The organism is Ancylobacter dichloromethanicus (genome assembly GCF_018390645.1).
Classification (GTDB): Bacteria; Pseudomonadota; Alphaproteobacteria; order Rhizobiales; family Xanthobacteraceae; genus Ancylobacter; species Ancylobacter dichloromethanicus.
In genome coordinates, this window is the sequence record NZ_JAHBGC010000053.1 from 1 (window position 1) to 44,268 (window position 44,268).

Here is a 44,268-nt window from a genome sequence, read left to right on the forward strand (position 1 = left end):
GCTCGGATACAGGCGATCTTCACCTCAAACGACACGCCACTTGGGGAATGCAGGTCTGCAGCTTTCATCTGTTCCCGCTTGGCGGGTTGTCGAAGATAATTAACCGGAGGTCGCAAGCTCGCTGCGTCGGGACCGGGGTAGCTTAGCCGATGGTATTCTGGGAAAACGAAGACAACGAGATGATGCGTTTCTTGCGCTTCGCTCTTGAATCTGGAATCCGGCGCCGCGCGGTTGGCGTGTCAGTCGTTGTCGGAACAACACTTAATATCATAAATCAATTTGATGTTGTTATGGGAAATGCGCCCCTCGACGTTGTGAAGGCCGTGCTTACCTATGCTGTACCTTACTGTTCGGCGACATATGGAGCGGTGGCCTATCGCCTGCACCACGAGCGACAGGTGCGGCTGCTGGCGGTTGGGCGTGACTGAAGGTCGGTTGGGCCAGTCGAGCAAATGATCGCCTCGTGCTCGACTTCTGAGATGCTCATCCTGGGAAACCAGGGTCCGCCATGCGGGGACATGGCCGGTATTGGCGCGGCGCAAGCCGCGCCAATTTTTCTCTGCCTCTACTGTCGGTGCGGGAGCTGTCATACGCGCGGCTTGGAAGAATGCGCCTCGCGCAAAGCAAATGTGAGAGTAGGGCCGTCAGGCGAATCAGGAGCAATCGGGCTGCGTCCATCCGCGCGGAGCACTGAGCATCGGACGGCGCCAAGCGCTGAAGCACCTCCAACCTCTCACCACTAAATATCATTTAAACGACAGGGTACGGCGATGACATCGAGAGACCATTCGGAGCTGCATTCATATGGAGATGTCGCCAAGAGTAATGCGGAGCTGCAAAACGCCCTCATGAGAATAGCCAACGCCGATGCCAGCGCGGTCGTCGTCATCTCGTATATATCCGGACTTATCGCATCCGGTCATGCAGATGGACAAGTGTTAACGTCGGGCGCCGTCAAGGTGGATGTTTTTCCTGACACTACATTTATTCTAGAAGAAAAAGGTATTCTCAGGACTCGCTAGGTAATAAGATATATACTGAATGCGATCGATTTCGTTGCTGAGAGGATTTAAAAGAGAATATATTTTAGACCTATTTCGCAGCCTCGCGCTATCTGATTTGGAATCGACTTGGTGAATGCCTACGGTCTAGGTAGCAAGCGCCCAAATTGGCAGCTGGATAGAGAGCGGCGGGTCGGTTCCAATGGCAGCTTGATTATTTTACCTCTCGGTACCAGGAGGCCAATTCCACTTTCGGTACCTCGGCCCATCTCGATGCGTGCGGAATTCAGCAGATCCCGATGACCTTCTTATCCGTGAAGACATCCGCGTCCGGCTGCTATGCGGCACAACCATGGCTTGGCATCCGGGCAAACCGGAAGGGCCAGAAAGTAAATCTCATTGGACGCCTCATCCTCGGGACGACGAACTCGGCAACCAACGCCGCGACCGCAGGCCTTGGGCTTCGCCTGCATCGAACGCCGCACAGCGGAGGCATACCTTACCGATGGTCGACCCATCCAGGTGCTCGCCGACTGGACGCTATCCTCCGAAGACAAAGTGCTCTTCTATCCGCGTCAACGCCATCCTCGGCGGCCTTCGTGGTCTTCGTCGACGATGGGATGACATGGAGAGTCGCGGCAGCGAAGGAAGCAAACCACCAACAAGGCCGAAACATTGGCCTGGCGATCGATGCGCGCATCATGGGTCGTAATCAACGGTCCGACACCGGTCCAGTCTCACCAGCCAACCAACTTAAACAGAGAGGATCGTTCAACATGCCGCTACCCACCGAACCTGTCGGCTCGCTGCCGCGGCCGGTCGCACTTCAGAATGGCTATGCGGCGTACGACGCCGGCACGCTCCGCCGAGATGAATTGGAAGCGCTTCAGGACGCAGCATGCGCCGACACGATCAGGCGCATGGAAGCGACTGCTGCGCCAGTGGTATCCGACGGCGAGCAGCGGATTTCGAGCTTCGCGACTTACCCGCTTATGGACACACTTGGCGGCACGGGGCTTGCCGACAATCTGGTTACCGACGGGCAGTATTTTGCGATCTTCGAGGACGGTCATCACCGCCAGTTGCCACGGCTCGTTACCGGCCCGTTCCGCTACAAGACCTATTCGGGCGCAATCGTCGAAAAGGCGATGAAGATCGCGACCAAGCCGCTTAAGCAGGCCGTCATTGCGCCGTCGATGCTTTCGTTGCTCTACCCACTCGACGGCAGCCTTCCCGATTACAGCCGCGAACGGTTCTTGTCTGACCTCTGCGACGAGTGCGAAAAGGATATCCGCTCGGCCTTCAATGCGGGAGCCAAGCGAGTGTCGATCGACTTCACCGAAGGGCGCCTCGCCTGCCGCGCCGACCCGAGCAATCCCTGGACGGGGCGTGGCATGCTCGAGGATTTCATCTCCCTGAACAACCGCGTCATCGATCGTTTCTCGCCCGAGGAGCGCCGTAATATCGGCGTCCATACCTGCCCAGGCGGCGATTGCGATTCCACGCATAGCGCCGATGTGGACTACGCCGAATTGCTGCCTTCCCTGTTCAAGATGAACGCGGGTTATTTCCTCATCCAAGCAGCAAGCGAGAAGGACAAGGAGCGTACCTACCGCCTGATCGGCGAGCACAGCCGCGTCAACGCAAACGGCGTGCCGCAAGTGTGCTTCGTCGGGGTCATCAACCCGCAGGACCCGAATGTTGAAAGCCCTGATGCCGTCTGCGCCGATATTCTCACTGCAGCACGTCACATTCCCGTCGAGCGCCTAGGAACAACCGACGATTGCGGCTTTTCCCCGTTCAGCCTCGATCGAAAGCCCAAGCACGGTTCAGCCGATTTCGCGCGCGATATCGCCTTCGAGAAGATTGCGGCGCGCGTGAAGGGAACGCAACTTGCCGCCAAAGAACTGAAGATCTGACGGCAGTTGTCGGACGAAAGGCTGGGGCGGCAGATTGCGGTGTTAACGCCGCGAGTTGCCGCCCCAGCTCTTCGTCCGATCAGATGAAGTTGTCCAAGCCCTTCACGGCATATTCGAACGAGACGGGGCTCTGGAAGCCGCCCTCGCTGGCCGCCCGGTGCTCACTCCCGACGACACACCCGAGCCGCGTCGGATAGTTAGAGCACGTCCGCTGAACGCCGATTCGATGGGGGGTGACGTTCTTGCTCTGTTGTGATTCACCGTCTCCGTTGAGGGAGGGGGTGATGGCACGGGCTTATTCGGACGATCTTCGGGTACGGGTTCTGGAAGCGGTGGCGGCCGGAGCCTCGGCCCGCTCTGTTGCGGCGCGGTTTGGGATCGGGGTGGCGACGGCCATTATCTGGGCCCGGCGGGCGCGGCAGGACGGGGAGCGCACGGCCCGGCGGCAGGGCAAGCCGCGCGGTTCACGGCTCGATGCCCACGAGGCCTTCATCCTCGCCATGATCGATGCGGCCAAGGACATCACGCTGAACGAGATGGTCGCTCGGCTGAAGGTCGAACGGGCTCTCGCCATCGAGCGGAGCGCGTTGAGCACGTGGCTGCGCTCGCGCGGCTGGACGTTCAAAAAAAGTCCGCCCATGCGCTGGAGCAGGAGCGTCCGGATATCCTGAAGCGGCGGGAGGACTGGTTCGACGCCCAGCCCGACCTCGATCCGGAAAGGCTTGTCTTCATCGACGAGACCGGCCTGTCCACCAAGATGGCCCGCCTGCGGGGCCGCTCCCTGCGCGGCGAGCGCTGCCGGGCGGGGGTGCCGCACGGGCATTGGAAGACCACGACCTTCACCGGCGCGCTCCGCCTTGCCGGAATGACCGCACCCTTCGTCTACGACGGCGCCATGAACGGGACCGTGTTCCGGGCTTATGTCGAGCAGGTGCTGGTCCCCACGCTCCAGCCCGGTGACATCGTGGTCATGGACAATCTTCCGGCCCACAAGGCGGCGGGCGTGCGCGAGGCTATCGAGCAGGTCGGCGGCACGCTCCTGTACCTGCCGCCCTACAGCCCGGACTTCAACCCGATCGAGAATGCCTTCGCCAAGCTCAAGGCATTGTTGCGGGCCAGAGCCGAGCGCACCGTCAGCGCTTTGTGGGACGCCGTGGGCGCGCTCCTCGACGCCTTCACGCCCGCCGAATGCGCAAACTACTTCAAAGCCACAGGGTATGAGCCGGATTAAAACGGACGTGCTCTAGTTTACCAGCGCACATCGTGGTGGTCATGCGGCATTTGGTCTGGTCGATCCCATCGTTCGAGCGCATCATCATCTTGAGTTACTCGTGCGCGACGCCAGCCCGCTCGGCGCCCATGCCGGCATATCGATGATGGACTTCGGTCGTCGAGTCACAGCATGTCATTTTGTGCTTTATGCCTTCAGTGAGATCCAAATAAATATATTGTGTCTCATCGTGCTGATAGCCGGACTTCGCATGCGGATACGTGATGCCTAGTTCAGAAAAAAAGCACGATCAACGGACACGAAAGCTTGCGAGGGGCTCGATCCGTGACTGAAACAAACGATGCCCAATGACCACGGCATTTCAGATTATTGAGCTACAATCCATGTGAGCATCGAGAGTCATTTCTGCACTCTGATGCGGTCTCGTCGCAATTGAGTTGAAGCGATCGGGTCTGCCTGCGTAACGTATGACCGTCCTTGAGGACTATCCGCTCGCGTCTCGGATTCTGTCGAAACCTCGCTGTCTATACGAGGCGGAGTTTCCACGTCCCAGGTCAGCCATAATATTTCGGCATCCTCCTTGCCCGTCTCGCACGGACAATTCGGACAATGAACGCGATCGGGTTTGTTCGGACAACGCCAGCACTGCTTCAGAAGAGTACGCGCCCGTTCGATATCGCGTGACAATTTGTCGAGTTGATCGACGCGCTGGCGGACAGATTGGTCAACGGCATCCAATGTGCGACAAAGAGCCCTCCCGGATTCATCTCCCGTTGCTGCGCTCGGCCGAATGTTCGCAAGCTCTGCGACGACCTTGAGCGGAATGCCGAGAGCGGCCATGCGATAGGCAACGCCAAATCTGCGTATATCCGCCTCCGAATAAAGGCGCGTGCCACCCTCGGTCTTGATCGGGCTGATAATCCCTTCTTCTTCGTAATACAGGATCGTGCGTGGCGTCACGCCAAAGCGCTCAGCCACCTCGCCAACTTTCCTGTATCCCCGTCGACGCAATAGGCGGATATCCATCGTGTAGTCCAGATTCCGGAGTCATGCGAGGCGCCGCGCCTCGACCCGACATTATCACGGTTGGATTGCTGCTGCGCACAAAAAATCCCATACCGAACGGCATCCAAATAGCTGTATGGGACGCTTGACAGTCGCACAAATAGGAATCTAACGTTGAATATAGAAAAACGGAGAGAAGCCTCCGAGCATGCCCGAGGGAGGGCGCCAAATGGATAATGAGCAAGGCGCTCGGCCGCTTGGCCGACGCGAAGACGCGTCTCGACCTGGTTCTCGTCCGTCTTTCTTCGAGAACTATACGATCGAGGCAACGCCGAGCGAAGTTCTTCAGAGTAAAACAGGACTGGCGGACCTTCCTGAACAGACAAAGGTTTATATTCCGCTTCTCCCCCGCAATAGCTTCGACGATACGGTGCAAGCGGCCAAGGCCCTTCGGCGGGAAGATTTGGTCCCGGTTCCTCATGTCACCGCCCGCACGCTTAAGGATGCTGCCCAGCTTGCCGATCGCCTCAAGCGTCTGAGCGATGAATGCGGAGTCGACGAGATCCTACTCCTCGCCGGAGGAGATGCCCGCGCGACGGGCGCCTTTCAAAATACCTTGGAGATACTGGGAACCGGGGTGCTCGAGCGATCCGGCCTGGCGCGGATCGGCTTCGCCGGCCACCCGGAAGGCCATTCCGACGTGTCCGGCTCCGACCTTGAAAAGGCGCTCCAGGCGAAGAACGAGTTCGCCCGGGCGAGCGGCATCGCCTGCTACCTGGTCACCCAGTTCTTCTTCGACGCGGCGCCCGTGCTGGCCTGGGAGCGAGGCCTGCGGGCCTTGGGAATCCAGCTTCCCGTCCATCCCGGGATACATGGGCTCGCCGGTGTCCCAAGCCTTATTAGGCATGCTGTCGCCTGCGGCGTCGGCGCTTCTCTCAAGGCGCTCCGTTCGTCGTCGCCGGGACTATTGCAGCTGGCCGGCCGACGCGATCCATCGGGGCTGGTCTCGGCTATCGTCGAGGCCAGAGCATCCGACCCGGATTCACTCTTCGAGCAACTTCATTTCTTCCCGCTTGGCGCCTTCGAGCGCACCGTCGAGTACGCGAACGCGCTTCCCGCGCAGATCGGTCGCAGCGTCCTCACAGCCGAATCGTGACGGGGCCGTCGGTGCTTCCCGTCAGCAGAGAATCGGACCGGGCGAAGCCAAGTGGTTTGGCTCCCGGGGATCCGAGCAGGTCCGTCTGCACATCGGTTGCAGCGGGCCTTTAAAACCCCGAAAGGGAAGGGAGAGAAAAATGGCCGCACGCCGTAAAACACGCATCAAACACCTGTTTGAAAAAAAGGCGAAGGGCGAGCGGATCGTCGGCATGGAATGCCACGATACGCCAAGTGCAGCAATGGCCGAGGCGCTGGGCGCCGACATCGTCCATTGTGGAAGTCCGGGTCCGATGGGCCTGTTCGGCCACAAGTCCATGGCCACGGTCGATTACGAAGAGCAGCTGTATATGCTGCAGGCCGTGCTCCGCGGTGCGCAGTCTCCGCTGCTCATCTGCAACATGCCCAACACCACGGTCGGCGTTTCGATCGAGGAATCGGTCCGAAATGCCGCCCGCGCCGTCAAGCTCGGTGCCGACGGCGTGCACATCGAGCCCACCTTCGGTATGATACCCCACGTCAAGGCGATCATCGATGTCGGTATCCCGGTCATCGGCCATTTTGGGGTCCAGAGCGAACGCGCCGTCATGCACTCCGGATACGCTCCGGCGGGCACCACGGCCGCGGAAGCCGAGGAGATCGTCGCTCTCGTCCGCCAATGCATCGATGTCGGTGTCTCGGTCGCTCTCTTCGAGCACACGTCCGAGGAACTGGTGAAATGGTGCACCGGCAATCTGCCGATCATCATCGGCAGCCTCGGGTCCGGTCCTCACGCGGACTTCATCTACCATATTTCCTGTGACGTCGCGGGCAATTCGGCATTCCGCATGCCGGCATCGCGCGAAGCCTTCGGGAACGTGTGGAAAAACATGGAAGATGCCTACGGCGCCTATTTTGCCGCTGCGCGGAACGGGACCTTCCCGAAGTCGGAGAATTCGCACCGCATGAAGCCTGGCGAGGCGGAGAAGTTCGCCAAGGCGATGGCTTCTGCCTAGACCGCCAAACTCGATCCATCGGGGGCGCCGCACACTTTCGTCCGGCGTCCCCGGTCCCCCTTCTGCGGCTGCCACCCCACGCGGCCGATCGGCTGGATGTCTACGCGATGACGACCGCACCCGCAAATCTCATATTGAAGATCCAATGCCCTAACCGCATCGGCATCGTAGCCGCCGTCGGTACGTTCCTTGCGGAACGCGGCTATAATATTAGTTCCGACGACCAGTTTCACGATAGCGAGCATGATGTCTTCTTCATGCGCACATCGTTCAACCGTGGCGATAACCCGTCCCTCTCAATGGAAGAGGTTCGGGACGCATTCAGCGACGTGGCATCCAAGTACGAGATGAAATGGTCGCTTCGGCAGGAAGACGCCACCCGCTCGGTCATCATTCTGGTGTCTCGCTTCGATCACTGCTTGGTGGACCTGCTTTATCGTCGGCGGATCGGTGAACTGCCGATGTCGGTGGCCGCGATCATTTCGAACCATCCTATGGAATCGTTTTCCGAACTCGATATCCAGAATGTTCCATTCTACTACCTTCCTGTGAATGCCGAAACGAAGCAGTCGCAGGAGGCGCGGGTTCGAGAGCTCATCGACGGCAGCGGCGCCGAACTCGTGATCCTGGCGCGGTATATGCAGATCCTCTCACAGGAATTCTCGGCTCACCTGTCGGGGCGCTGCATCAACATCCACCATTCCTTCCTGCCGGGGTTTAAGGGCGCGCGTCCCTACCATCAGGCGCATAGGCGCGGGGTCAAGCTGATCGGCGCGACCGCTCACTACGTCACGGACGCCCTCGATGAAGGACCCATCATTGAACAGGATGTGGAGCGCATTACCCATGGCGACACCCCGGACAGCCTGATCCGCAAGGGACGCGACATCGAGCGGCGCGTGCTCGCCAAAGCCGTAAGGTACCATCTCGAAGATAGGGTCTTCATGCATGGCGCCACCACCATCGTCTTTCCCGACTAGCCGGGAGTCACAGATGAACGCCACCATCATCGACGGTCGGAAAGAGGCCGCCCTGCTGAGGGAACGTCTCAGGCCGGGGATCGAGACGTTCCTTCGGGAGGCAGGTCGTGCGCCGGGGCTCGCGGTCGTCCTGGTAGGCAACGATCCAGCCAGCGAAATCTATGTACAGACCAAGGCGCGTCACGCGCGGTCCGTCGGAATGACGTCTTTTGAATACAGGCTGGAATATTCATCCGGCGAGGACGAGGTTCTGGCGCTTGTGGACCGTCTAAACAATGACCCGATGATCGATGGGATCCTAGTTCAGCTGCCTCTTCCCTCCCATCTTTCAAAGGCAAGAATATTGCAGCGGATCAATCCGCAAAAGGATGTCGACGGTTTCCATCCCGTCAACGCCGGTTTGTTGGCGGTTGACGAGCCGGGAATCGTGCCGTGCACCCCGAAGGGTTGCCTGCATCTCGTGCGGAGGGTTTGTCCCGACGTCACCGGCTGTGACGTCGTTGTCATAGGGAGTTCGACGGTCGTGGGCCGTCCCGCGGCGCAGCTCTTTCTCAATGCCCGATGCTCCGTGGCCGTCACCCACATTGATACCCATGACGTGCCCGCCTACACCCGAAACGCCGACATCGTCGTGTCCGCGACCGGCGTGCCGGGTCTAGTGAAGGCAAGTTGGATCAAGCCGGGCGCCATTGTCATCGACGTCGGCATTACCCGCATACACGGTGCGGACGGGAAGGGCCGCATTGTCGGCGACGTCGATTTCGACGAGGTCCGAAAAACAGCCGGTGCGATCACGCCCGTGCCCGGCGGAGTGGGGCCGATGACAGTTGCCATGCTGCTCGAAAACACCTGGGCATGCGCTCTGGCACGGCACGGGGGGGGGGCGGCGAATGTACCCGCGGACAGTCCCGATCAGTGACGTTGCGGGGAAGGAGCGAACATGCCTGATCCCACCTGGGTAGGAGGTTCGACGCGTATGTCCCTCGGCGTTCCAAATATCTGCAATGAGAGGCGAATGAACATTCGCTGTCCGTGAGGGATAACAGGGCATTGAGGTGCGCCGCGGCTGAGTAACCGCCATGCTCGACACCTTACCGCGAGGAGTAGAACACGTGGGTATCGCGCAAGAAGCTTGTGACGACATACTGTTCCGTCAGATTCAGCTTGAGTATAGCCCAAAGATTGATCTTTCCCTAGATCGTCTGGTCGGCTTTCTGGACCGAATCGGCAATCCGCATCTTCGGTTGCCTCCGGTCATCCATGTGGCCGGGACGAATGGGAAGGGAAGCACGTGCGCATTCATGCATTCGATCTGCCGGGCGGCGGGATGGAAGGCCCATGTCTACACGTCTCCCCATCTCGTGCAGTTCCGTGAGCGATATGTCGTCTCCGGAGAGGAGGCGGATCCCACTCTCCTGGATGCCGTGTTTCGAGAACTTCGTAGACTTGGTGCGCCCGACACGCTGACCCTGTTCGAGGCGATGACAGCGGCGGCATTCCTGATTTTCGCGGCGAACCCGGCGGACGTGTGCATTCTGGAAGTGGGGCTGGGAGGGCGTCTGGATGCGACCAATGTCGTCGCCTGTTGCGCCGCGGCCGCTATCACCTCCATCTCGCTGGACCACCAGGAGTTCTTGGGACATCGCCTGGAGGATATCGCTCTCGAGAAGGCCGGGATCATCAAGCCGGGGTCCCCGGTGGTGACCGGCCGTCAGGAACCGGCGGTGCTGCAACGTCTTGCGAGCAGAGCCGGGAGTCAGGGCTCGTCGCTGCGCGTGCGGGACGTATCGTGGCGGATCGCTCGGGAGCCTGACGGTATCCAGTTTTCCGATGAGGATGACGTTATCCGCCTTCCGGAGCCCGCGCTGAAGGGCCGGCACCAGCTCGACAATCTGGGCATTGCCCTTGGCGCTCTGCGGGCCGCGGACTTTCGGCCGTCTCCAGCGGCCATTGCCTGCGGTGTCCGGCAAGTGGTGTGGCCTGGCCGATTGCAGCGACTGGATGGCGCATTGAGCGGAATTCCTCCGACCGGCTCCGAGCTCTGGGTTGACGGCGCACACAATCCCGGCGGCGCGGCGGCACTTGCAGCGGAACTGCGGCATTGGGACGACGGCTGTACACTGATCGTGGGCATGAAAAGCGATCGCGATCCGCGTCCGTTTCTGGAGACTCTCTGGCCCTGCGCCGAAAACGTATTCGTCGTGTCGGAACCCGGTCAATATGACGCGACCGCCATTGACGACCTTATTCGCGCAAGTGGAGGCCGCGCATTGTCTGGACCGACCGTGCCGCAGGCTCTCAGAAAAATGTCAAAGAGCTCGCGCGTCGTTATCTGCGGGTCTCTTTACTTGGTGGGAGAAGTTCTAAAGATGGACCGTGCAGGGCCGGGGATATTTGAATCGAGCTGGTGCGGAATGTAACGAACGCCCGCATGTGGGGGGCAACGGTCCGAGTCGAGGGCGTACGCGAATACAGGCGGGTCCTGTCTGTCGAGACAATGCCTCTACGCGGTAGGCTGCCTGAGATGCTCATCCCGGTAAACCGGGGTCCGCCATGTGGGGACATGGCCGGTATAGGCGCGGCGCGAGCCGCGCCTTTTTTTGATCGAATCAGTGATCGCATAACAAACATTATGGAATTAAGTAATTGATATTACTAGTTAAATTAGTATGGGCTATCGAGCCGATTGAGTGAGAGCGATCACGATCCAAGGAACGCCTGCAGCCGCGGCACAACAAAATCCAAAAACACACGCACCCGTTGAGGAAGGCGCGCGCCTCCCAGGTAGACGGCATGGATCTCTTCCTCGTCGCCCTCGACGGCATCCGAGAGGATTTCGACGAGGCGGCCGGCGGCGAGATCGTCACGGGCATGATAGTCACCGAGCCTTGCCAGTCCGACGCCCGCGACCGCCATGCGTCGGACTGTCTCGCCGTTATTGGCCAGCAGCGAACCATTGACCGCCCGATCGACGATGCGCCCGCTTTCCTTGAGCGGCCAGACGGGAGCCGCGCGGCGGAAGTTGAAACCGAGGCAATTATGGCGCGCCAGGTCTCCGACCGTGCGCGGCGTCCCGTGGCGTTCGAGATAGGTCGGTGAGGCGACGATCCTACGCCGGGCGATGCCGATGCGACGGGCCATCATGCCGGAATCCTGCAGTCGTCCGACTCGGAACGCCACGTCGGTGCGATCTAGGTAGAGATCGACGATTTCGTCGGAGAGCGAGAGGTCGACGACGACATTCGGATAGGCCTGCCAGAACGCCGGCAGTGCGGCTTCCACCGCGAGCACGCCAAAGGCGACCGAGGCGTTGACGCGGACCGTGCCGCCGGTGCTTTCGGCACCCTGCGAAAGTTCGCGCTCGATGTCGTCGAGTTCACCCAGCACCGCGAGGCTGCGCTCATAGTAGAGCTGGCCCTCCGTTGTCAGCGACAGGCGTCGGGTCGAGCGTTCGAGCAGGCGCACACCGAGACGGGTTTCGATCCGCGTGATGAGCTTGCTGACGGTCGAGGGAGTCATGCGCAAGAGCCGGGCGGCCTCTGAGAAATTGCCTGCCTCGACCGCGCGCAGGAACACCTGCATTTCGCCGGCGCGATTGTCCATGTGATGCCACACTGTGATTTCGTTTCACAGATACTGTGGAAAGCGAACGGATTATCAACCCCGAAAGCGTCGATTATCTCGTCTGCATGACACAGACATCCGCTCTCGCCCTGATCCGCCGGCCGGATCACCTCACCCTCGGCATCGAGCTGCCGCTCGATAATGACTGGTCGCCCGCCGGCGAGACCCGGCGCGTGGCTGCTGGCCGTCCGCGTGGCGTGCCCGACCTTTCGGCGCAGACGGATCTCGTCCGCAAGGTCGACGATCTAGGCTTCACGGCGATCTGGATGCGCGACGTGCCGGTCTTCGATGCCGCCAATATGGGTGATGCCGGCTCAGTCCACGATGTTTTCGCGCTGCTCGGCTATCTCGCGGCCGTGACACGGAACGTCGCGCTCGGCACGGCGGCCGTCGTGCTGCCGATCCGCCACCCGCTGATGACGGCGAAGGCGGCGGCTTCGGTGGACGCGCTCTCCGGCGGCCGATTGATCCTCGGCGTCGCTTCGGGTGACCGGCCGGTGGAATATCCGCTGCTCGACCTCGACTTCGAGGCGCGTGGACAGGCGTTTCGTGATGCCGTCGGCTATCTGCGCGCGGCGTGGCAGCCGGGTGGCCTGCCGGTCAACGGCGAGCGTGTGCCTACCCTCGACCTGCTCCCACGCCCCGTGCAGCCCACCATTCCGCTGGTGGTCGCCGGCCAGGCCCGCCAGGAAGATGGCTGGCTTGGCGACCACATGGACGGGCGCTTCGTCTATCCCGGCAGCGTCGAGAAGATGGCAGCACAAGCCGCACGCTGGCGCACGGCGACCGGCGGATGCGGCGCGTTCATCAGCGCCTTCCATCTCGACCTTGTCGAGGATGCAGACGCTCCGGCCGCGCCGATCCGCTTCGGCGTCCGCGTCGGCCGCAACGGCCTGATCGCGCATCTGCGGGCGCTGGCGGAAGCCGGCGTCGATCACCTAGCCATCAATCTACGGCAGTCGGCCCGTCCGCCCGCCGAGATCATCGAAGAACTAGCGTCGGAGGTCATGCCGATGCTCACCAGGAACCAGCAGGCGCGAGCCGCCTGAACAGAAAGGACTATCAAAGATGGACATCGTGAAAGCCTATGGCGCGGAGATTCCGGCGCTCGGTTTCGGCGTATTCCGCATGTCGGACGCCGAGGTCGAGGCGGTCGTTCCCGCCGCGCTCGAAGCCGGTTTCCGGCATTTCGACACCGCGCAAATCTACGGGAACGAAGCGGCGCTCGGCCATGCGCTGGCGGCTGCCGGTGCGCGTCGCGCAGATCTATTCCTCACGACCAAGGTTTGGGTCGACAATTATAGCCCGGACAAGTTTGCGGCCTCGGTGGACGAAAGCCTGGAGAAGTTGAAGGTCGACCAGGTCGATCTGCTGCTCCTGCACTGGCCGGCCGACAAGGTCGCGATTGCTGACCAGATCGCCTTGCTCAACGAAGTCCAGACGGCTGGCAAGACGCGCTTCATCGGTGTCAGCAACCAGAACATCGCGCAAATGAATGAGTCGATCGCCCTAAGCAATGTGCCGATCGTCACCAACCAGATCGAAGCCCACCCATATCTCGATCAGAGCGCGGTAGCGGCGGCGGCCAAGGCCGCAGGCGTTGCCATCACGGCCTACTTCGGCATGGCCGATGGCGCCGTGCCGAGTGATCCGGTTCTTCAGGCGATCGGCGCCAAGCACGGCAAGTCGGCGGCGCAGGTCGCGCTGCGCTGGTTGGTTCAGCAGGGCTTCATTGCGCTCTCCAAGACAGCCAAGCCGGCTCGTGTCGCGGAGAACTTCGCCATCTTCGACTTCGCGCTCGGCGATGACGACATGGCCGCGATCGGCAAGCTCGGTCAGGCGAACAAGCGCTTGGTCAGTCCGGCCGGCCTTGCCCCCGCCTGGGATTGAGGAGGATCACGCGATGAACGGATCGGTTTCTCATTCGGCGAGAGATGGCTCCGCCCGGGGGTTCAACTGGCCGCTGCTGGCGCTCGCTATCGGCGCCTTCGGCATCGGCACCACGGAGTTCACGCCGATGGGGCTCCTGCCGGTCATCGCGCAGGGGGTGGACGTATCCATCCCGACCGCCGGAATGCTGGTCAGCGCCTATGCGATCGGCGTCATGATCGGCGCACCGGTGATGACGCTTGCCTTCAGCCGCTTCGGCAGGCGCACCGCGCTGATGCTGCTGATGACGATCTTCACGATCGGCAACCTGCTCTCGGCGCTGGCGCCGGATTACTACACGCTGCTAGCTTCGCGGCTGTTCACCAGCCTCAACCACGGCGCCTTTTTCGGCCTCGGCGCGATCGTCGCAGCGAGCGTGGTGCCGAAGGAACGCCAGGCAAGCGCCGTGGCGACCATGTTCATGGGGCTGACTATCGCCAATATCGGCGGCGTGCCGGCCGCGACGTGGATCGGTCAACAGGTCGGCTGGCGCCTCGCCTTCGCGGGCACGGCCGGACTCGGCATCCTCGCCATTGCTTCGCTTTGGCTGGCGCTGCCGAAAGGAGAGCCGGGCAAGGCGCCCGACGTGCGGCGCGAACTCGGCGTACTGACGCGGCCTGCCGTGCTGCTTGCCATGGCGACGACGGAGATGGGCGCGGGCGCGATGTTCACGCTCTACACCTATGTCGCGCCGGTCCTCGCCGAGCTGACTGGAGCATCGGAGACGTTCATTACGCTGGCGCTCGTCCTGATCGGCGTGGGCTTTACCATCGGCAACGGCCTCGGCGGCAAGCTCGCTGACTGGTCCCTCGATGGCGCGACCAAAATCTTCCTCGCCGCTCTCGCGATCATCATGGTGGCGCTGCCGCTGGTGCTGACCAGCCATGCCGGGGCGGCGGTCGGTCTCCTCGTGTGGGGCGCGGCAACCTTCGCCATTGTGCCGCCCGTCCAGATGCGGGTGATGCAGGCCGCCTCGGAAGCCCCGGGCCTTGCGTCGTCGATCAATGTCGGTGCGTTTAATCTTGGCAACGCCCTGGGCGCGGCGGTTGGCGGCGGGGTCATCAGCCTGGGTCTTGGCTACGCAGCGGTGCCGGTTGCTGGCGGCGTGCTCGCGGCGCTCGGATTGGCGCTGGTCTGGCTCGGAGGCCGCCGCACCGTGCTGCGCCCCTGCGAAGCGTGACGAAAGGATACCAACATGACCACAGCGTCCTTTCCGATGGCCGGCCGCCGCTTCGAGGTCGACTATGGCGATCTCGTCGCGGAGAACGCCTATGCCGCTGACGGCCGCTCGCTGACCTATGCGATCACCGGCGGCGCTCTCGCCGGGAACGGTGCGACGGTCGGCTTCGAATGGCGACACCTCCATGGAGGTGCCTACGCCATCTCCTGGCAGGAAGCCGACAGCTCGACCGTCGTTCACATCGATGACTTCGATCGGGGCCGCTCGATGGCCTTCTTCACCACCCCGAACGGACAATTCCATCGCTTCGAAGGGAGCCTGCGCTCTCTGGACGGCATTAAAGACTAAGCAGGATTCCCATGGACCTACAATTGAACGGCAAGACCGCGCTCGTGACTGGTTCGACCGCCGGTATCGGTCTCGAGATCGCAAGGCGCCTGGTCGCGGAAGGCGCAGATGTCGTCATCTGCGGACGCAGCCAGGGGAAGCTCGATACGGCCGCGACCGATACCGGTGCGCGCGGTGTGCTCGCCGACCCGGCGACGGCGGAGGGCGCGGAGGCGCTTGTCGCAGCGGTGCCCGAGGTCGATATCCTGATCAACAATCTCGGCATCTATGAATCGAAGACCTTTACGGACATCACCGATGCGGACTGGCTGCGCTTCTTCGAGGTCAATGTCCTCTCCGGTGCGCGGCTCGCTCGCGCCTATTTCCCCGGCATGATCGCCCGCAATTGGGGACGCATCATCTTCATCGCCAGCGAAAGCGGCCTGCTCGTGCCGCCGGACATGGTCCATTACGGCATGACGAAGACAGCGCAGCTCGCAATCGCACGGGGGCTTGCAGCGAACACCAAGGGCACGCGGGTCACGGTCAACTCGGTGCTCCCCGGCACCACGCGCTCGGAAGGCATCGTCGATTTCTTGAAGAGCGTCGCGGATGATCCCAACGCGCCGGAAGCGGAGATCGAGCGGGTCTTCTTCGCCAAGGACCGGGCTACTTCGCTCATCCAGCGGAAGATCGAGCCCGAAGAAATCGCCTCGCTGGTGGCCTATGTCGCAAGCCCGCTGTCAGCTGCGACGAACGGCGCGGCCCTGCGCGTCGATGGCGGCATCACGCCGACAATCGTCTAGGAGAATGTGCGCCATGGCGGAGCCCACACGCTTCATTTCCGTCCCGGGCGGTTTCCTGATGGTGCTCCGCCAGGGCGACGACCTTTTCGTGCATCTGGAAAAGCTCATGCGGGACGAAGACATTCCTGCGGCTTCCGTCCGAGGCTTTGGTTTTGTTAGCACGATCCGCTTCGGCTTTTTCGATTTCGAGCGTCGCGACTATGACCCGCGCGACTTCACGGACATGGAGGTGACGGGTCTTACTGGAACCCTTGCCTGGAAGGATGGCAAGCCCGCCATCCATGCCCATGCGTCCGCCGCGGGTCGAGATTTCCAGGCTGTGGGCGGGCACCTTCTCGGCCTGACTGTCGGCCGGGGATCGTTCGAGATGGCGGTCACGGTGCATGACCGCCGGCTAGAGCGGCATTTCGAGGAAGACATCGGAGCGAACGTGCTGCGCCTCTGACGTCGGATCGGAGGCCAAACCATCATCGATGTCGATTAGATCGTGCGACTAGGTGTCGACTCCCACAACGCCCATTGTGGGGCGAGCTAGCCACCTTCGCTCTCCCCGAAAGAGCGATGCAGCGCCGCGAGCACTTCTGTCGCTGACTGTACCGCGGTTGTCGACACGCTGGGCGCTTTCAGCGTTGACATCATGGCGACGAAGTCTTCGTCCTGATCAACCACAGCCGAAGCGAGGATATCTCGAAGATCGCAGCTTTCGCCGGCCTCATCCGGCGCGGCCCCGAGCGACAGAATCTTGCGCCTTGCAGGAAAGACGGGCGCGGGCGAGGCCAGTGACGGGGGAGCGATCAAGGGCCCCGGCGCAGGGCTTGCCATCGACTTTGCTCGCTTGCGACCTTTGGGGGACTTAGCGGGCGGCGGGCTCTTTGCCGACGCCGGCTTTGGGAGCTCGGTGGCCGCCGATTCCTCAGGAGCCGGACTGATGGCGCCGCCCAAGGGTTCGTCGTGCCAGACCCTGAGCCGCGGCAATTCAGGTGGCGATCCCCTCGCGGCCTCGTAGAGCGGGCGATAGGGCTTGTCGAGGTAGTGCCGGATCTTTGTGAGCTCGAAGGACGGCGAGTTCTTCACCATCAGAATGGACAGCCGGGCCGACATCTCGCGCAATTCGAGCGGGCTGCGGAGCGGCCGCGGCGTGTAGTGCGGCGCCCAGACGCGCGGTGCGAAAATCCCCTGCCCTGGCCGCACTACGGGCGTCTTGTAGACCTGGGTGGTCTCGCCCAGCATCTCCGAGACGAATTCGGACGTGTCGAGGTCGTTGATCTGGATGAAAAGCTTGACCTGCGAACCCGAGACGGTGGTGATCCGCGTGCTCCGGCCATAGAGCTCGTCGAGCTGGGCGATGTCCTGCATGATAATGGCCATGCGGAAGCCGTAGCCGGCGCTGATGGTGATCTTGGAGATCAGCGAGTCCATCCGGCCGACATGGTAGAATTCATCGAGCATCAGCAGCACCTGATGTGGCTCATCCGACCCGGGAATCCTGTCCATCAGCAGATCGTGGATCTGCTGGAACAGGATGCGGATCAGCGGCCGGAAGATGGAGAGCTCGGCGATGGTGCAACCGATGAAGATCGTCATCGGTTGCCGGCGGAGCTCGCGGACGTCGAAATCCGACATCTCCGTCGCCGCCGAGATCAGCCCGTTGTTCCACAGGCTCATCGCCATGTTCACGTTGAACACGGCGCTGTTGCGCGTTTCGGGCTCGAGCGCGATGTACTGGTTGAAGCTGTCGACCACCCAAGTCGGCAAATGCGGACGCTCGGTCTTCACGATGGCGCGCAGCACCGTCGAGATGTCCTTGCCCGTGGTTGTCATGCGCGCGACGGTGCGCATGTGCTGCGCCCCGGTCGTGAGCGGCGACGCGAGCACATATCCGATCAGTGCCGAGAGAAGCAGGCGCCCGGCGCCCGCCCAAGTATCGTCGGCCTTTTCGGGGATGACGAATGACGCGACCACCAGGCAGTCCGTCGCCATGCGCTCGTCGCGCCGCACGAAATCGAGCGGATTGTAGCGGTGCGTATCGGGTGAGCCCGGCGAAAACATAAAGACCTTGTTGCCGAGCGTGGCGCGGTGATTGGCGAGCGCGTCGAAATTCTCGCGCTTCGGATCGAAGAAGACCGCCGATCCCTGCCACAGATAGCCGTTGGGCAGGACGAAGCCCGTGCCCTTGCCGGAGCGCGACGGGCCGACGACGAGGATGTGGGCCGGCTCGTCGGACCGGATGGTGGCGCCACCCAGCGTGCCGAGAACTATACCGCGCCGCGACGTCAGCCCCTGCTTTGCCGCCTCCATGAGCGAGCCGAAGCGCGCCGCCCCGTAGGGCATCTGCCGACGATTGACGAGGCCGAAAATCAGGCCGGCGACACCTAAAGCGAACACGCTGCCGGCGGCGTATCCCCCGCGGATCAGTGCCTCCACCCGGGTCGGCGCATAAAGCACCCGCTCGTAGAAGTGCTGCCAGGCGATGAGGAAAAAGCCGGCGGAACGGTCGGCGTTCTGCATCCGCAGGAGCCCCCAGCGACTGGCACCCTCGCCGGGGAAGCGGTTCGGCGCCCAGCGCAGCCCGACGACGACCTCATAGGCAAGGCTCCACAGGAGCCAAAAGGCGACGAGCGAGAGGACCGCGACGCCGAGCCTATAGACCAGAATGCGTGCCATGCTCGTGGCTCTCCTCTACCCTCTCCCTTCGCCACTCGCTCATGCGCGAGAAATGGATGGCAGAGGTCCCGCGCCAGCCGCCAATCTTGGTCTGCTGAATCACGATCGGCAGGACGGATCTGATATAGGCGACGATCTCCTCGCGCTTCAGGCCGAGGCCGGCCTGCATCACCATGAGGGCCAACTGCTCGAAGGCGCCGGCCGGACTATCGGCATGGACCGTGGTGATGCTGCCGGGATGGCCGGTATTGATCGCCCTCAGGAACGAGTACGCCTCCGATCCTCGGATCTCGCCGAGGAAAATGCGGTCGGGACGCAGGCGAAGCGAAGCCTGCAACAGCATCTCGACGCTGACGCGGGCCTCGCCCTGGTCGCCCTTGGAGGCGACCAAAGGAAGGTAGTTCCGCTGGATCGGCTTGACCTCGCGGGTGTCCTCGATGGTGATGATCCGCTCGCCTTCGGGCACCTCCTTGAGGATAGCGTTGAGAAAGGTGGTCTTGCCGGAGCTTGTGCCTCCCGACAGCAGGATGGAGTAACGGTTGACGACAGCACGACGAATGAAGGCCTCGATGCGGCCGGCGTCGAGATCGGCGCAGAGCTGGCGATCGATCTCCGAGAGGTCGCCCTCCCCGGCCGTTACGACCCGCCTGAAAGAGCCGAGCGCGCGATAGTCGTCGAGGCGCATCTCCTTGATCACCTGCTTGCGGATTGCGAAGGCGCCGCCTGCGGCGGTTGCCGGAGGAATGACGCCCTGAAACCGCTCGCCGCTCGGCAATGCCGCAGAGAGCAGAGGATGCTCCTCATTGATGCTCTGCCCGGAATAGCCCGCGACCCGCTCGGCGAGGTGCCGGATCGCGTGCTCCGACAGCTCGGGCAGCTCGTGCCGTTCCATGGCCGCCTCGCCGAAGCGCTCGACCCAGATCTCGCCCGGACCGTTTGCGCAGATTTCGACAACCTGATCGTCGTCGAGCCACCTGCGGACCGGCTCGAGAGCGCGATCAATGAAGACCGTCAGGCTTCGTGCGCTCACGCCTGATCTCCTGGAGGGCCTCCCTTACGGGATCGGGATAGAAGGCAGAGAAGTCGAGGTCGCGGCGAACGAAGACGATGATGCGCGACCCCTGGTCGAGGTAGATCGTCGGCGGGATGTTGATCGAGTTGCGAAGCGCCTCCTGCGCAATGTTGGTGAGGGTCTGCGAGACGTTCTGCGCGGCGATCTGCTGGGCCTGCAGCGTGAGCTGGTTCTGGTTCACACCGGTTTGGGTCTGGGTGACGGCGCCCGTCACCGGATCGGTGGTCGTGATGATCGTGCCGGTGCCGTTATTGCCGTAGTTCTGGCCGTAGCCGCTGAGGAACTGCGCCGCCCCGCCCACCACCGAGAGCATGATCGCCGCCCCGAAACGCTCGACATAATGGTTGTCGACAAAGCCAGCATTGCCGGCACGGCCAAGATCGTCCGTCCCGTTCGAACCGAGCTGTACCGAGACGCCGTCCGATCGCAGCAGGCGCGTCCACACGACGAAGACGCGCGTCTGACCCTGTGCGATCCCTGAGCGATATTCACCGACGAGGCGGCTGCCGGCCGGGATCAGGACACGCCGTCCGTCGAAGGACCAGACATTCTCGCTGACGATGGCCCTGACCATGCCCGGCAAGTCGCTTTGGAGAGCCGTCTCCAGAACGCCGCGGATCATCGTTCCCTGTGCCACCAGAGCGTCGATCCGGTCGTTCTTCGTCGCGCGGGCGACATCGACGCCGGCCGCCGAAACAGAGGCGAGGAATCGGCGGTTCGGATCCTCGTCCGGTGTGGCGGAAGCCGCAGCGTTGCTGTCGGGATTGGTGGTGGCCGCTGTGGCGGCGGCATTGTCGGAGATGACCTGGGGGGCGCGCAGCCGCTCCCATCTGCGGCGCTCTTCTTCCTCCTGCCGGCGCCGCTCGAGCTCGGCGAGCCGGCGGGCGTCGTCGTCATTCGCCGGCGAAGAGACCAACGGCGGCTCGGGCGCCGGCGGGGGCTGAAGGGTTTGGGGCGGCGGCGGCGGAGGAGGCGGCGGCTCGACCGGCGCCTGCGGGATGACGATCGCGCCCTGGCTGGTCTGCGGTCGCGGCGCCGACAGCGATGGCGCCGGGAACTGCGTCGTCGTGAACTCCTCCCGGTCCGGCGTCGTCATGACCGGGGTACGCTGACCCGTCGAGCTGTAGATCATCCACGCCGCGACACCCACCGCACCGAGCGGCACGCCGAAAGTCAGGAGCCGGCCCAGCGCGGTGCGGCCGCGCGCGACGGAGGTCGCCGCCGCCGCTTCCATCTCGAACGAACGATAGTCGTCAGGGGTCGGCATCGCCCACTACCCTCCCGCGTTCGCGGTGAGCCCGATGCGCTGGGGAGCGTAGGGCTCGAGGCCGTTCGGCTCCTGCACATTGGTCAGCCGGCGGTTGAAGACACAGGTCGATTCCTGTCCGTTGCGCAGCGTCCACTGTGCGGACACCTTGTCGATGACCACATAAGGGCCTTCGGTCCGGAAATTGACGAGGCTTTCGTTGCGGTCCGCGTCGACGATGAAGATCGCGGGCGTCTCGCCCTCGAAGCGGAACCAGGTCTTCGTGCCGTCGTCGAACACCGCGATCGGCTTGTTCGCCGACGATCCCTTGTAGCCGTAATCGCTATTGGCGTTGGCGATATTGAGATCTTTGAGGTTCGGGTTGGCGGCACGCTCCTTGGCCTCGGCGAGGAGTTTCGGGTTGGCCTCGTCGTCGGGAAAGCGAAAGCGCACGGCATAGATCTGGCTCTGGGCGGGCCGCGTGTTGGACCTCAGCAGGAACACATAGATGCGCTTGTTGGTCACGACGTTCAGGTTGGACTGGGCGTCCTTCTCGATCGGCTTCACGAAGATGATGTCGCCCTTGCGGTTGGGCTCGACCTTCCAGGCAACGGAATCGCCGAGCGCGAGCGTCTCGATCTTCTCGTCGTCCTGCAGCTGGATCATCGTCGAGGTGCCGTAGCTCGCGTCGATCGCCGTGACATTGTCCTTGTTGTAGACGACGTCGCGCACCCGCGAATCCACGCGCCCGGGGCGTGGCGTCGCCTCTGCGAAAGCGGAGGACACCGGAAGGGCGAGGCAGAGGCCGAGCAGAATGCCGCGCCGGATCATGGCGTCGTCCCGACGCTTCCCGGCGAGGGCGCTGTCTCCTGGTCGCGGCGATATTCGAGGACCTGGAAGCCGAGGGGATTGTCGAAGCGCCACTGATTGCGCATCGGCGCGGCGGTGTAGCGAAAGCGCACGAGAGACACCCAGTTGCGGGTTACGACATTCGTCGCCGTCTTCTCCTCGGTCGAGAAGCGGACGAGCGCGGTGCGGTTGTTAGGGAAGGTCACCGACTTGATGTTCACCGCGACCTCGGCGTTGGAGCCGAAGACCTTCACCGGATTGTTCGGATTGGCCGGCGAATAGATCTCGGTGAGCTCCCGGGCCGCATCTCCGGTCGAGAGCAACTGCGTGAGATCGAAATTGTCCTTGAGCGCCCGCGGGTCGTAGGTCTCGCGCGCCTTGACGTAGCGCACGACATTGAAGGTGGTGACGGCCTCGTCCTGCGTCAGCGCGCCCTCGGCCATCGGGCGCTTGACCTCGACGAAGCCCGTCGCCTTGTCGACGACCACCATGTAGGGCTCGTAGGTCTTGAGCGGGACGAGGAGCGCGATGACGCCGAGCGCCACCACCGCCACGACCGTCATGACCGCGGCGACGATCCAGGCCAGCGCGCGCGAATTGCGGTTGCGCCGTGCGATATCCTGCTCCCACGTCGCACCGTCCGCATAGTACCGGGGATCGACGCGCACCGGCTCGGATGCTGCAGCTTCGCTCATGGCCGCCCTCCCCCGCTTTGGCTCGGTGACGAGCCTTGGTTGCGGATCTGGTCGGCGAGCCGGCGGAACTCGGCGGATTGAGCCCAGGAGGTGGCGCGCATGCCGACCCGGGCGCGCTGACGCGCCGCGAGCTCTTCACGCCGCGACGTGGACGCTGGGTTGAAGGGATTTCGGAAGGCAAGGCGCCCGCGATTGGCGGCAACGCCGAGCCTGTAGCCGGTGGCCGTGGCCAGCACGGCGCCGATCCGCGGCGCGTGAACCGGGACGCCGCCGGCGATCGCAGCCGCGACATTGTTGATCTGGCTGAGCAGAAGGATGCCGATGATCGCGAGTAGCACGACCGGCCCGATCGTCGCCCAGGTCGCAGACTTGGAGTTTGCGACGCCGTTGAGCGTATCGATCGATTGCTGGATCAGAGAGACGTAGAAGGCGAGGAAGGCGTAGACGAGCACCTGCACCACAAAATACTGCGCGATCGACCCAAGCCAGCCGCTGAAGAAGCGCGACGTCACGCCGAAGAGCAGCAGGATGATGAAGACCGGCGCGAGTGCCAGCAGTAGCCACATGAACATCTTGGAGAGCACGATCAGGAAGATCGCGAACCCGATCAGTACCGCCATCACGACATAGAACACCGCCGCGAAGATGTACGGTCCCCAATTGGTGATGCCGGCATTCTGCAGAAAGGCCTCAGTCGCCGAGTTGGTCGTGTCCCACATGTTCTGCAGCGCATTCTGCACGCCGTTCACCGAGGTGAGGTTGGCCGAGGTGCCGGTGTTGTTCGCGGTGGTGACGACGCTCAGGAGCGCGTTCCCGATCGCGGAGGGGCCGTTGTTCAGGGCGTTGTAGACGAGTGTCTGGAAGTCGCCCCAGCTGGTCGCCAGCGTGTAGATGACGAAGGCGCGAAAGAGGCGGAATGCATGGTCCGCCGGCCCGCCGGTCGCTGTGCCCTGCCAGATGCCCACCCCCCAGAAGATCACGTAGAGGGTCAGCAGCAGGCCGGCGACGCCCGTCGCGCCGCCCGACGTCGCCGCATTGGCGATCGCCTGATAGGCGCTGGAGACATAGTTCTGCCCAAGCTGGTCGACCGACTGAAGAAGCGAGGTGATGTTGAAGGTGTTGCCCATCGCCCCTCTCAGATCGGCAGCATGGGGCCGCAGCTGTCGAGGGCGGTGAAGGCCTCGGCTGCTCGTGGTTGGGGCTGCTCGGCAAAGGAAAGCGCGGTGCCGCCCTCATCGGCCGAGCAGGGCGCTTTCAGAGGCTTGTAAGCGCAGCCGGCGAGGCAGGACACGGCAAGTGCGATGGCGCAGAGGCGCAGGATCGGCGTCACTTCGAGGGCGCCTCCGGCTGTGTGAAGGTCATCGCGCGGGACGCGGCCTTGGCCGCCTCGTCGTGCGTCGTGGCCGCGCCGCCGGTAGGGCCAGGCGCCCGGCCGGCCCAGATGCCGACTGCGGCCGCAATGAAGGCGACGGCGAGCGCGGCTATGACGGCTGCGATGATCTTGGCGGCGGGACGTCTCATTGCGTGAACCTCATGGCGCGCGCCGCCGCCGACTCTGCGGCAATACGGTCGAGATTGGCCTGGTTGGCCGCCGCGGCCGCATTGTTCACGACACCGTTGAGCTCGTTGATGGTCTGTCCGGTCTGGATCTGGACCTGCGTGTTCTGGTCGACGCTGCCCTTCAGGTCCGGCGCCTGCCCGATCATCTGCCCGCCCTGGGTGAAGGCCTGCGAGCGCGTCTGCACCGCGCTCTGGGTCGAGTTGATCAGCCCGGAGAGCGTCGCCGCGACATTGACCGAGTTCTTGTAGGCCGCATCGACCGGATGGCTCTGGCCGCTCGTCAGTCCGGTGATGGTCTGGACGAGTTGCAGGCCATTGATCAGGGTCGAGACGATATTCTGTGAGCCCGCGCCCATGCCGGCGAAGGAGAGCGCGCCGCCCGATATCACCGAGCCAAGCGAGGGGGCCTGCGACATCGAGAAACCGCCGCCGAGCGCCATCTGAGCCAGCGAACCCTGCGCCTGGGACGAGCGGTCGCCCGTGACCGCCTGCAGGGTCTTCTGGGTGAACTGCAGGATCTGGCGGTCGGCGTCGAGGATCTGCTGCGTGCTCGAGGCGATCTCGCGCGCTTTCTCCAGGTTCGCATTGTCGATCGTCGGTACTTGCGCCAACGCTGGCGCCGAAAGACCGACGGCAAGAAGTGCGAGCAGCGCGAGCCTTCGCATCCACCCCTCCTATTGGCTGTTGGCGGACGCGGCTCTCGCCGCGTCCTGGATCTGATCGAGGTAGGAAAGAACGTTGCTGTCGGTGTCGACGTAGCGCGCGCTGACGCAGGCCGGATCTGGCGCAGATCCCGGCGGGGTGGTCTGGCAGGTGGTCGTCACCCGGCACGGGTCCGCTGCCGTCCCCGCACCGATCATGCCGGCCGGACAGACCTGGCCGGTGGCAGCTTGCTGCGTCGTCACGGCGGCCCGCATGCCGCCAGCGGTGCGGCTGGTGTCGCTGGTCGCGGCGATGTTGAGGGCGTTGAGCGCGGTCAGCCACAGATTGGTGGAGCCGATCACGCCGTTCCATCCGAGATTGTTCTGAAGCCGCGCCGCGCTGTTCATGTCGAGCGCGCCCATCACCGTGTCGGCCGTCCCCACTTCCTGGCTCGCGGTGCGGAACGCCGACTGGGCGGCGACCGTGGTCGAGCGGCTCGCATCGACGCCGCCCACGACGCCGCCGGCCGATTGGAACAGCGTCTGGAGATTGAGCGCCGCACCCTGCGCATTCGCATCCGGCGTCGCCGGGAGGCTCGGCCCATAAGCCTGAATCGCCTGCGCGCCCGCGCCGGCCGACGGTTGCACGGTCGGGTTGGTGACGTTGGCCTTCTTGCCCGTCGTCACCGCGCATCGCACGCCCTTATTGGCGTCCTGCCGTTGGGTGGTGATCGGAACGAGCGTCGCCGTCGTGCTCGCGGTTTCCGAACGTTGGGTGAGCTGGGCAGCGTCATTGACGGGCACGTTGGCGAACACAGGTGTGGCGCTTGCGGCCAGAATGAGTCCGATCGCGATGCCCAGCAGCTTCATGCCTCGGCCCTCCCCAGAAAGATCGGCAGCCAGACGGACGGGTCCTCGCCGACGCGGGCGCGCAGCGCGTCGAGCTCGGCGACCGTCTCGGTGCGCCCGGAGAGCACCTTGATCAGGTCGGCCATGCCGCTGAGGTTCAGACGGGCGACGACACTGTCGCGGCCATGCTTGATCAGAAAGGAGCGGCTCTCGGCCGGGGTGGAACGAATCCAGGCAACCTCGCGGCCGGACAGGCGGAAGGCCTGCCGGTAGCTCTCGTCATCCGCCTTGGGATTTGGGAAGAAGATGTTGGTGCTGGTCTGCTCGATCAGCGTGTTCGACGCCTTCGAGCGTACGATGTCGGCGGCCGACTGAGTGCCAAAACCGATGATGCCGTTCTGCTTGCGGATGGTCTTGAGCTTGTCGCGGATGAAGAAGGCGAACACGTCGTCGTCGAGGAGACGCCACCCCTCGTCGAGGAAGATCATCACCGGGTCGCCGGTCAGCAGTTCCTCGGTTCGATGGAAGATGTACATGAGCGCCGCCGTGCGAATGACCGGATCGTCGAGGACCCGCGTCATGTCGAAGCCGAACACGCTGGATAGTGAGAACTGGTCTTCCTCATTGTTGAACAGCCAGCCGCGCTGGTCGGCCCGCATCCAGCTTTCGAGCCGGGCGAGAAGATCCCCCTCCCCGGCGCGGATACGCCCGCGCAGCAAGGTCGAGAACGCCTTCAACGTCCGCCCGGCGGGACCTGCTCCGAGGGAGGCGTGGATCGCGTTGCGGATGACCTGCTCTTCCGATGCCGACAGCTCGGCGCCGCTGGCCGGCCGAAGCATGAAGGCGAACAGCTGGTAGAGGAATTCCCGGTTCGCCGCGGTGTCCGGCAGCGACAACGGATTGAAGCCGGTCGGCTCGCCCGGCACGAGCGTCTCGTACTGGCCGCCGAGCGCGCGAATGAAGATCTCGGCGCCGCGGTCCTTGTCGACGAAGACCAGCTTCGGACGGGGCCGGATGCGCTGCGTCTGCGCCGCGATGAAGGAAAGGAACACCGTCTTGCCCGACCCGGTCGGGCCGACGACCGTGAAGTTGCCGATGTCGCGGACGTGGTGATTGTAATAATAGGCCGTTTGCGAGGTCGTCTCGAAGACCGAGATCGCCGGACCCCAGTGATTCCCGGCAGGACGGCCGCTCGGGTAATTGTGCAACGATGTAAAACCCGCGAAATTCTTCGACGAGATGACGCTCTTGCGCGCGATATAGGCGAAGTTGCCGGGAAGCTGCGCCCAGAACGCCGGCTCGCAGTTCAGATCCTCGCGCACCCAGATGACCGAGCGGTCGGTCAGCGCAGCGCCGACGGCGGTCACGGCTACGCCGACCTCGGCGAGATCGCGGCCGAGGCACATCACCGTCATGTGGTGCTCGCCATGGATGGCTTCCGAAGCCAGCAGCTCGTCGCGCGCCTCATCGAGATGCTCGGCGACGATCGAGCCCGCCTCGTCCGACATGTCGACCTGACGCGCAACTCGGTCGATCTGCTTGGCGGCCTCGGGCCGATCGACGATCGCAAAGGTTTGCGTCGCGATGAACTCGTGCGGGACGCGCAGCAGATTATCCAAGGAGCCCGGACCGGTCTGGGCGGGGTATTCGCGGATCGAGACCATCGCGCCGAAGCGCGTGTCCGCCGGGCCCGCGCCCCGGATCTCGATCGCGTTGCGGCCGAAGAAGAGGCGCTTCAGCGAGAGAGCATCGGCAAGGTCCATGCGCGGCAGGTGCATGGGCCGGGACTGACCGCCATTTAGCAGCTGCACCAGGAATTCGAGCGGCTCGGAGAACCAGACGCCGTCGCGGCTGACGACGCCGAGTTGTCGGGCGCCGTACCCAGCTAGGCTCTCGCGCACCGCGGTCGCCACGTCGCGCAGCTCATTGAGAGCGGTCTGCCGGGCGACGGATTCGCCGGCCGCATCCTTGCGCCCGAGCAGCTTGGTCAGCACCACGTCGAAGGTGCCGGCCTGTCCCTGGAGAGGGCGCCGTACGATCGTCAGATAGAGGTCGTTGACGAACATCCGCCGCTTGGAGAGCGCTTCGTTGTAGCGCGCGTCGAGCTCGCCGCAGAACGGATTGTCGAAGGACGATTCGATGCGCGGCTTCACCTCGCGCCGGATGATGTGGGCGGCGAGCGCGAAGCGCGAATTGGCAAGCGTGCGCACCACGTCGTTGCGGCCGAGGAGGCGGGCATTGACCTCGCTGATATCCGAGGTTTCGAACGAATAGCCGTCGAGCTTGAAGATGGTGAGCACGAGGCCGTCGCGCGTCTTGAGGATGTGATCGTCGACGTGGCGCGTATAGGGCACGTGCGAGCCGACCGGCCGCTCGCGGCGTGACACGGCGCCGAAGGTCAGTTCATCGAGGAGCGCCTTTGCGACCATGACCGTGCCTCACACGCGATAGCTGTCGGCGGCCCAGAAGGACCGCGATCGCGGCGGGCAGCGCGCCGACTTGACGAACAGGATCTCGAAGATGCGATCGTCCCGGAGCGTCATGACGTAGCCGAACAGATGCAGCGGGATCGCGACCAGCAGTAGCAGTAGGTTGTGCGAGACGAGAAAGCAGATGCTCGAGACAACGCCGTTGAACATGAAATACATGTACGGCACCCCCATCAGCGTGGGTGCGCGCGTCAGGGCCCTGACGAGCGGGGTGATCAGCGGCTGCTCAAGCTCATCCTCCGTCATTGGCCGACTGCCGACTGGAAGAACTGGACGATCTGCGCGCTGCCGAACACCAGCACGATGCCGAAGATCACGCTGCCTGCGATCCCCCAGGTGAGCCGGCCGGACCACGCGAACAGGCCGCAGGCGATCACGGCGAGCGTGGCGAGCGCCGTTGCGATCGGCCCGGTGAGCGTCGAGACGAGCTGCTGCAGCGTCGACTGAACCGGCTGCAGCGTTCCCCCGCTCTGGGCGGCAGCATTGGCCACGCTGAGAAGGACCAGTCCGGTGGCGAGCGCAGCGCGAGACTTCAAGGCTTTCATCCAGCTCTTCCTTTCAATCGATGTGCATCACGAAGCCGTCGTCCCATGCGGCGCGCGACCGCGCGCCGGGTGTGCTCGCCGCCGCGCTCGGGGCTGCGGGCTCGATCAGGTCCGGGGTATCGGGGCCAAGGCTGCGCGACCCGCGCCGCGGTGACGCTCCAGGCGTCGGCAGCGCGTAAGCATCGTTGATGACCTGTGCGACGAAGCGCACCGTCTCCGGGTAGGCGGGCACGCCCCTGCTCTTCTCGACGACGTCCTCGCCGGCGTTGTAAGCCGCCAGGACGAAGAACGGGTTGCGGTACTTCTCGTGCAGCGCGCGCAGGAAGCGGATTCCGCCCAGCACGTTTCCTGCCGGATCGCACAGATCGACCTTGAAGCGCTGGGCAGTTGCCGGCATCAGCTGCATCAGGCCGACCGCGCCCTTTTCAGAGACGGTGATCGAGTTGAAGCCGCTCTCGTTCTTCGCCACGGCCAGAACGAAATCCGGGAAGAAACCCTCGTCGGTGGCGATCATCAGGACGAGTGCCCGCGCTTCGTCGGTCGCCATCGGCTGGCCGATCTTGCACGGAGCACCGGATGCGAACGCATCGATCCGCTGGCTGTCCGGCTGCTCGTCCTGGACCGGCGTAACCCGGCCTCTGGCGTCGACCGACGCGATCCTGGGCGAAGCGCTGCGCTGATCCTCGCCATGCGCACCCGAGACCGTCGCCATCACGCTCAACACAACCGCAGTCACGCGAATCGACATCCCGGTCGTCTCCATTTTCTAATAGACAATATATTGAATGTTGATACGTTGGCAACAGTCTCGTCCCTGGATCTGCGATCCATTTGGCTCCCGGAGGGAAGATGAAGCGGCGTGCTGGTCTGGTGATGGCGGTTTTGGCCGGTGCGGCGCTCGTGCCCGCCCCGCACGCGGTGGCTCAGGACGCTTCGTTCGGCTGCAAGGTGCTGCTGTGCGCCGCAGCCACCAACCCGTCCTGGTCGGGCATCGCCTATTGCGTTCCGGTCATGCAGCAGCTGTTTCGCCAGCTCGCACGCGGCGGCGGCTGGCCGACCTGTCCGGAGGGTAACACCAGCGGGCTCAGATATGAGCGCTTCGAAGCTTGCCCGGCTGGCCGCATCGCCGGACAAATGAATGCTGACGGAACCGACGGGTTCTCCGCCAGCCCGAACGGCGATCTTTGCGCCGACCTGTCGAAACCGCGGCAGATCTGCTCCGGCGACGATGGCTGCCGCACGAGCTATCCCACGACGGCGCGGCCGCTGCGCAGCGAGCCCTATTTCGTCGACATCACGACCGGAAACGGCACGCAACGCTTCTATTTCTCGCTGCAGGGCTATTAGCATGCGTAGGGTTTCGCTTGCCGCCGCACTCGCAGCGTTGAGCCTGGCTGACAGCGCAGCGCTGGCCCAGTCGGCCTCCTCCCGGTGGTTCCCCGTGCCCGACACTGCCGTCTACCAGACCGGCGACAGCTGGTCCGACGGCGGCACGACGTTCCGTCTCTATGGCGTGCAATCGTGCCTGCGCGGCACCAGCTTCACCAACACGCACGGGGTCAGGCGCGATTGCGGCGAAGTCTCGCTGGCCATGCTGATCGCGCTGATCCGCGATCTCCGACCCCAGTGCTACGACGCGGCGGAAGCTCGTCCAACGCGGACGATGTTTGTCTTCTGTGTTGCGACCCGCATCGAGGGAGCCGGCAAGGGATCGCGCATCGACCTCGGCACGGCGCTGATCGCGACGGGCTTCGCCTTCGCCGCGCTCAAGCCCGACGGCGCGCCGGTCCACGCTCCCTATTTCGAGGCTCAGGCGCTCGCCCGATCCACCCGCGCCGGCCTCTGGGCGTTCCCAGACCTGCCCGATCCGAACGCGATCATCCTGCGCGCGCTGCGGCAGGGAAGCCTCGCGTCGCCACGCGCGCCAGCACCGTGATTCCCGAACCGAGAGGAGAGCCCCTTGCGAACCACCAACCTGTTCATTGTCCGCGGCCATGTCGGTCAGGCGCCGAAGGCCTTCAACAAGGCGGCGAAGATCAATGTCGCGACCGACCGCATCTGGACCGACGCCAAGGGCGAGCGCCACGAGGAGACCGATTGGGTGACCGTCACCATCCTCAACGAGCGGGTCGCCGAATGGGCGATCGCCAATGTCGCGAAAGGCGACGCCGTCTATGCCGAATGCCGGGTCGCCGATGGATCCTACAAGGGAAAGGACGGCGAGACGGTCTACACCACCGACGTCATCGCCAGCGCCTTCCACAAACTCGATCTCGGCTCGCGCGACGATCCCGCGGCGTAGGGCGGGCCAGCTCATGCTCGGAGCCTGCCTCCTGTTTTCGGGTGCGCCCTGCCTTGCGCAAAGTGCGAGCCCAGCCCCGAACCTGTACCAGCCAAGAATGGCCGCGCAGGTTTCCCCGATCCGGGTCGAGGTGATCGACGGCACCCACTTCCGGGATATCGAGACTGGCGACGTTTACCGCCTTTCCGGCATCGACACCTGCGCCCCCGGTCAGGTCGCGCGGCTCAGCCGGCAGCCCTGGCCCTGCGGGACGATGGCGACCGCGTGGCTGGTCAATGCGACCCTCAACAAGTGGCTCGCCTGTGTCACCGTTCGTGAGAACGGCGGCGAGCGCGTCGCCCGCTGCGCGTCGGCGAGCTATCCGGATCTCGCCGCCGGGATGCTTCATGACGGCGTGGCGGTGCTGGCGCCATCCAGCCCCGAGGAGCCCGTCATCGCGTCCTATTCGCTCGCCGAGCAGCAGGCCCGAAAGGCCTATCGCGGCCTGTGGTCGAGCGTGTTCCAGATGCCGTGGGATTGGCGCGCGCAACACAGCGAGGGTCGACGGGCGGTTGCCAAAGAGGCTCGGCAATGACCGCCAGGCTTGCCCAGCTCCTGCCGTTTCTGATCCTCGTCGCCGGCTGCGCCGAGCCGAGGCCGGTCACTATTGCCTCTCCCCCGCTCGGGCCCGACGCCTTGTACGCGCCGATGCGGGTTGTTCCAGGCCGTCTCGAATACGCGCCGGACCGCACGACCTTTGCCCCGGTGCTGACGGAGCGTTTCGACTATCCGACGCAGCCGCAAGCCAATGCTGCCTATCTCCGCCTGATCGCTGCAGCACCCGCCGGGCGTAGCTATCCGTCATCGATCTGGTTGTTCGGTTGCAGGCCCGGTGCGCTGGACCCGCAGACCGCCAGGGTGACGCGCTATCGCGATCCCGTCGTCCACTGCGCCACGGATTTCCTGGACGAGCGCGGCGTGCGGCTTCGGCGCGAGACCGCGAATTTCTACTACGACCGCAAGCTTTGGACGATGGATCCGGTCTATCTCCCGCGGACCCTGGTCGCCTGGCGCGGGCGCGAGGGCTCGCCCAAGGACTTCTGGTCGTGGCTGCCCGGCCGACCTCGTTACGAGTAGCGAGTTCTGTGATGGCGAAGCAGGATAGATTGAGACATTATATTGGATATTATACAAGTCGGCGAAGGCTCTTGGCGCCATTGCGCCGCGCGACCCTTTTAAGTCTCCTGCCGCAAATGGTGACGGCCGTGGGCATTCACGCGCAATCCCTCACTCCCGATCCGGCGGCGTGGCGGCCGATGTCCTACGCCAACCTGCAAGGCCCGACGCCTGACACCGCGACCTACGCCGAAATCTGGAAGGACGAGATCGATAAGAACAACCAGCTCTATCGCGAAAGCGGCGATCGCCGCTTTCTTGGCGGCAATGCACCCGCCACCGAGGCGCATTTCGTGATCTGGAGCCGCGCACGATCGGTCGTGGTGAGCCTTCTCAACACTGCGAGCGGCTGCGTCATGAAGCAAGGGAACCGTGACGCCGCCGCGCGGGTGAAACTTTGCCCGATGCGAGTGGCGATTTACGAGGGCGTCAGGGTGCGAACGCTTGATGCCGGTCGGGGCTGCTTCCTCGAACCCGCACCCGGTGCGACGCTCGATCCGTCCGCATCGGCGCCCTACGCCTCCTACGACGTTGCAACCAAGACAGTGAAGATCGGGATGCTCGTCGCGCACCAGGCTGTAGACGGCTGCTCGAATTCCATCCCGCTCGCGGAGCACCTGCCGTGATCGCAGCGACTGCCACGGAGAGTGTGATGACGATGACCGCTTCTGGAGCGCGGCGTTGCCCAGACCGTCTGCCGATCGGGAGCGGAGCCTGCCACACGGGCCTGCGTCGCGGTCAAGGCAACCCTTCGGGCACGCTCCGCGTGGCCTTGACCGGCCTCGGCCGGATGGCCGGCTTTCACGGCATCGCCAGGAGGCTAGCCATGGGCATCGCGGCGTCTTCCCTCGTTCTCATCTTCCTCGCCACCCCGTCTTTGGCCGTCGAGATCAGTTCCCTGCGGCCGGGCGTCTACCTTCCCGCCGACATAGGCTGCCAGGGCATCGGTGGCGCCGGCGAGCTCTATTTCGATGGCAAGAATTTCTCCGGCCACTATCAGCTTTGCCGCACGGATCCGCTGGCTTGGCGCAACGGCTACCGCTCGACCTGCGTCGAAGCGCAGGGCGCCGACCAGCCGAAGCTCGAGGACATCGACAAGGATCCCGACCGCACAACTGCCGATGCGACCATCGTCGCGCGCTCGAACCGGGCGTTCGACTACAACAACACGCGCTATAATTTCTGCGAGGCACCATGACACGGCGGCTGTCGGCCCCACTCCTCCTGTGCTTCGCGGCATCGGTCGCGCTTGCCTCTGACTGCGCCGACGGCGATCGCATGCTGCAAAATCGCGACTCGCTGGTCTCGCTCTGCCCCGACGGCTTCACCAGCAAGTCGGGCGGCTCGCTGCCCACCGCCATGAAGAACCAGCCGAACAACGTCGCGATGGTGTACGCCGCCGCCCAGAACGCCGGCGTGCCGACGGACCTCGCGCTTGCGGTGAGCTACCACGAATCGGTCGGTTTCAATTCGTGCGCTGGTTCCGACACCGGGGTCAAAGGTCCGATGCAACTCACCAAGAAGACCGGCGCTCAATACGGGTATAATCGCGACATCAACCAGGAGAATATTCTCGGCGGCATGCAAGTGCTGAAGGCCGCGTACAATGCATGCGGCTACGACTATAGCTGCCTGGCTTCCCGCTACAACGGATCGCCCCGGCCCGGGGAGCAGGCCGGATGGGCCAAGGGTGTTGCCGCGGCGAACCAAAGCCTCAAGAGTGACCCGGCGCTGCTGGCATCTGCGTGCGGAACACAAGCCTGCGCAATGGGCCCCGGCGATTTCTCGACCTCCACCGGTCTCGCGGCCAATGCGCCGACGGCCGAGCAGGCGAACGTCATTGTGGCTCCAAGCCAAGTTTGAAGCACTGCAGGATGGCCGCCGCGATCAGGACGCGCAGCGTTCTGCCAACCGGGCTTCCTCGGACCTATTGCCCGAGGAAGTTACTCGGCTGGCATCCTCTTCGACGATGCCGCGGCGCTTGCGGGCGCCGCGGTCAGAGCGAGCATTGCGGCTTGGAGGTTGAGCCGACCATATCCATCCGAAATGGCCGCCCTGCGGATTTCCCCTCTTGCCTCTCACGTCCGCCATCATCCGCGGATGCAACGCTCGGACGGCCAGCCGCGGGTGACCGAGGGCCTTATTGCATCCGTGGACCTGCGAGAGACGACCTTCAGTTCAGCTCGCCCGGGTCGCGGATGATGAAGGGAGAGAAGGCGCTCAGTTGCTCCTCGGTCGATGCACACAGATCGCCGCCACGATAGTGCGCGTGGACCAGCGCCCAGAAGACGACTTCATCTGAGCGCCCGGCAAACAAGGCCTTCTGCAAGGTGCGCCCGATCAGGGTCACCGCGCGTGCGGGATCGTAGCGGGCGTGCAGTTCATCGGCGACGATCTTGGTATCGGCAGTCCGAATCACGCGGTTTCCTCCGTTGGTCTTGTTGTGATCAGGCCGCGATTGGCCAGGGCGGCCTGGCGAGGACCGGCTCGGCCGTACCGCGGGCCTGATGGATCGCCGCGAGGGTCTCGGAATTGAATGACATTCGCAGCGCCACGACTTCGTCGCGACCGATGCGCTTGGGAAAGCCGAGCGGGCGGACGAAGAAGCGCAACTGCATCGCGATCACCATCAACCGCCAGTCGATCGCCACCGTCACCGTGTCGACGCGGTTGGCCATCCCCCATTCCACGACGCCTTGTGCAAGCTCGAGGAAGGGGCCCGTCCCTCGGGGGCGCATCTCCCGATATCCCGGCGCCACGCAAAATCGCGTCCATTCAAAGACGCGCGGCCCGCGCGGCGCCTTGCGCCGGCACAAATCCCCAAGCACGTCGCTGAGCAGATGAGGCCGCGTCGTCGGCAGCAGGCGCTGATAGCCGACGATCTCGTCGCCACGCAGGCATATCTGATGAATGGCGTGCTCATCATCGAAGCGGTCGCGCTCGCGATAGTCAGGATGGCGCAGATCCTCCCATCCCTTTTCCTCGACAAAGATTGCATGGCGTAGGCGATAGGCTCGGTCCATCAGCACAGCGTGGCGCTCGACGTCCGAGCCGGGAATGACCAAGAGCATGGCGAGTTCCTCAGCTTGTTGTGCAAGCCGAGTTGTTCATGCTCGAAAAAATCCCGGTATGGTCACTAAGCACCATTGCACAACCATCGTGGGTCGTGGTTGGGCTCTTCGGTCAGAGCTCTTGACGACGCATCATCCGGCCGCCGCCGATCGGTCCATCGGCCGCTCTCAAAGCCAAGCCAAGGAACGTTACCATGGTAGGCCCAACGGATTTGCGACACCAAAGACAATGAGCGCCCACAGACCCCGGCTGGCGGGATGGCGATCCAGCAACGGCATGCGGTCCCGGCCTGGGGCCTGCGTCAATGCCGCGTGTGAGCCTCGCTTTCGGCCGGCGCTTCGGTTGGAAGGCCGACCCCATGGCCGAACGGGATATAGCCGAGCTCGTCACACAGGTCCCGAAAGGCGACCCGGCAGCGCTCCTTTTCCGCCCTGGCCGTCAGGCATCTGCGCTGATGAGCGTCGGGCGATGAAACATCGGGAGATGAGCTCGAGCGAATCGCGTTTTCCCAGGCGACCAGCGCATCGATATAGGCACGATGGGCCGCAATCGTGCGTTGCTCCAGCGTCTTGCGGAGAAGGTCGTGCGGATCCACCGTTGCGCGTCCCCGAAGCAGGTGTCTGCGGTACGCCCCCGCAAACGATCTCTCTGACTCTTGGTGATCGGGGAGTTCGAAACCGTGCTAGACGGCCCTGTGGCCTTTAGTTCGGGTGAACCTGTTGCATACGCCGCAGGCTCCCCGACCATAAGGTCAAGGAGTTTGATGCCGTAACGGCCGGCACCAACCGCTAGCAGGGGTTTCGACGCCCCAAGGCAGCGCGTACTGCCTCACGGCGACTCATACTTCACAAGGCGCGTGCATTCCAGTTCGGATCGCTAAATGCATGATCGTTCTGAAGGATCTTGGGCGTCTCCCCATCGGGGCCGGGCCGGCGGCTGCGCTGAAGCCCCGCGTGGGTCTTCCCCCGTTCGGGCGGCCATCCCTGACGCGGAACCGGCCTTCGCCGACGACGAAAGCGCGGCCCGAGCGTCGCAACGACACGCCACAACCGGACACATGGTCCCCTCGTGGTCCGGGGGAAGCGGAGCGCGGTATGAACTCCGCCGGCATGCCCACGTTTAGAAACCCTAATCGAGCCACCCTCGGAGAGGAGAACGCTGTGTTCGGCTCATTGAAATCCTGGCTGGACCGGCGCCGGGCCATTCGCCGTCGCTGGCAGGCGGATGCCTGCCGTCTTGTGCGGGGTGATGAGCGCAATGCCTATTATGAGGCACAGCGCCTGGCGGCCCGCGCCAGGGTCGCGGGAAGGGTCGGGGAATTCGCGCATTGGGCCAAGGTCGCCGCTGAGGTGGCGCGGATCTCGCACCGCGCCGAAATGGATCTCGCAAGAGTCCAGGCGATCGTCGACGAGGATCTGCGGTGCGGGGACGAGCGCTCGCAAGATTCTTCCTGAGAGCCGGCGCGACAAGCACCATCAGGCGTCGAAGCCGATACGTCAGGCGCGGTGTTCGTTCGGGGAGGCAGGTCCAACCGGAAACAGCCCAATCACGCTCTCTTGCGATGTCTCCTGGCCCGTTCCCGGATCTTCCACGATCAACCCGCTGCGGGGTCGGCTACGCGGAGCGTGCCGCCGCTGCGGCGTAGTGCCTTCGCGGTGATCGCGACCGGTCCCGGTCCAACTGGGGAGCCATCGAGCGGGAATTGGCCCGCTCCCGATGGAGCCTCACGATGTCGAACGATCTTTCCCTCGCCCAGGACGCCGCTTTCCAGCTTGCCCGCACCCTGATGGTTCCCGTCACGCTTTTCCGCTCCGGCGTCGAGTTCGGCGTCCTCCCGTCCGACGAGCTCGACGGCAACGATGTCATCATCCTCTTCGAGTATGATCCCTATGCGGGCGGGCGGCCGGTTCATTGAACCGGCCTTCGCCGCGACCCTTCAACCGCGGCCGGCTCCGCCCCACGAAAGCCGCCCAGACCAATCTGCCCGGTCGGCAAGACCCTCGAATTTTCGCTGCCGCTGGCGCCATGCCGGCCGCAAGGGAGGCTGCGCCGCGCTGGATAGTCCGCATGATCGATCGTTCGCGAGCGCGCCCTTGCGGCCGGCCGGCTTCGCGGCCGGTGGGGTTGGTCCCGCACGTGCGGGAAAAGGAAGGCAACCGAAGAAAGGGCTGGACAATGCCTGTGTGGCGGGTTCGGCGTAGACACGATGGAGAAGAGGGACATCGAAGCGCTGCGAGAAAGGATCCCGTGCGCCGCGGTATTGGAAAAGGCTGGCTTCGCCGTCGACCTCAAGGAGAGCACGCGCAAGGCGGTGAAGTACCGGCGCGGCGCCAGTGAGATCGTCATCGTCATTCATGGCGGACGCGGCTGGTTCGATCCTCTGTCCGACGCGAAGGGCGACGTCTTCTCGCTCGCGGTCCATCTCGGTGCTGACGACTTCGCCGAGGCGCTGAAGGCGGTCGGTGAGCTGGTGGGCTTCGTCCCCACGCAACTGGAATGGAGGCGTTCAGCGCGGCAGTTGCCGGCGTCGACGGTCGCGAACCGCTGGACTTGGAGATTGCCGCCGCGACCGGGTTCGTCCGCGTGGCGGTATCTCACGCAAGCTCGTGCCATTCCCGATCATGTCATCGAGCGCGCCGTCGGCGCCGATCGCCTGCGCGAGGGGCCACATGGCAGCATGTGGGCGGCCCATACCGACGAAGCTGGGGCGGTCGTCGGCTGGGAAGAGCGCGGGCCGGAATGGCGCGGCTTTGCTTCCGGCGGAGCGAAGCGTCTGTTTCGCTTCGGTCCGGTGGACGCGCGTCGGGTCTGCGTCACCGAGGCGGCCATCGATGCGCTGAGCCTCGCCGCCATCGAGGTCCTTCGGCCGGACACCCTCTATGTGAGCACCGGTGGCGGCTGGTCTTCCGCGACCGACAGTGCCATCCGCGCCCTTGCAGAGCGGGGTGATACCACTCTCGTGGCCGCCACCGATCACAACCGGCAGGGCGAGGCCTTTGCGGCACGCCTCCGCGCGCTCGCGCAGGCGACCGGCGCGGCTTACGCCCGCGCGCAGCCGAGGGGTGTCGACTGGAATGAGGACCTCGCGGGGCTCATGCGGCGCTGGGCGAGCGAGCCGGTCGCGGCGAGCGGGTGAAGCCCGCATCCGCGGCGAGCAGAATGAGGAGGAAAGGAGGGGAACGAGCGAGAGGAACGGCGCTGCCGCATGCTCGCCGGCCGCGTCAAGGGTGAAGCTTCGCCCGGCTGCGCCGGCCCTTGACCCGGCCGGACTACGATGCGGCCGTGGAAGGGGATCCTGAAGGGCTGAAGATGATGGCGATCCAAGAGGATGAGCCGCGCTCCCGCCCGGCTGAAGGAGCCCCGCCATGACCCTCTCCGCCCCCATTCGCAAGGTGTTCCAAGGCGTCGCCGACCGGCGCCAGATGTTTCGCATGTTCGACCGTCACGCGCAGCGACCGGGCCGATGGGAGAACGATGACAGCGCCCTCTATCGCGGCGAATGGTTCGAGATCGGCGAAGCCGAGCACAACTACATGTTCGACGTTCTGCCGCCGCTGTGGATGCGCGGGGACATTTTCGCGATGCGCGAGTTCCTGACCGGCAGCATCACCAGCGTCTTTTTCGCGCTGATGATCGACGGCCGGTCACGGCATTTCCACGGCTATTGCGACCTGTCGGATCGGCGCTCGCCTGAGGTGCTGCGCGCCGCGATTGTGGAACGTGAGGCGAGGCCGGTGAGGGCGATGACCCGCGCGGAGCGCCTCGAGCACATCTGGAGTGTGACGAACGACGACTATCGCGGTTATGCCGACGGGCGGTTCCCCCACGCCTTGCGTGGCGAGCGCGTCGTCATCGTCTATGGCGCCGATCGTTGCCGCGGCTTCCAGCTGCTCGATCGTCTCACCGATACGCAGATCGCCTCCAAGCTACCGGTTCATCTGCGCTACCTGCCCGAAGCGATCGCCGCGTAGGTGCCGCCATGTTCACCTTCTCCGTGACGGCAGTCCACAGGGTCATCACACGCGGACGCATCGACGCGTTCCTCAATGGCGGCTTCCGCAACCCGAACTACGGCCTTGCTCCCGGCAAGGACGAGCAGCCCGGCCTGTGGCTGGTCGGCGATGAGGGCGTTTACCTCCTCTCGAACGGCAAGCTCGCCGAGGGCCAACGCCCACTCGTCGTCTATGCCGAGGAATGCGATCCGAAGACCAACCCCGACTGCTGGCACTACAAGCGCCAGCATTTCGGCGCGGATGACGGCATCGATTTTCTCGATGCGGCCGCGCTTGCCAGGCTGCTCGCCGCCTCACCGGGCGCCACGCACCTGAGAATCGCGACGACCGACACCAGCCTGGTGCTCACCCCGATCCGACGCTGACCTGGTGGGCCGCCAAGGCCCGCCCTCTCCCGACAATCCAGCGCGTTCGACCCAGCCCTCCTGCGGGGTCGATGGCGCGCGCCCTCATCACAGGAGACCGCCGCCATGGCGCACGACGATCCCTTCACCCTCGACCTCTTCGGCAACACCGCCCTCTCCTCCAGCCTCGGGCTTGGCGTCACCGCCTTCGCCGGCAACCTCAATGTCGACCCCGACGATGACCCCGACCCGACGCCTCCGAGTGCCGCTCCCGCTGCGCGGGCGCCGGCCGCTCGTCTCGTCGCGCGCGGCGATAATTTCCGCCTCCTCGGAGACCGCGGCCTCGCGCGAGGCTGGGCGAAGCGGGCCCGCGACAACATCGCGGCGATCCGCCTGGCCACGGAGATCGAGGCCAACGACCGGCCGGCCACCGCCGAGGAGCAGGGGCGGCTCATCCGCTTCATCGGCTTCGGCGCCGGCGATCTCGCCAATGGTGTGTTCCGGCGACCCGGCGAGACGGGCTTCGCAAAGGGCTGGGAAGAGATCGGCGCCGAGCTGCAGGTTGTCGTGTCGGAGAGCGACTACGCCTCTCTCGCCCGCTGCACGCAATATGCCCACTTCACGCCTGAGGCGATCGTCCGGGCGATCTGGGCCGGGCTCGCACGTCTCGGCTGGCGTGGCGGCCGCGTCCTCGAGCCGGGCATCGGCACGGGCCTGTTCGCGGCTCTCATGCCGGAACGCGCAACTGCGGCTGAAGGCGCTGCATCATCTCGATGTGCCCTGGCTACCCTCGCAGATCGAGCAGCGCGAAGGTCGCATCGTGCGGCAAGGCAACCAGCATGACGAGGTCGACATTTATGCCTACGCCACCGAAGGCTCGCTCGACGCCACGATGTGGCAGAACAATGAACGCAAGGCGCGCTTCATCGCGGCGGCGCTGTCGGGCGACACCTCGATCCGCCGGCTCGAAGACCTAGGCGAAGGCCAAGCCAACCAGTTTGCCATGGCGAAGGCAATTGCCAGCGGCGACCAGCGCCTGATGCAGAAGGCGGGACTTGAGGCGGACATCGCCCGCCTCGAACGTCTCCGCGCGGCTCACCAGGACGATCAGTTCGCGATCCGCCGACAGATCCGCGACGCCGAGCGCGATATCGAGTATGCGGGGCGCCGTATCGGTGAGATCGGCAAGGACATCGCCCGCCTCGTACCCACAACGGCGGAGGCGTTCGAAGCGATCGTGGACGGCAACGCGTATGTCGAGCGCAAGCTCGCAGGCCGCGCGCTGATGAAGGAGATCCTGACGCTGGTGCAGCTCCAGCGGGAGGGGGAGAGCGTCATCGCGTCGATCGGCGGCTTCGACCTCGAATACGGAGGAGAACGCTTCGGCCGGGACGGCTATCGCTATGCCACAACGTTGCTACGGACGGGTGCCAGCTGTGAGATCGAGCTGCCGGTCACGGTGACGCCACTCGGCGCCATCGCACGCCTCGAGCACGCCCTTGCCGGGTTCGACGACGAACTGGCTCGTTATCGGCAACGGCTCGACGAAGCGCAGCGGCGTCTCGCGTCCTATCGATCGCGCGAGGGTGGCGACTTCGCTTTCGCCGGCGATTTGGCGGAGAAACGTCGGCAGCTCGGGGAGGTCGAGCGAATGCTTGCGAGCGAGGCGCTCGACGTCGATGGCCGCGCCATCGCAGCGTAGGCGGCAACGAGTGAGCGCGCCGGACGTCCTTCTGGACGCCGGCACGTCTTGCTGTCGCTTTCCGCAATGTACCGGAGCCGTCTTAGCGCGACAGACGCTTTTCGTCGTCGATGAGGGTGAGACGTGCTTGCGGACCGTCGCTCCATCGCAAGAGCACGAGGTTCAGATCCTCGGCCGTTGCGCCAGCGGCGAAGCTTGGAACGAGCAGGCCGTTGTAGCCGGCGCCAGCCAGGCGTCGGGCAAAGGCCTGCGTTCTCGCCTCCCCTTCCGTCCTCATCTGATCGCGCCAGGTCGTGTCCCCGATGCTCACTGCGTCCATTCCCTCCGCGGCGAGTGCTGCCAAGTCGCGGCAGTCGAAAATGCTGTCGATCTCCGCCTCGTAGGAGACCAGTGTCGTCGGCTGAAGGTTTCCCACCTGGTTGGCTTCACGCAGTGCCGTCATGACGGACAAGGAGGTGTAGATGGCCGGCATTCCCTTCGGATTGAACCGGCCGCCATAGAGTTCGGCTCCGCGGCCCGATAGCGGCTCGCGCGCATAGATCGGGTTCAGTGCCCGGAAGAGCTTGCCGTCATAGCGCATGTGCACGTTCAGGCGTGGACGCCGGCGTCGACAGCATCGATATAGTCGAGCACATCATCGGCCCGGCCACTGCGCACGAGCTGCATCGCCGTCTGGCCAGAAAATCCCGGCAACGGCTCGGAGCGATACCACGCATAGGCCATCAGCGCGGTGCCGAAGCGCGGCTCGACCTTGTTGATCACTTCGATCATCTCGCGCAAGCGGCGCTGCGTCTTGTCCGAACGGATCCGGTCCCTGCGCTGGATCGCATCCTTACCCAGCCCGGCCGTGCGAGCGATCTCTTCGCTTGTCGTGCGGAGGGCCTCCGCGATCCGGCGCGGGGCAAAAATGCCGTCATCTGCGTATTGGGCAAGGCCCATGGCTCAGATCCTCATGTCTCTCTATGCCAATAATATTGACGCAATATAGCGTCAGAAGGGGCGGAATTCAAGAAGGGGAAGAGTGGGGCGAGTCCTGCTCGCAGAACGGACGAACTGGCACCGCTGACGCTCAAGCGCGGCGCTGCGCGATCCCGGCCCGTCGTCCTTCGCAGGGCTGAAAGCGCCGCTCGTTCGGCCGGGCAGGGATGCTCGCCCGCATTTGTGCCGGCCCGTCCGCTCCGCGGGCCGGGGGGTGTCTTCGGAAAGAAGACGGAAAAGGACCGGCGAGAGGGCCGCGTCCGCACCCCCGAAACGGAGCAGTTCCATGCATCTCATGAAGGTCGATCCGCGCGCGTTGAAGGAGAACCCCGACCGTTCGCGCCAGACCAAGTCCACGCCGCAGGCAGACGCCCTGCTGCTGGCGACGATCAAGGCCGTCGGCATCGTGCAGCCCCCGGTGGTCGTGCCGCAGACCGACGGCGGTAACGGCTACATCATCGATCGCGGCCACCGTCGTGTGAAGCAGGCAATCGCGGCCGGCCTCGAAGAGATCGAGGTCCTCGTGGACGAGGCGGCCAACGACAATGGCGCTATGCGCTCGATGGTGGAGAACATCGCGCGCGAGCAGCTCAATCCGGTCGACCAGTGGCGCGCGATCGAGCGCCTCGTCGCGCTCGGCTGGACCGAGGAGGCGATCGGCGTCGCGCTGGCCTTGCCGGTTCGCCAGATCAAGAAGCTGCGCCTGCTGGCGAACGTCGTGCCGGCGATGCTCGATCACATGGCAAAGGGCGACATGCCCACCGAAAAGCAGCTGCGCACCATTGCGGCGGCCTCGCTCGAGGAGCAGCGCGAGGTCTGGAAGAAGCACAAGCCGTCCAAGGCCGATCCGCAGGTCGCCTGGTACAGCGTGACGAACGGCCTGGAAAAGACCCGGATGTACGCGAAGGACGCGAGCTTCGACGACGAGCTCGCCAAGGCCTACGGCATCGCCTGGGTCGAGGACCTCTTCGCCTCCGCCGACGAGGACAGCCGCTACACCACCGATGTCGAGGCCTTCCTCGGGGCCCAGCAGGAGTGGATGTCGAACCACCTGCCGAAGCGCGGCGCCATCGTCGAGGCCGACACCTGGGGACGCGCGAAGCTGCCTCCCAAGGCCGAGCGGGTCTACGGGAAGCCGGGCAAGTCCGACCACACCGCGATGTTCGTCGATCGCGAAGGCAAGGTGCAGACGGTCCACTACCGGATGCCCGAGCCGAAGAAGGCCAAGGGCAAGGCCGGGCCGGCCGGTGGCGCCGCTGGTGACGATAGCATCGTGGCTTCGAAGCCGCGCCCGGACGTGACCCGCAGGGGCATTGAAATGGTGGGCGACTTCCGGACCGATGCGCTGCATGAAGCGCTCGCCCGGGCCCCGATCGAGGACGACATGCTTCTGGCGCTGCTCGTCCTGGCCTTCGCCGGCCGAAACATCTCCATCGCGTCCGGAGCGGGGGGTGACGTCTATGGCTACGCCCGGATGGATCGTCATGCTGCGCGGCTGGTCGGCAGTAAGGGCAAGCTCGAGTTCGACCGCGAGACCTTGCAGCAGGCGGCCCGCGGCGTCCTCATCGATGTGCTGTCGTGCCGGGAGAACCGCACCGACTCCGGCATCGTCGCGCGGCTTGCCGGCGACGCCATCGGCGCCGACGGCTTCCTTCCGAACATGGGCACGGATGAATTCCTCTCGTGCCTGTCCCGCGCCGCACTCGAAGCCTCGTGCAGGGACACCTCTGTCCTGCCGCGCCAGAAGGTGAAGGACACCCGCGCCGCTCTCGTCGAGCACTTCAAGGAGGAGCGGTTCGTTCATCCGTCGGCGCTGTTCGCGCCCGACACGACAAAGCTCGCGAGCTGGCTGGCGAAGCACGAGGCGAGCGAGGACGACGATTTCGGGGTCGGAACAAGAGCAGTGCGAAATCGTACGCTAAGGGCGAACGGAGCATGAA

Annotated in this window: 50 protein-coding genes and 1 pseudogene; 30 read left to right on the plus strand and 21 right to left on the minus strand. The window is 64.3% G+C overall.

Annotated features, from left to right (window positions below; translation table 11 throughout):
• Window positions 1-149: 149 nt before the first annotated feature.
• From KHC23_RS22290 to KHC23_RS22300, 3 genes are all read left to right on the plus strand, one after another.
• Entirely contained in the window at window positions 150-428 is a 279-nt protein-coding gene (locus KHC23_RS22290) for a hypothetical protein (RefSeq protein ID WP_246544873.1), read from the plus strand.
• A 1,172-nt stretch (window positions 429-1,600) separates the two neighbouring features.
• A complete protein-coding gene (locus KHC23_RS22295) occupies window positions 1,601-2,920 on the plus strand; it encodes a uroporphyrinogen decarboxylase/cobalamine-independent methonine synthase family protein (protein ID WP_213375913.1) in 1,320 nt (439 codons plus the stop codon).
• A gap of 284 nt (window positions 2,921-3,204) precedes the next feature.
• A protein-coding gene (locus tag KHC23_RS22300) for an IS630 family transposase (RefSeq protein WP_213375914.1) occupies window positions 3,205-4,151 on the plus strand; the annotation gives its coding sequence in 2 pieces (ribosomal slippage) (window positions 3,205-3,544 and window positions 3,544-4,151; 948 coding nt in all).
• 399 nt (window positions 4,152-4,550) lie between these two features.
• On the opposite strand, the gene KHC23_RS22305 is transcribed toward KHC23_RS22300, so the two are convergent.
• Complete coding sequence (locus tag KHC23_RS22305) at window positions 4,551-5,129, minus strand: MerR family transcriptional regulator (RefSeq protein WP_213375915.1); 579 nt, start codon at window positions 5,127-5,129, stop codon at window positions 4,551-4,553.
• A 256-nt stretch (window positions 5,130-5,385) separates the two neighbouring features.
• Here KHC23_RS22305 and KHC23_RS22310 point away from each other — a divergent pair, with 256 nt between their 5' ends.
• The 5 genes from KHC23_RS22310 (at window position 5,386) to KHC23_RS22330 (ending at window position 10,706) form a co-directional block, all read left to right on the plus strand.
• Window positions 5,386-6,312: a methylenetetrahydrofolate reductase gene (locus KHC23_RS22310; protein ID WP_213375916.1), complete on the plus strand. Its 927-nt coding sequence runs from the start codon at window positions 5,386-5,388 to the stop codon at window positions 6,310-6,312.
• Window positions 6,313-6,451: 139 nt separating this feature from the next.
• On the plus strand, window positions 6,452-7,306 hold the full coding sequence (locus tag KHC23_RS22315) for a 3-methyl-2-oxobutanoate hydroxymethyltransferase (protein ID WP_213375917.1): 855 nt from the start codon (window positions 6,452-6,454) through the stop codon (window positions 7,304-7,306).
• Window positions 7,307-7,413: 107 nt separating this feature from the next.
• Complete coding sequence (gene purU, locus KHC23_RS22320) at window positions 7,414-8,286, plus strand: formyltetrahydrofolate deformylase (RefSeq protein WP_213375918.1); 873 nt, start codon at window positions 7,414-7,416, stop codon at window positions 8,284-8,286.
• Between the two features lie 13 nt (window positions 8,287-8,299).
• Window positions 8,300-9,205, plus strand: a complete 906-nt coding sequence (locus tag KHC23_RS22325; protein ID WP_213375919.1) for a bifunctional 5,10-methylenetetrahydrofolate dehydrogenase/5,10-methenyltetrahydrofolate cyclohydrolase — start codon at window positions 8,300-8,302, stop codon at window positions 9,203-9,205.
• Window positions 9,206-9,398: 193 nt separating this feature from the next.
• Window positions 9,399-10,706, plus strand: coding sequence for a bifunctional folylpolyglutamate synthase/dihydrofolate synthase (locus KHC23_RS22330; RefSeq protein ID WP_213375920.1), 1,308 nt, complete (start codon window positions 9,399-9,401; stop codon window positions 10,704-10,706).
• Window positions 10,707-10,986: 280 nt separating this feature from the next.
• Here the strand turns inward: KHC23_RS22330 and KHC23_RS22335 are convergent, their stop codons facing one another.
• On the minus strand, window positions 10,987-11,889 hold the full coding sequence (locus KHC23_RS22335) for a LysR family transcriptional regulator (RefSeq protein WP_213375921.1): 903 nt from the start codon (window positions 11,887-11,889) through the stop codon (window positions 10,987-10,989).
• An 86-nt stretch (window positions 11,890-11,975) separates the two neighbouring features.
• Between KHC23_RS22335 and KHC23_RS22340 the strand changes: the two genes are divergently transcribed.
• The 6 genes from KHC23_RS22340 to KHC23_RS22365 are packed head-to-tail and all read left to right on the plus strand — an operon-like array spanning window position 11,976 to window position 16,597.
• Window positions 11,976-12,959 (plus strand): TIGR03571 family LLM class oxidoreductase, encoded by a 984-nt coding sequence (locus KHC23_RS22340; RefSeq protein WP_213375922.1) that lies wholly within the window; start codon window positions 11,976-11,978, stop codon window positions 12,957-12,959.
• Between the two features lie 19 nt (window positions 12,960-12,978).
• The gene (locus tag KHC23_RS22345) at window positions 12,979-13,800 is read left to right on the plus strand and encodes an aldo/keto reductase (RefSeq protein ID WP_213375923.1); all 822 of its coding nucleotides are present in this window, start codon (window positions 12,979-12,981) and stop codon (window positions 13,798-13,800) included.
• A gap of 13 nt (window positions 13,801-13,813) precedes the next feature.
• Window positions 13,814-15,019 carry an MFS transporter gene (locus tag KHC23_RS22350; RefSeq protein ID WP_213375924.1) on the plus strand — a complete coding sequence of 402 codons (1,206 nt, stop codon included), beginning with the start codon at window positions 13,814-13,816 and terminating at the stop codon, window positions 15,017-15,019.
• Window positions 15,020-15,034: 15 nt separating this feature from the next.
• Complete coding sequence (locus KHC23_RS22355; protein ID WP_213375925.1) at window positions 15,035-15,367, plus strand: MoaF-related domain-containing protein; 333 nt, start codon at window positions 15,035-15,037, stop codon at window positions 15,365-15,367.
• Between the two features lie 11 nt (window positions 15,368-15,378).
• Window positions 15,379-16,152 carry an SDR family NAD(P)-dependent oxidoreductase gene (locus tag KHC23_RS22360; RefSeq protein ID WP_213375926.1) on the plus strand — a complete coding sequence of 258 codons (774 nt, stop codon included), beginning with the start codon at window positions 15,379-15,381 and terminating at the stop codon, window positions 16,150-16,152.
• Window positions 16,153-16,165: 13 nt separating this feature from the next.
• A complete protein-coding gene (locus tag KHC23_RS22365) occupies window positions 16,166-16,597 on the plus strand; it encodes a PPC domain-containing DNA-binding protein (protein WP_246544876.1) in 432 nt (143 codons plus the stop codon).
• Window positions 16,598-16,683: 86 nt separating this feature from the next.
• On the opposite strand, the gene KHC23_RS22370 is transcribed toward KHC23_RS22365, so the two are convergent.
• From KHC23_RS22370 to KHC23_RS22435, 14 genes are read right to left on the minus strand one after another with little or no spacing between them, the layout of a single operon-like run.
• Complete coding sequence (locus KHC23_RS22370; RefSeq protein WP_213375927.1) at window positions 16,684-18,816, minus strand: type IV secretory system conjugative DNA transfer family protein; 2,133 nt, start codon at window positions 18,814-18,816, stop codon at window positions 16,684-16,686.
• Window positions 18,794-19,846 carry a P-type DNA transfer ATPase VirB11 gene (gene virB11, locus KHC23_RS22375; protein WP_213375928.1) on the minus strand — a complete coding sequence of 351 codons (1,053 nt, stop codon included), beginning with the start codon at window positions 19,844-19,846 and terminating at the stop codon, window positions 18,794-18,796. Before virB11 ends, KHC23_RS22370 begins: the two co-directional genes overlap by 23 nt.
• Window positions 19,815-21,155 (minus strand): type IV secretion system protein VirB10, encoded by a 1,341-nt coding sequence (gene virB10 / locus KHC23_RS22380; protein WP_213375929.1) that lies wholly within the window; start codon window positions 21,153-21,155, stop codon window positions 19,815-19,817. The genes virB11 and virB10 overlap by 32 nt, the downstream gene beginning before the upstream one ends.
• 6 nt (window positions 21,156-21,161) lie before the next feature.
• Entirely contained in the window at window positions 21,162-21,965 is an 804-nt protein-coding gene (gene virB9 / locus KHC23_RS22385; protein WP_213375930.1) for a P-type conjugative transfer protein VirB9, read from the minus strand.
• On the minus strand, window positions 21,962-22,678 hold the full coding sequence (locus KHC23_RS22390) for a VirB8 family type IV secretion system protein (RefSeq protein ID WP_213375931.1): 717 nt from the start codon (window positions 22,676-22,678) through the stop codon (window positions 21,962-21,964). Before KHC23_RS22390 ends, virB9 begins: the two co-directional genes overlap by 4 nt.
• Window positions 22,675-23,805, minus strand: coding sequence for a TrbL/VirB6 family protein (locus tag KHC23_RS22395; protein WP_213375932.1), 1,131 nt, complete (start codon window positions 23,803-23,805; stop codon window positions 22,675-22,677). The genes KHC23_RS22390 and KHC23_RS22395 overlap by 4 nt, the downstream gene beginning before the upstream one ends.
• An 8-nt stretch (window positions 23,806-23,813) precedes the next feature.
• Window positions 23,814-24,008, minus strand: a complete 195-nt coding sequence (locus tag KHC23_RS22400) for a hypothetical protein (RefSeq protein ID WP_213375933.1) — start codon at window positions 24,006-24,008, stop codon at window positions 23,814-23,816.
• A complete protein-coding gene (locus KHC23_RS22405) occupies window positions 24,005-24,199 on the minus strand; it encodes a hypothetical protein (RefSeq protein WP_213375934.1) in 195 nt (64 codons plus the stop codon). The genes KHC23_RS22400 and KHC23_RS22405 overlap by 4 nt, the downstream gene beginning before the upstream one ends.
• Window positions 24,196-24,903 carry a conjugal transfer protein gene (locus KHC23_RS22410; protein WP_213375935.1) on the minus strand — a complete coding sequence of 236 codons (708 nt, stop codon included), beginning with the start codon at window positions 24,901-24,903 and terminating at the stop codon, window positions 24,196-24,198. Before KHC23_RS22410 ends, KHC23_RS22405 begins: the two co-directional genes overlap by 4 nt.
• Before the next feature lie 9 nt (window positions 24,904-24,912).
• The gene (locus KHC23_RS22415; protein WP_246544877.1) at window positions 24,913-25,749 is read right to left on the minus strand and encodes a hypothetical protein; all 837 of its coding nucleotides are present in this window, start codon (window positions 25,747-25,749) and stop codon (window positions 24,913-24,915) included.
• Window positions 25,746-28,157, minus strand: coding sequence for a VirB4 family type IV secretion/conjugal transfer ATPase (locus tag KHC23_RS22420; protein ID WP_213375936.1), 2,412 nt, complete (start codon window positions 28,155-28,157; stop codon window positions 25,746-25,748). Before KHC23_RS22420 ends, KHC23_RS22415 begins: the two co-directional genes overlap by 4 nt.
• A 9-nt stretch (window positions 28,158-28,166) precedes the next feature.
• The gene (locus tag KHC23_RS22425) at window positions 28,167-28,463 is read right to left on the minus strand and encodes a VirB3 family type IV secretion system protein (protein ID WP_213375937.1); all 297 of its coding nucleotides are present in this window, start codon (window positions 28,461-28,463) and stop codon (window positions 28,167-28,169) included.
• Entirely contained in the window at window positions 28,460-28,762 is a 303-nt protein-coding gene (locus KHC23_RS22430) for a TrbC/VirB2 family type IV secretion system protein (protein ID WP_213375938.1), read from the minus strand. Before KHC23_RS22430 ends, KHC23_RS22425 begins: the two co-directional genes overlap by 4 nt.
• A gap of 13 nt (window positions 28,763-28,775) precedes the next feature.
• Window positions 28,776-29,510 (minus strand): lytic transglycosylase domain-containing protein, encoded by a 735-nt coding sequence (locus KHC23_RS22435; protein ID WP_213375939.1) that lies wholly within the window; start codon window positions 29,508-29,510, stop codon window positions 28,776-28,778.
• Window positions 29,511-29,611: 101 nt separating this feature from the next.
• On the opposite strand from KHC23_RS22435, the gene KHC23_RS22440 reads away from it, so the two are divergent.
• The 8 genes from KHC23_RS22440 (at window position 29,612) to KHC23_RS22475 (ending at window position 34,082) form a co-directional block, all read left to right on the plus strand.
• Window positions 29,612-30,109 carry a hypothetical protein gene (locus tag KHC23_RS22440; RefSeq protein WP_213375940.1) on the plus strand — a complete coding sequence of 166 codons (498 nt, stop codon included), beginning with the start codon at window positions 29,612-29,614 and terminating at the stop codon, window positions 30,107-30,109.
• A gap of 1 nt (window position 30,110) precedes the next feature.
• Window positions 30,111-30,698 (plus strand): thermonuclease family protein, encoded by a 588-nt coding sequence (locus KHC23_RS22445; RefSeq protein ID WP_213375941.1) that lies wholly within the window; start codon window positions 30,111-30,113, stop codon window positions 30,696-30,698.
• Between the two features lie 24 nt (window positions 30,699-30,722).
• Window positions 30,723-31,064: a single-stranded DNA-binding protein gene (locus tag KHC23_RS22450; RefSeq protein ID WP_213375942.1), complete on the plus strand. Its 342-nt coding sequence runs from the start codon at window positions 30,723-30,725 to the stop codon at window positions 31,062-31,064.
• A gap of 97 nt (window positions 31,065-31,161) precedes the next feature.
• On the plus strand, window positions 31,162-31,638 hold the full coding sequence (locus KHC23_RS22455; RefSeq protein WP_246544878.1) for a thermonuclease family protein: 477 nt from the start codon (window positions 31,162-31,164) through the stop codon (window positions 31,636-31,638).
• The gene (locus tag KHC23_RS22460; RefSeq protein WP_213375944.1) at window positions 31,635-32,180 is read left to right on the plus strand and encodes a hypothetical protein; all 546 of its coding nucleotides are present in this window, start codon (window positions 31,635-31,637) and stop codon (window positions 32,178-32,180) included. The genes KHC23_RS22455 and KHC23_RS22460 overlap by 4 nt, the downstream gene beginning before the upstream one ends.
• Before the next feature lie 179 nt (window positions 32,181-32,359).
• Window positions 32,360-32,845: a hypothetical protein gene (locus KHC23_RS22465; RefSeq protein ID WP_213375945.1), complete on the plus strand. Its 486-nt coding sequence runs from the start codon at window positions 32,360-32,362 to the stop codon at window positions 32,843-32,845.
• 26 nt (window positions 32,846-32,871) lie between these two features.
• Window positions 32,872-33,417, plus strand: a complete 546-nt coding sequence (locus KHC23_RS22470; RefSeq protein WP_213375946.1) for a hypothetical protein — start codon at window positions 32,872-32,874, stop codon at window positions 33,415-33,417.
• Window positions 33,414-34,082, plus strand: a complete 669-nt coding sequence (locus KHC23_RS22475) for a transglycosylase SLT domain-containing protein (RefSeq protein ID WP_213375947.1) — start codon at window positions 33,414-33,416, stop codon at window positions 34,080-34,082. The genes KHC23_RS22470 and KHC23_RS22475 overlap by 4 nt, the downstream gene beginning before the upstream one ends.
• 310 nt (window positions 34,083-34,392) lie before the next feature.
• On the opposite strand, the gene KHC23_RS22480 is transcribed toward KHC23_RS22475, so the two are convergent.
• The 3 genes from KHC23_RS22480 to KHC23_RS22490 all read right to left on the minus strand — a co-directional run bounded on the left by KHC23_RS22480 (window position 34,393) and on the right by KHC23_RS22490 (window position 35,886).
• A complete protein-coding gene (locus KHC23_RS22480) occupies window positions 34,393-34,638 on the minus strand; it encodes a hypothetical protein (RefSeq protein WP_213375948.1) in 246 nt (81 codons plus the stop codon).
• 28 nt (window positions 34,639-34,666) lie between these two features.
• Window positions 34,667-35,290 (minus strand): acyl-homoserine-lactone synthase, encoded by a 624-nt coding sequence (locus KHC23_RS22485; RefSeq protein WP_213375949.1) that lies wholly within the window; start codon window positions 35,288-35,290, stop codon window positions 34,667-34,669.
• Window positions 35,291-35,592: 302 nt separating this feature from the next.
• Window positions 35,593-35,886: a hypothetical protein gene (locus tag KHC23_RS22490; protein ID WP_213375950.1), complete on the minus strand. Its 294-nt coding sequence runs from the start codon at window positions 35,884-35,886 to the stop codon at window positions 35,593-35,595.
• A 499-nt stretch (window positions 35,887-36,385) separates the two neighbouring features.
• On the opposite strand from KHC23_RS22490, the gene KHC23_RS22495 reads away from it, so the two are divergent.
• The 7 genes and pseudogenes from KHC23_RS22495 to KHC23_RS22525 form a co-directional block, all read left to right on the plus strand.
• A complete protein-coding gene (locus KHC23_RS22495) occupies window positions 36,386-36,745 on the plus strand; it encodes a hypothetical protein (RefSeq protein ID WP_246544879.1) in 360 nt (119 codons plus the stop codon).
• A gap of 275 nt (window positions 36,746-37,020) precedes the next feature.
• Window positions 37,021-37,206, plus strand: a complete 186-nt coding sequence (locus tag KHC23_RS22500) for a hypothetical protein (RefSeq protein ID WP_213375951.1) — start codon at window positions 37,021-37,023, stop codon at window positions 37,204-37,206.
• Window positions 37,207-37,497: 291 nt separating this feature from the next.
• Window positions 37,498-38,427, plus strand: a complete 930-nt coding sequence (locus KHC23_RS22505; RefSeq protein WP_213375952.1) for a DUF3991 and TOPRIM domain-containing protein — start codon at window positions 37,498-37,500, stop codon at window positions 38,425-38,427.
• 229 nt (window positions 38,428-38,656) lie between these two features.
• The gene (locus KHC23_RS22510; RefSeq protein WP_213375953.1) at window positions 38,657-39,262 is read left to right on the plus strand and encodes a DUF1419 domain-containing protein; all 606 of its coding nucleotides are present in this window, start codon (window positions 38,657-38,659) and stop codon (window positions 39,260-39,262) included.
• Window positions 39,263-39,270: 8 nt separating this feature from the next.
• On the plus strand, window positions 39,271-39,669 hold the full coding sequence (locus KHC23_RS22515) for a DUF3085 domain-containing protein (protein WP_213375954.1): 399 nt from the start codon (window positions 39,271-39,273) through the stop codon (window positions 39,667-39,669).
• Between the two features lie 105 nt (window positions 39,670-39,774).
• Window positions 39,775-40,491 (plus strand): hypothetical protein, encoded by a 717-nt coding sequence (locus tag KHC23_RS22520; RefSeq protein WP_213375955.1) that lies wholly within the window; start codon window positions 39,775-39,777, stop codon window positions 40,489-40,491.
• A pseudogene (locus KHC23_RS22525) lies at window positions 40,385-41,350 on the plus strand (lactate dehydrogenase); the annotation flags it as partial. The gene KHC23_RS22520 and the pseudogene KHC23_RS22525, both read left to right, overlap by 107 nt.
• 82 nt (window positions 41,351-41,432) lie before the next feature.
• Here KHC23_RS22525 and KHC23_RS22530 read toward each other — a convergent pair.
• Together KHC23_RS22530 and KHC23_RS22535 are read right to left on the minus strand one after the other, a co-directional pair.
• Window positions 41,433-41,930, minus strand: a complete 498-nt coding sequence (locus KHC23_RS22530; protein WP_213375956.1) for an RES family NAD+ phosphorylase — start codon at window positions 41,928-41,930, stop codon at window positions 41,433-41,435.
• Window positions 41,931-41,938: 8 nt separating this feature from the next.
• Window positions 41,939-42,289 (minus strand): antitoxin Xre/MbcA/ParS toxin-binding domain-containing protein, encoded by a 351-nt coding sequence (locus tag KHC23_RS22535; protein ID WP_213375957.1) that lies wholly within the window; start codon window positions 42,287-42,289, stop codon window positions 41,939-41,941.
• A gap of 325 nt (window positions 42,290-42,614) precedes the next feature.
• On the opposite strand from KHC23_RS22535, the gene KHC23_RS22540 reads away from it, so the two are divergent.
• Complete coding sequence (locus KHC23_RS22540) at window positions 42,615-44,267, plus strand: ParB/RepB/Spo0J family partition protein (RefSeq protein WP_213375958.1); 1,653 nt, start codon at window positions 42,615-42,617, stop codon at window positions 44,265-44,267.
• Window position 44,268: the final 1 nt, after the last annotated feature.

Coding starts and splice junctions, on each gene's coding strand:
- KHC23_RS22290 (WP_246544873.1), top strand. CDS start 150: ATGGTATTCTGGGAAAACGAAGACAACGAGATGATGCGTTTCTTGCGC.
- KHC23_RS22310 (WP_213375916.1), top strand. CDS start 5,386: ATGGATAATGAGCAAGGCGCTCGGCCGCTTGGCCGACGCGAAGACGCG.
- KHC23_RS22315 (WP_213375917.1), top strand. CDS start 6,452: ATGGCCGCACGCCGTAAAACACGCATCAAACACCTGTTTGAAAAAAAG.
- purU (WP_213375918.1), top strand. CDS start 7,414: ATGACGACCGCACCCGCAAATCTCATATTGAAGATCCAATGCCCTAAC.
- KHC23_RS22325 (WP_213375919.1), top strand. CDS start 8,300: ATGAACGCCACCATCATCGACGGTCGGAAAGAGGCCGCCCTGCTGAGG.
- KHC23_RS22335 (WP_213375921.1), bottom strand. CDS start 11,889: ATGGACAATCGCGCCGGCGAAATGCAGGTGTTCCTGCGCGCGGTCGAG.
- KHC23_RS22340 (WP_213375922.1), top strand. CDS start 11,976: ATGACACAGACATCCGCTCTCGCCCTGATCCGCCGGCCGGATCACCTC.
- KHC23_RS22345 (WP_213375923.1), top strand. CDS start 12,979: ATGGACATCGTGAAAGCCTATGGCGCGGAGATTCCGGCGCTCGGTTTC.
- KHC23_RS22350 (WP_213375924.1), top strand. CDS start 13,814: ATGAACGGATCGGTTTCTCATTCGGCGAGAGATGGCTCCGCCCGGGGG.
- KHC23_RS22355 (WP_213375925.1), top strand. CDS start 15,035: ATGACCACAGCGTCCTTTCCGATGGCCGGCCGCCGCTTCGAGGTCGAC.
- KHC23_RS22360 (WP_213375926.1), top strand. CDS start 15,379: ATGGACCTACAATTGAACGGCAAGACCGCGCTCGTGACTGGTTCGACC.
- KHC23_RS22365 (WP_246544876.1), top strand. CDS start 16,166: ATGGCGGAGCCCACACGCTTCATTTCCGTCCCGGGCGGTTTCCTGATG.
- KHC23_RS22370 (WP_213375927.1), bottom strand. CDS start 18,816: ATGGCACGCATTCTGGTCTATAGGCTCGGCGTCGCGGTCCTCTCGCTC.
- virB10 (WP_213375929.1), bottom strand. CDS start 21,155: ATGCCGACCCCTGACGACTATCGTTCGTTCGAGATGGAAGCGGCGGCG.
- virB9 (WP_213375930.1), bottom strand. CDS start 21,965: ATGATCCGGCGCGGCATTCTGCTCGGCCTCTGCCTCGCCCTTCCGGTG.
- KHC23_RS22390 (WP_213375931.1), bottom strand. CDS start 22,678: ATGAGCGAAGCTGCAGCATCCGAGCCGGTGCGCGTCGATCCCCGGTAC.
- KHC23_RS22395 (WP_213375932.1), bottom strand. CDS start 23,805: ATGGGCAACACCTTCAACATCACCTCGCTTCTTCAGTCGGTCGACCAG.
- KHC23_RS22405 (WP_213375934.1), bottom strand. CDS start 24,199: ATGAGACGTCCCGCCGCCAAGATCATCGCAGCCGTCATAGCCGCGCTC.
- KHC23_RS22410 (WP_213375935.1), bottom strand. CDS start 24,903: ATGCGAAGGCTCGCGCTGCTCGCACTTCTTGCCGTCGGTCTTTCGGCG.
- KHC23_RS22415 (WP_246544877.1), bottom strand. CDS start 25,749: ATGAAGCTGCTGGGCATCGCGATCGGACTCATTCTGGCCGCAAGCGCC.
- KHC23_RS22420 (WP_213375936.1), bottom strand. CDS start 28,157: ATGGTCGCAAAGGCGCTCCTCGATGAACTGACCTTCGGCGCCGTGTCA.
- KHC23_RS22425 (WP_213375937.1), bottom strand. CDS start 28,463: ATGACGGAGGATGAGCTTGAGCAGCCGCTGATCACCCCGCTCGTCAGG.
- KHC23_RS22430 (WP_213375938.1), bottom strand. CDS start 28,762: ATGAAAGCCTTGAAGTCTCGCGCTGCGCTCGCCACCGGACTGGTCCTT.
- KHC23_RS22435 (WP_213375939.1), bottom strand. CDS start 29,510: ATGTCGATTCGCGTGACTGCGGTTGTGTTGAGCGTGATGGCGACGGTC.
- KHC23_RS22440 (WP_213375940.1), top strand. CDS start 29,612: ATGAAGCGGCGTGCTGGTCTGGTGATGGCGGTTTTGGCCGGTGCGGCG.
- KHC23_RS22445 (WP_213375941.1), top strand. CDS start 30,111: ATGCGTAGGGTTTCGCTTGCCGCCGCACTCGCAGCGTTGAGCCTGGCT.
- KHC23_RS22455 (WP_246544878.1), top strand. CDS start 31,162: ATGGCCGCGCAGGTTTCCCCGATCCGGGTCGAGGTGATCGACGGCACC.
- KHC23_RS22460 (WP_213375944.1), top strand. CDS start 31,635: ATGACCGCCAGGCTTGCCCAGCTCCTGCCGTTTCTGATCCTCGTCGCC.
- KHC23_RS22465 (WP_213375945.1), top strand. CDS start 32,360: ATGTCCTACGCCAACCTGCAAGGCCCGACGCCTGACACCGCGACCTAC.
- KHC23_RS22470 (WP_213375946.1), top strand. CDS start 32,872: ATGACGATGACCGCTTCTGGAGCGCGGCGTTGCCCAGACCGTCTGCCG.
- KHC23_RS22475 (WP_213375947.1), top strand. CDS start 33,414: ATGACACGGCGGCTGTCGGCCCCACTCCTCCTGTGCTTCGCGGCATCG.
- KHC23_RS22485 (WP_213375949.1), bottom strand. CDS start 35,290: ATGCTCTTGGTCATTCCCGGCTCGGACGTCGAGCGCCACGCTGTGCTG.
- KHC23_RS22495 (WP_246544879.1), top strand. CDS start 36,386: ATGAACTCCGCCGGCATGCCCACGTTTAGAAACCCTAATCGAGCCACC.
- KHC23_RS22500 (WP_213375951.1), top strand. CDS start 37,021: ATGTCGAACGATCTTTCCCTCGCCCAGGACGCCGCTTTCCAGCTTGCC.
- KHC23_RS22505 (WP_213375952.1), top strand. CDS start 37,498: ATGGAGAAGAGGGACATCGAAGCGCTGCGAGAAAGGATCCCGTGCGCC.
- KHC23_RS22510 (WP_213375953.1), top strand. CDS start 38,657: ATGACCCTCTCCGCCCCCATTCGCAAGGTGTTCCAAGGCGTCGCCGAC.
- KHC23_RS22515 (WP_213375954.1), top strand. CDS start 39,271: ATGTTCACCTTCTCCGTGACGGCAGTCCACAGGGTCATCACACGCGGA.
- KHC23_RS22520 (WP_213375955.1), top strand. CDS start 39,775: ATGGCGCACGACGATCCCTTCACCCTCGACCTCTTCGGCAACACCGCC.
- KHC23_RS22530 (WP_213375956.1), bottom strand. CDS start 41,930: ATGCGCTATGACGGCAAGCTCTTCCGGGCACTGAACCCGATCTATGCG.
- KHC23_RS22535 (WP_213375957.1), bottom strand. CDS start 42,289: ATGGGCCTTGCCCAATACGCAGATGACGGCATTTTTGCCCCGCGCCGG.
- KHC23_RS22540 (WP_213375958.1), top strand. CDS start 42,615: ATGCATCTCATGAAGGTCGATCCGCGCGCGTTGAAGGAGAACCCCGAC.